This window comes from Streptomyces sp. NPDC048248 (assembly GCF_043201875.1).
Lineage (GTDB): Bacteria > Actinomycetota > Actinomycetes > Streptomycetales > Streptomycetaceae > Streptomyces.
Genome location: NZ_JBICZL010000012.1, coordinates 255,836 through 311,710 on the forward strand (window position 1 = coordinate 255,836; position 55,875 = coordinate 311,710).

The 55,875-nt window shown below is 71.5% G+C and carries 54 protein-coding genes and 1 riboswitch (1 of these 55 running past the window's edge); of the genes, 28 read left to right on the forward strand and 26 right to left on the reverse strand.

The window, feature by feature from the left end; all coding sequences use genetic code 11:
* Positions 1-45: 45 nt before the first annotated feature.
* Entirely contained in the window at positions 46-1,215 is a 1,170-nt protein-coding gene (locus ACGFZW_RS26790; RefSeq protein WP_393895768.1) for a 3-deoxy-7-phosphoheptulonate synthase, read from the reverse strand.
* Positions 1,216-1,481: 266 nt separating this feature from the next.
* Here ACGFZW_RS26790 and ACGFZW_RS26795 point away from each other — a divergent pair, with 266 nt between their 5' ends.
* From ACGFZW_RS26795 to ACGFZW_RS26805, 3 genes are all read left to right on the forward strand, one after another.
* On the forward strand, positions 1,482-2,498 hold the full coding sequence (locus ACGFZW_RS26795; RefSeq protein ID WP_393895769.1) for a 3-oxoacyl-ACP synthase III family protein: 1,017 nt from the start codon (positions 1,482-1,484) through the stop codon (positions 2,496-2,498).
* Between the two features lie 67 nt (positions 2,499-2,565).
* Entirely contained in the window at positions 2,566-3,357 is a 792-nt protein-coding gene (locus ACGFZW_RS26800; RefSeq protein ID WP_393895770.1) for an arylamine N-acetyltransferase, read from the forward strand.
* 44 nt (positions 3,358-3,401) lie between these two features.
* On the forward strand, positions 3,402-4,601 hold the full coding sequence (locus ACGFZW_RS26805) for an MFS transporter (protein ID WP_393895771.1): 1,200 nt from the start codon (positions 3,402-3,404) through the stop codon (positions 4,599-4,601).
* 526 nt (positions 4,602-5,127) lie between these two features.
* On the opposite strand, the gene ACGFZW_RS26810 is transcribed toward ACGFZW_RS26805, so the two are convergent.
* The gene (locus ACGFZW_RS26810; RefSeq protein ID WP_393895772.1) at positions 5,128-6,585 is read right to left on the reverse strand and encodes an MFS transporter; all 1,458 of its coding nucleotides are present in this window, start codon (positions 6,583-6,585) and stop codon (positions 5,128-5,130) included.
* A 218-nt stretch (positions 6,586-6,803) separates the two neighbouring features.
* Between ACGFZW_RS26810 and ACGFZW_RS26815 the strand changes: the two genes are divergently transcribed.
* From ACGFZW_RS26815 to ACGFZW_RS26835, 5 genes are all read left to right on the forward strand, one after another.
* Positions 6,804-7,562, forward strand: a complete 759-nt coding sequence (locus ACGFZW_RS26815; RefSeq protein ID WP_393895773.1) for an SDR family NAD(P)-dependent oxidoreductase — start codon at positions 6,804-6,806, stop codon at positions 7,560-7,562.
* Between the two features lie 14 nt (positions 7,563-7,576).
* On the forward strand, positions 7,577-8,065 hold the full coding sequence (locus ACGFZW_RS26820) for a cupin domain-containing protein (protein WP_393895774.1): 489 nt from the start codon (positions 7,577-7,579) through the stop codon (positions 8,063-8,065).
* A gap of 183 nt (positions 8,066-8,248) precedes the next feature.
* Positions 8,249-9,139, forward strand: coding sequence for an amidohydrolase family protein (locus ACGFZW_RS26825; protein ID WP_393895775.1), 891 nt, complete (start codon positions 8,249-8,251; stop codon positions 9,137-9,139).
* 124 nt (positions 9,140-9,263) lie between these two features.
* A complete protein-coding gene (locus ACGFZW_RS26830) occupies positions 9,264-9,536 on the forward strand; it encodes a response regulator transcription factor (protein ID WP_393895776.1) in 273 nt (90 codons plus the stop codon).
* A complete protein-coding gene (locus ACGFZW_RS26835) occupies positions 9,536-10,756 on the forward strand; it encodes an MFS transporter (protein WP_393895777.1) in 1,221 nt (406 codons plus the stop codon). The genes ACGFZW_RS26830 and ACGFZW_RS26835 overlap by 1 nt, the downstream gene beginning before the upstream one ends.
* A gap of 82 nt (positions 10,757-10,838) precedes the next feature.
* On the opposite strand, the gene wrbA is transcribed toward ACGFZW_RS26835, so the two are convergent.
* On the reverse strand, positions 10,839-11,459 hold the full coding sequence (gene wrbA / locus ACGFZW_RS26840) for an NAD(P)H:quinone oxidoreductase (RefSeq protein WP_393895778.1): 621 nt from the start codon (positions 11,457-11,459) through the stop codon (positions 10,839-10,841).
* 301 nt (positions 11,460-11,760) lie between these two features.
* On the opposite strand from wrbA, the gene ACGFZW_RS26845 reads away from it, so the two are divergent.
* Positions 11,761-12,876, forward strand: a complete 1,116-nt coding sequence (locus ACGFZW_RS26845; protein WP_393895779.1) for a transaldolase family protein — start codon at positions 11,761-11,763, stop codon at positions 12,874-12,876.
* A gap of 210 nt (positions 12,877-13,086) precedes the next feature.
* Here the strand turns inward: ACGFZW_RS26845 and pabB are convergent, their stop codons facing one another.
* Both pabB and ACGFZW_RS26855 read right to left on the reverse strand, forming a co-directional pair.
* Positions 13,087-15,177, reverse strand: a complete 2,091-nt coding sequence (pabB, locus tag ACGFZW_RS26850; protein ID WP_393895780.1) for an aminodeoxychorismate synthase component I — start codon at positions 15,175-15,177, stop codon at positions 13,087-13,089.
* The gene (locus ACGFZW_RS26855; RefSeq protein ID WP_393895781.1) at positions 15,177-15,884 is read right to left on the reverse strand and encodes a 50S ribosomal protein L11 methyltransferase; all 708 of its coding nucleotides are present in this window, start codon (positions 15,882-15,884) and stop codon (positions 15,177-15,179) included. The genes pabB and ACGFZW_RS26855 overlap by 1 nt, the downstream gene beginning before the upstream one ends.
* A gap of 280 nt (positions 15,885-16,164) precedes the next feature.
* On the opposite strand from ACGFZW_RS26855, the gene ACGFZW_RS26860 reads away from it, so the two are divergent.
* Entirely contained in the window at positions 16,165-18,105 is a 1,941-nt protein-coding gene (locus tag ACGFZW_RS26860; RefSeq protein WP_393895782.1) for a helix-turn-helix domain-containing protein, read from the forward strand.
* A gap of 25 nt (positions 18,106-18,130) precedes the next feature.
* On the opposite strand, the gene ACGFZW_RS26865 is transcribed toward ACGFZW_RS26860, so the two are convergent.
* Both ACGFZW_RS26865 and ACGFZW_RS26870 read right to left on the reverse strand, forming a co-directional pair.
* Positions 18,131-19,474 carry an IS701 family transposase gene (locus ACGFZW_RS26865; protein ID WP_393895783.1) on the reverse strand — a complete coding sequence of 448 codons (1,344 nt, stop codon included), beginning with the start codon at positions 19,472-19,474 and terminating at the stop codon, positions 18,131-18,133.
* A gap of 195 nt (positions 19,475-19,669) precedes the next feature.
* Entirely contained in the window at positions 19,670-19,957 is a 288-nt protein-coding gene (locus tag ACGFZW_RS26870) for a hypothetical protein (protein ID WP_393895784.1), read from the reverse strand.
* An 87-nt stretch (positions 19,958-20,044) separates the two neighbouring features.
* Here ACGFZW_RS26870 and ACGFZW_RS26875 point away from each other — a divergent pair, with 87 nt between their 5' ends.
* The 4 genes from ACGFZW_RS26875 to ACGFZW_RS26890 all read left to right on the forward strand — a co-directional run bounded on the left by ACGFZW_RS26875 (position 20,045) and on the right by ACGFZW_RS26890 (position 22,922).
* On the forward strand, positions 20,045-20,860 hold the full coding sequence (locus ACGFZW_RS26875) for a Scr1 family TA system antitoxin-like transcriptional regulator (RefSeq protein ID WP_393895785.1): 816 nt from the start codon (positions 20,045-20,047) through the stop codon (positions 20,858-20,860).
* A complete protein-coding gene (locus tag ACGFZW_RS26880; RefSeq protein WP_393895786.1) occupies positions 20,857-21,111 on the forward strand; it encodes a DUF397 domain-containing protein in 255 nt (84 codons plus the stop codon). Before ACGFZW_RS26875 ends, ACGFZW_RS26880 begins: the two co-directional genes overlap by 4 nt.
* Before the next feature lie 275 nt (positions 21,112-21,386).
* Positions 21,387-22,268 (forward strand): hypothetical protein, encoded by an 882-nt coding sequence (locus ACGFZW_RS26885; protein ID WP_393895787.1) that lies wholly within the window; start codon positions 21,387-21,389, stop codon positions 22,266-22,268.
* 117 nt (positions 22,269-22,385) lie between these two features.
* Positions 22,386-22,922, forward strand: a complete 537-nt coding sequence (locus ACGFZW_RS26890; RefSeq protein WP_393895788.1) for a Uma2 family endonuclease — start codon at positions 22,386-22,388, stop codon at positions 22,920-22,922.
* Between the two features lie 12 nt (positions 22,923-22,934).
* Here the strand turns inward: ACGFZW_RS26890 and mnmA are convergent, their stop codons facing one another.
* Positions 22,935-24,065: a tRNA 2-thiouridine(34) synthase MnmA gene (gene mnmA / locus ACGFZW_RS26895; protein WP_393895789.1), complete on the reverse strand. Its 1,131-nt coding sequence runs from the start codon at positions 24,063-24,065 to the stop codon at positions 22,935-22,937.
* A 45-nt stretch (positions 24,066-24,110) separates the two neighbouring features.
* Here mnmA and ACGFZW_RS26900 point away from each other — a divergent pair, with 45 nt between their 5' ends.
* Entirely contained in the window at positions 24,111-24,809 is a 699-nt protein-coding gene (locus ACGFZW_RS26900) for an N-acetylmuramoyl-L-alanine amidase (RefSeq protein WP_393895790.1), read from the forward strand.
* A gap of 54 nt (positions 24,810-24,863) precedes the next feature.
* Here the strand turns inward: ACGFZW_RS26900 and ACGFZW_RS26905 are convergent, their stop codons facing one another.
* Positions 24,864-24,995 carry a hypothetical protein gene (locus ACGFZW_RS26905; RefSeq protein ID WP_393895791.1) on the reverse strand — a complete coding sequence of 44 codons (132 nt, stop codon included), beginning with the start codon at positions 24,993-24,995 and terminating at the stop codon, positions 24,864-24,866.
* A gap of 298 nt (positions 24,996-25,293) precedes the next feature.
* Between ACGFZW_RS26905 and ACGFZW_RS26910 the strand changes: the two genes are divergently transcribed.
* From ACGFZW_RS26910 to ACGFZW_RS26920, 3 genes are all read left to right on the forward strand, one after another.
* Positions 25,294-25,830: a hypothetical protein gene (locus ACGFZW_RS26910; protein WP_393895792.1), complete on the forward strand. Its 537-nt coding sequence runs from the start codon at positions 25,294-25,296 to the stop codon at positions 25,828-25,830.
* A 123-nt stretch (positions 25,831-25,953) separates the two neighbouring features.
* A complete protein-coding gene (locus ACGFZW_RS26915; RefSeq protein ID WP_393895793.1) occupies positions 25,954-26,427 on the forward strand; it encodes a carboxymuconolactone decarboxylase family protein in 474 nt (157 codons plus the stop codon).
* Between the two features lie 107 nt (positions 26,428-26,534).
* Positions 26,535-26,795, forward strand: a complete 261-nt coding sequence (locus ACGFZW_RS26920) for a hypothetical protein (RefSeq protein ID WP_393895794.1) — start codon at positions 26,535-26,537, stop codon at positions 26,793-26,795.
* Here ACGFZW_RS26920 and ACGFZW_RS26925 read toward each other — a convergent pair.
* The gene (locus ACGFZW_RS26925; RefSeq protein ID WP_393895795.1) at positions 26,788-27,957 is read right to left on the reverse strand and encodes a cysteine desulfurase family protein; all 1,170 of its coding nucleotides are present in this window, start codon (positions 27,955-27,957) and stop codon (positions 26,788-26,790) included. The two genes, ACGFZW_RS26920 and ACGFZW_RS26925, sit on opposite strands and share 8 nt — an antisense overlap.
* A 145-nt stretch (positions 27,958-28,102) precedes the next feature.
* Between ACGFZW_RS26925 and ACGFZW_RS26930 the strand changes: the two genes are divergently transcribed.
* Positions 28,103-28,933: an alpha/beta fold hydrolase gene (locus ACGFZW_RS26930; RefSeq protein ID WP_393895796.1), complete on the forward strand. Its 831-nt coding sequence runs from the start codon at positions 28,103-28,105 to the stop codon at positions 28,931-28,933.
* A 48-nt stretch (positions 28,934-28,981) separates the two neighbouring features.
* Here the strand turns inward: ACGFZW_RS26930 and ACGFZW_RS26935 are convergent, their stop codons facing one another.
* Positions 28,982-29,830, reverse strand: a complete 849-nt coding sequence (locus ACGFZW_RS26935) for a thioesterase family protein (RefSeq protein ID WP_393895797.1) — start codon at positions 29,828-29,830, stop codon at positions 28,982-28,984.
* Between the two features lie 139 nt (positions 29,831-29,969).
* Between ACGFZW_RS26935 and ACGFZW_RS26940 the strand changes: the two genes are divergently transcribed.
* Positions 29,970-30,596, forward strand: a complete 627-nt coding sequence (locus tag ACGFZW_RS26940) for a trimeric intracellular cation channel family protein (RefSeq protein ID WP_393895798.1) — start codon at positions 29,970-29,972, stop codon at positions 30,594-30,596.
* A 19-nt stretch (positions 30,597-30,615) separates the two neighbouring features.
* On the opposite strand, the gene ACGFZW_RS26945 is transcribed toward ACGFZW_RS26940, so the two are convergent.
* The 9 genes from ACGFZW_RS26945 to ACGFZW_RS26985 all read right to left on the reverse strand — a co-directional run bounded on the left by ACGFZW_RS26945 (position 30,616) and on the right by ACGFZW_RS26985 (position 41,244).
* The gene (locus ACGFZW_RS26945; protein ID WP_393895799.1) at positions 30,616-32,025 is read right to left on the reverse strand and encodes a M1 family metallopeptidase; all 1,410 of its coding nucleotides are present in this window, start codon (positions 32,023-32,025) and stop codon (positions 30,616-30,618) included.
* Positions 32,026-32,149: 124 nt separating this feature from the next.
* On the reverse strand, positions 32,150-33,298 hold the full coding sequence (locus ACGFZW_RS26950) for an ABC transporter ATP-binding protein (protein WP_393895800.1): 1,149 nt from the start codon (positions 33,296-33,298) through the stop codon (positions 32,150-32,152).
* Positions 33,295-34,428, reverse strand: a complete 1,134-nt coding sequence (locus ACGFZW_RS26955) for an ABC transporter ATP-binding protein (RefSeq protein WP_393895801.1) — start codon at positions 34,426-34,428, stop codon at positions 33,295-33,297. The genes ACGFZW_RS26950 and ACGFZW_RS26955 overlap by 4 nt, the downstream gene beginning before the upstream one ends.
* Positions 34,425-35,435, reverse strand: coding sequence for an ABC transporter permease (locus ACGFZW_RS26960; protein ID WP_393895802.1), 1,011 nt, complete (start codon positions 35,433-35,435; stop codon positions 34,425-34,427). The genes ACGFZW_RS26955 and ACGFZW_RS26960 overlap by 4 nt, the downstream gene beginning before the upstream one ends.
* A 78-nt stretch (positions 35,436-35,513) precedes the next feature.
* Positions 35,514-37,265: an ABC transporter substrate-binding protein gene (locus ACGFZW_RS26965; protein ID WP_393895803.1), complete on the reverse strand. Its 1,752-nt coding sequence runs from the start codon at positions 37,263-37,265 to the stop codon at positions 35,514-35,516.
* Positions 37,266-37,346: 81 nt separating this feature from the next.
* Positions 37,347-38,345 carry an ABC transporter permease gene (locus ACGFZW_RS26970; protein WP_393895804.1) on the reverse strand — a complete coding sequence of 333 codons (999 nt, stop codon included), beginning with the start codon at positions 38,343-38,345 and terminating at the stop codon, positions 37,347-37,349.
* 380 nt (positions 38,346-38,725) lie between these two features.
* On the reverse strand, positions 38,726-39,517 hold the full coding sequence (locus tag ACGFZW_RS26975) for an enhanced serine sensitivity protein SseB C-terminal domain-containing protein (protein WP_393895805.1): 792 nt from the start codon (positions 39,515-39,517) through the stop codon (positions 38,726-38,728).
* A gap of 60 nt (positions 39,518-39,577) precedes the next feature.
* Entirely contained in the window at positions 39,578-40,375 is a 798-nt protein-coding gene (locus ACGFZW_RS26980) for an enhanced serine sensitivity protein SseB (RefSeq protein WP_393895806.1), read from the reverse strand.
* Between the two features lie 164 nt (positions 40,376-40,539).
* On the reverse strand, positions 40,540-41,244 hold the full coding sequence (locus ACGFZW_RS26985; protein WP_393895807.1) for an AAA family ATPase: 705 nt from the start codon (positions 41,242-41,244) through the stop codon (positions 40,540-40,542).
* Positions 41,245-41,472: 228 nt separating this feature from the next.
* A riboswitch (glycine riboswitch) is annotated at positions 41,473-41,567 on the forward strand.
* Positions 41,568-41,717: 150 nt separating this feature from the next.
* Here ACGFZW_RS26985 and gcvT point away from each other — a divergent pair.
* The 4 genes from gcvT to ACGFZW_RS27005 all read left to right on the forward strand — a co-directional run bounded on the left by gcvT (position 41,718) and on the right by ACGFZW_RS27005 (position 46,579).
* Entirely contained in the window at positions 41,718-42,845 is a 1,128-nt protein-coding gene (gene gcvT / locus ACGFZW_RS26990) for a glycine cleavage system aminomethyltransferase GcvT (protein WP_393895808.1), read from the forward strand.
* A gap of 109 nt (positions 42,846-42,954) precedes the next feature.
* Positions 42,955-43,332 (forward strand): glycine cleavage system protein GcvH, encoded by a 378-nt coding sequence (gene gcvH, locus ACGFZW_RS26995; RefSeq protein WP_393895809.1) that lies wholly within the window; start codon positions 42,955-42,957, stop codon positions 43,330-43,332.
* A gap of 107 nt (positions 43,333-43,439) precedes the next feature.
* Positions 43,440-44,699, forward strand: a complete 1,260-nt coding sequence (gene glyA, locus ACGFZW_RS27000; protein WP_393895810.1) for a serine hydroxymethyltransferase — start codon at positions 43,440-43,442, stop codon at positions 44,697-44,699.
* Between the two features lie 497 nt (positions 44,700-45,196).
* Entirely contained in the window at positions 45,197-46,579 is a 1,383-nt protein-coding gene (locus ACGFZW_RS27005) for an L-serine ammonia-lyase (RefSeq protein WP_393895811.1), read from the forward strand.
* A 37-nt stretch (positions 46,580-46,616) separates the two neighbouring features.
* On the opposite strand, the gene ACGFZW_RS27010 is transcribed toward ACGFZW_RS27005, so the two are convergent.
* From ACGFZW_RS27010 to ACGFZW_RS27030, 5 genes are all read right to left on the reverse strand, one after another.
* The gene (locus ACGFZW_RS27010; protein WP_393895812.1) at positions 46,617-47,060 is read right to left on the reverse strand and encodes a hypothetical protein; all 444 of its coding nucleotides are present in this window, start codon (positions 47,058-47,060) and stop codon (positions 46,617-46,619) included.
* Positions 47,061-47,173: 113 nt separating this feature from the next.
* The gene (locus ACGFZW_RS27015; RefSeq protein ID WP_393895813.1) at positions 47,174-48,040 is read right to left on the reverse strand and encodes a phosphatase PAP2 family protein; all 867 of its coding nucleotides are present in this window, start codon (positions 48,038-48,040) and stop codon (positions 47,174-47,176) included.
* A 77-nt stretch (positions 48,041-48,117) separates the two neighbouring features.
* Complete coding sequence (locus ACGFZW_RS27020; protein WP_393895814.1) at positions 48,118-48,723, reverse strand: phosphatase PAP2 family protein; 606 nt, start codon at positions 48,721-48,723, stop codon at positions 48,118-48,120.
* 334 nt (positions 48,724-49,057) lie between these two features.
* Positions 49,058-50,536, reverse strand: coding sequence for an ATP-binding protein (locus tag ACGFZW_RS27025; protein WP_393895815.1), 1,479 nt, complete (start codon positions 50,534-50,536; stop codon positions 49,058-49,060).
* A gap of 1 nt (position 50,537) precedes the next feature.
* On the reverse strand, positions 50,538-51,323 hold the full coding sequence (locus ACGFZW_RS27030) for a response regulator transcription factor (RefSeq protein ID WP_393895816.1): 786 nt from the start codon (positions 51,321-51,323) through the stop codon (positions 50,538-50,540).
* Between the two features lie 325 nt (positions 51,324-51,648).
* Here ACGFZW_RS27030 and ACGFZW_RS27035 point away from each other — a divergent pair, with 325 nt between their 5' ends.
* From ACGFZW_RS27035 to dgt, 4 genes are all read left to right on the forward strand, one after another.
* Positions 51,649-52,203: a GH25 family lysozyme gene (locus tag ACGFZW_RS27035; RefSeq protein WP_393895817.1), complete on the forward strand. Its 555-nt coding sequence runs from the start codon at positions 51,649-51,651 to the stop codon at positions 52,201-52,203.
* Positions 52,204-52,246: 43 nt separating this feature from the next.
* Complete coding sequence (gene nadE / locus ACGFZW_RS27040) at positions 52,247-53,077, forward strand: ammonia-dependent NAD(+) synthetase (RefSeq protein ID WP_393895818.1); 831 nt, start codon at positions 52,247-52,249, stop codon at positions 53,075-53,077.
* A 260-nt stretch (positions 53,078-53,337) separates the two neighbouring features.
* Positions 53,338-53,697 (forward strand): hypothetical protein, encoded by a 360-nt coding sequence (locus ACGFZW_RS27045; RefSeq protein WP_393895819.1) that lies wholly within the window; start codon positions 53,338-53,340, stop codon positions 53,695-53,697.
* 90 nt (positions 53,698-53,787) lie between these two features.
* Entirely contained in the window at positions 53,788-55,113 is a 1,326-nt protein-coding gene (dgt, locus tag ACGFZW_RS27050; protein ID WP_393895820.1) for a dGTP triphosphohydrolase, read from the forward strand.
* An 85-nt stretch (positions 55,114-55,198) separates the two neighbouring features.
* Here dgt and ACGFZW_RS27055 read toward each other — a convergent pair whose 3' ends face one another.
* A protein-coding gene (locus ACGFZW_RS27055; protein ID WP_393895821.1) for a cytochrome c biogenesis CcdA family protein crosses the window boundary here: on the reverse strand, positions 55,199-55,875 show its 3' portion. Its footprint extends 154 nt past the window's final position; 677 of the gene's 831 nt are visible here — the last part of the coding sequence; the start codon falls outside the window, past its right edge; it ends in the stop codon at positions 55,199-55,201.

Consider the following 55,875-nt stretch of genomic DNA (forward strand, 5'->3'; position numbering starts at 1 on the left):
CTCGCTACCTCCATTGCCTACTGCTAGGCGAATTCCAGCTCACGGTCAGCCGCGCCATGCGGACGCCACCGCAACCGCCTGGGACGGGTTGAGACGGGGGTCGCAAAGGGTGGTGTACTTCTCCCCTACTCCGGGGATCTCCGATTCGCCGACCGCGCATTCTGTGACCTGGTCCGGAGTGGTTTCCAGGTGCATTCCGCCGTCGATGCCGCCTGCTTCGGAAACGGCGCTCTGGAAATCCGTCACCTCGCGGATGACGGTTTCCACACATCGCGTCTTCAGGCCGACGGGGCTGTTGACGGTATTTCCGTGCATCGGGTCGGTCAGCCAGATCACCGGGTGTCCCGCGGTCCGTACCGCACGCACCAGCGGCGGCAGCGCCGCCCGTACCGCGTCCGCCCCCATGCGGGCGATCAGGGTCAGCCGGCCCGGCTCGCGCCGCGGGTCCAGGCGCTCGCACAGCGCGAGGATCTCCTCCGGCGTCATCTGCGGTCCGACCTTGCAGGCGACCGGGTTGTCCACGGCGGCGAGCAGTGCGACATGCGCACCGTCCACCTGGCGGGTCCGCTCGCCGATCCACGGCCAGTGCGCGGAGCCGAGCAGCAGCCCGCCGTCCGGCTGCGGCCGCACCATCGACAGCTCGTAGTCCAGCAGCAGCGCCTCGTGGCTGGTCCACACGGGCGGGTCGACCTGGCGGCGCCGCCCGTCGCCTGACCAGCCGAGCTGCTCGGACACCAGCCGGGCGGCGGTCAGCCCGGAGAGCATGCGGGTGGGGTCCGGGCGGCGCAGCTCCGGGTCGGGCTCCGGGCCGTTGACCATGTGACCGCGGTATACGGGCAGTTCGACGCCGCCGACGACCTCGGTGGGCCGGGAGCGCGGCTTGCCGTACTGCCCGGCGATCCGGCCGACCCGGATCACCGGCTTGTCGGTGTTGAGCTTCATGGTGCCGGCGAGCATGTCCAGCAGCGCCGTCTTGCGCGCGACGTCGCCCGGCGTGCTCTCGGCCGGGTCCTCGGCACAGTCCCCGGTCTGGATCACCTGGAGTTCACCCGCGGCGACCCGGGCGAGCAGCTCACGCAACGCGCGGACGTCCTCCGGCCGGACCAGCGGGGGTGCGCTCTCCAGTTGCGCGACGACCGCGCGGAGACTTTCGGTGTCCGGCCAGTCCGGCTGTTGTTGCGCCGGCAATGAATGCAGGCGTTCGAGACTACGCACTTCATTCCTCCCGTTTGAGTAGCGGCGGCAAGTAGCCACTTGCCCGGAAGTCTGTGGCGCGTATTAGTCGAACACCAATCCAAAATGCGCTACTTAGTCAAGTGAGGGCTGCGTCACGAAAGACGTACCGCGTCGGCCTTCTGACACAGTCGCCGCCAGTTGACAAAGTAATACGCCGCAAATTGACGCTCTTTCACCGGGTGGCCATCGTTGGCGAGGAAATGAGGGGACGGTTCTTCTCACCCGACGAAGGATGCGAGATGACAATGGCAACGACTGCGGAAGACGGCCGGTACGGCGGACCATCGCCCGTCGGCGTGCTCGGCACCGGCTCGTATCTCCCAGGTCATGTGGTCGGCAACGACGAGGCGGGCGAGGCTGCGGGCGTCGACGACGCGTGGATCACCCGCAAGACCGGTATCCGCGCCCGGCGCTGGGCCAAGCCCGACGAGGCCACCTCGGACCTGGCCGCGGCGGCCGGGCGTGCGGCCCTGCGGAACGCCGGCATCAGCGCCCGGGACCTGTCGCTGATCGTGGTGGCGACCTCCACTCCCGACTCCCCGCAGCCGCCGACGGCGGCCGTCGTCGCCGACCTGATCGGGGCGACCCCGGCCGCCGCCGCGTTCGACCTGAACGCCGTGTGCAGCGGCTTCGTCTTCGCCCTCTCCGTCGCGCAGCGCACCGTGCAGCCCACCGGCGGGCACGCGCTGGTCATCGGCGCGGACATCTACTCCCGCATACTCGACCGCTCCGACCGCCGCACGACGGTGCTGTTCGGTGACGGCGCGGGCGCCGCGGTGCTCGGCCCCACGGCCACCGGCGGCGGCATCCTCGCCACCCGCCTCGCGACCTTCCCCGGCTACCGCGACCTGATCGAGGTGCCGGCGGGCGGCAGCCGGCGGCCCGCCTCGGAGTACACCCTCGCCGACGGCGCGCACTACTTCCGCATGAACGGCCGCGCGGTGCGCGAGTTCGTCGCCGAGCACGTGCCGCCGGCCGTGCACGAGCTGCTGCGCAGGGCCGGAGTCCGGCCCGACGAGATCGACCATGTCATCCCCCACCAGGCCAACGCGGTGATGCTCGACGAGCTCGGGCGGTCCCTGGAACTGCCGCGCGCCCGCCTGCACACGACGGTCGTCGACTACGGCAACACCGGCGCCGCGTCGGTACCGATCACTCTCGACGCCGCCGTCACCTCCGGTGCGGCCCGGCCCGGGGACCTCGCGCTGCTCGCCGGCTTCGGCGGGGGCATGGCGGCCGGGCTCGCCCTCGTCCGCCTCTGACGCCGTCCGCCCGGCGCCCGCATCAACGGCTCACCGACCTTCCCGACCCGCGAACCGAGGAGCATCCATGCTGACCCCCGAGGCTGTCGACGCGTATCTGCACCGTATGGGCACCAAGCGGCCCGAGCGTGCGACCGGCGCGGCACTGCGCGAGCTGCACGAGCGCCACGTGCTGTCCATACCGTTCGAGAACATCGACTTCAACCTGCGGCTGCCCGTGAACATCGGCGCCGGCGCCATACCGAAGATCACCGAACAGCGGCGCGGCGGCGGCTGCTACGAGCTCAACGGCGCCTTCTCCGAGGTCCTGCGGGCCCTGGGCTACGACGTCACCGTCATGGCGGGGCGGGTTTTGGAGAACGGCGAACTCGGCCCTCTCATGGGCCACTTGATCCTGCGCGTCATCGCCGAGGACTCCCCCGAACCGTGGCTGGTCGACGTCGGCTACGGCCGCGGCTTCCGCCACCCGCTGCGGCTCGACTCGCGTGCGCCGCAGGAGGACCCGCAGGGCACCTTCGAGCTCAAGGGCGCCCCCGACGGCGACATCGACGTCTACCGCAACGGCTCCCACCAGTACCGCTTCGAACCCCGCCCGCGCGTCGTGGACGACTTCCGGCCGACGCTCTGGTGGTTCCAGAACTCCGCCGACTCGCCGTTCCTCACCCAGCTCTTCTGTACCCGGCCCACCGCCGAGGGCCGGGTCACCCTCAGCGGCCGCAAGCTCGTCCGGGTCGCCGACGGGCAGCGCACCAAGGAGGAACTGCCGGACGACGCCGCGGTGTTTGACGCGTACCGCACCTACTTCGGGTTCGAGCTCGACGCCCTGCCCCACCCGCCGGCCGCCCCCGCGGCCGGCTGAGCCATGCCTCACCAGGCCGAAAGAGCCTAGAGAGAGATCCCCTGATGTTCCTGAAATTCTTCGCCCTCACCATGTCGCTCTTCGTCATCGGCACCGGCGAGCTGCTGCCCGGCGGGGTGATCGAAGACCTCTCCGCCGGGCTGGGCGTGTCCCTGCCCACCGCGGGGCTGGTCATCACCGCCTACGCCGCGACGGTGGTCTTCGGTGGCCCGCTCGTCACGGGGCTGACCACCCGGATGTCCCGTCGCGGCCTGCTGCTCGCCCTGATGGTCACCGCCACCGTCGGCAACGCCATCGCGGCGTTCGCCCCGACCTACGGTGTGCTCATCGTCGGCCGCGTCATCGCCGCCCTCTCGCACGGCACGTTCGCGGCGGCGAGCTTCGTCGTCGCGGCGAGCCTGGTGCCGCCGGAGAAGGCCGGCTCGGCCGTCTCCAAGGTCCTGCTCGGCTTCAACCTGGCGTCGGTGCTGGGTGTTCCGCTCGGCACCCTGATCGGCCAGCAGTTCGGCTGGCAGGCACCGTTCCGTACGACGGCGGTGCTCTCCCTGCTCTGCGTGGTCATGCTCGCGGTGCTGATCCCCGGCGGCGCCGAGGGGGAGCCCACGTCCGTCCGCGACGAGCTGCGGGTCTTCGCCAAGAAGGAGATCCGCACCGGCATCCTGACCACCGCGTTGGCCACCGGCGGCTTCTTCACCGTGGTCACGTACATGGTGCCGCTGGCCACCCAGGTCGGCGACTTCCCCGAGTCGTCGGTGCCGGTGATGCTGGTCGTCTACGGCGTCGGCTCGATCGTCGGCAACTGGGTCGGCGGCCGGCTGGCCGACCGTGCCCTGCTTCCGACGCTCGCCGGCACCCTGGCCGCGCTGACCGTGACCAGCGCGCTGTTCTGGGTGGTCGCCCCGGTGACGGCCCTGGCCTGGGCCTTCTTCTTCCTCTTCGCCGTCGCCACCTTCGCGATCCTGCCGGCGCTCCAGGGCCGCGTGCTGAGCGCCGCGGCCGAGGCGCCCACCCTGGCGGTCACCGTGAACGTGTCGGCCCTCCAGGTCGGCGCCACCCTCGGCTCCTGGTACGGCGGCCGGGTCATCGACGTCTTCGACGTCCGGGCCATCACGCTCGCCGCCGCGCTCCTGGTCCTGCTGGCCACCGTCATCGGAACCCGCAGCTGGCTCAAGGCCCGCACGCCCGCTCTCACCCCCGCACCGGCCGCCGCCCCCGCACACCCCGTCGAGGCCGGCACCTCCTGACCATCCACCACCCCCGAGCGCAGGCCCCCGCGAACACCGCGGGGGCCTGCGCGCATTCACGGGTGCGGGTGCGGGTGCGGCCTGCCGACGCGGCGGCGCAGGAACGGACAGCCGCCACCCTCTTCGTAACTCCCAAGTAGCCCATGAAGTCCTTCGGTTCATCGAGCGACCCGGTTCAGCGCTCACGGCAGCACCGCGCGCCTCGCCCCGAAGTCGTACCGAGCCACGATGTACGCGCCCCTGGGCACGCCCTCTCCATGGGCCCGGCCAGCTCTCGGCTGCCGTGCAGAGCGCCCCCGCCCTCGACGAGCCCCGGGCAGTGGCAGTGCGCCGGGCACCAACGCCGAGCGGCTCGAAGGCTCACGGCACCGCAACCCGGTACGGCCCCCTCACCCCAGCCGCTCGTCCACACACGACAGGGCCCCCGAGGGCTGAGCCACGCACCCGCCCCCAACGCCCCCGGCCGCGCCCCCCTGCAATGGGGGCGCGGCCGGTTCGGGCGCGGGGAGGAGGCGCGGAGGCGTGCTCAGGGTGTCGGGGCGGTCGTGCGGCGGACCCGTAGCCAGAGCGCCAGCAGGGCGCCGGCCACGGCGAGTCCGGCGGCGACCCACAGCCCTGCCGCGTATCCGGAGGTGAGCGCGTCGGCGCCGCTGGGAGCGGAGGCCGCCGCGGTACGTTCGGCGGCGACCGCGGTGAGCACCGCCGCGCCGATCGCGTTACCCGCCGCCATCGTCGTCTGCACCCAGCCGGAAGCGCTGCCCGCGACGTCCTCGGTCAGTCCGCCGGTGCACACCACGTACAGGGACGGCAGGGCCGCGCCGAGGGCCGCGCACCACACCACCGACGGGAGGATGAACGCGGTCAGCAGCGGCCCGTCCGCGTCCAGGGCGAGCGCCCACCAGGCGCCGGCCGCGGCCTGCACCGCGAGTGTCCCGATCAGGGTGGTGACCGCGCCGAGCCGGGCGATGAGCCGGCCGGACAGCTGCGAGGCGATCAGCGCGGCGACGTTGGGCGGGACCAGCAGGGCCGCGGCGGGCACGGGGTCGAGCCCGCGCGCCTGCTGGAGATACAGGCTCGCGACGGTGAAACCGCCGAGCAGGATCGCCCCGGCGAGCAGGTTCGCGGCGTTGCCGAGCACGACGTTGGGCATCCGGAACAGCACCCGCGGAACGAGCGGGGTGCGGGCTGTGCGCTGACGTACCGCGAACGCGCCGAACAGCAGGGCCGCTCCCGCGAGTTGCAGCAGGGTGGTGGGTGCCAGCCAGCCCTGCGCGCCGCCGCGCACCGCCGCGTAGATGACGAGGGTCAGGCCACCCGTGCAGGCGAGCGCGCCGGTGAGGTCGATGCCGCCGGTGGTGGTGGGGCGGCCCTTGGGGAGCGCCCGCAGCGCGAGGGCGAACACCACGATGCCGATCGGGATGTTGATCAGGAAGGCCAACTGCCAGGCCACGGCGGAGAACAGGCCGCCGAGCAGCACGCCGGCCGCCCCGCCCACCCCGTTCATGCCGCCCCACAGGACCATGGCGCGGTTTCGCGGCGGGCCTTCCTCGAAGAGGTCGGTCACCAGGGCGAACGCGGCGGGCGAGACCAGTGCGGCGCCCAGGCCCTGGGCGACGCGGGCGGCGATCAGGTGCCAGGACTGGGTGGAGACGGCGCAGGCGAGCGAGGCCAGCGTGAAGACCACCAGGCCCCAGCAGAACAGCCGCCGGCGGCCGAAGGTGTCCGCGGCTTTTCCGCCGACCAGCAGGAACCCTCCGTACGCCAGCATGTAGGCGTCCAGCACCCAGGCGATGGAGGACGGCGAGAAGGCCAGGTCGCGCTGGATGGAGGGGATGGCCGATACGACCATGCTGCCGTCCAGGATCACCATGAACTGGATGACGGCGAGCAGGAAGAAGACCGGCCAGGGGGGACGCGCGGGGGGTGCTTCGCGACCCGCGGACCGGCCGCGTGGTCGGACGTCGGTGGCGGCGATTTCAGCCATGCGGAAACTCCCGATCAGGCAGTGGGGAACCCCGCTCGTGCGCGAGGGGGTGGAACACCCCTCAGCGTCACGCGCCCGGGGGCCCCGGCACATCACGTGTTCGTGGGATGTGTGCGGGCCGCCGTCGGGCCACTGTTTCGGGTGCCGGGCCGCGTCGCCCGGCAGCACCTGACACCCCATGACCCGCATGTCATCCATGCACAGCTGAGGAGTTCACCATGGCAGCACCCTTCGCCGGGAAGGTCGCCCTGGTCACCGGCGGCGGTTCGGGCATCGGCCGCAACACCGCACTCGCCTTCGCCCGCGAGGGCGCGGCCGTCGTCGTCACGGGCCGGACGGCCGACACCATCGAGCAGACGGTCAAGCTGATCGAGAGCGAGGGCGGCACGGCGAGTGCGGTCGTCGCGGACGTCTCCGTGCCCGAGGACGTGGCCCACGTCGTGGCGACCGTCGCCGAGCGGCACGGCGCCCTGGACATCGCCTTCAACAACGCCGGCACCTTCACCGCGGGGAACCTCGCCGAGGTCCCCGACGAGGAGTTCGCCCGGGTGCTGGCCACCAACTTGACCAGCGTGTTCCTCTCCATGAAGCACGAGATCGGCTTCATGCGCGAGCACGGTGGCGGCGTGATCGTCAACAACGCCTCCAACCTCGGCCATGTGACGATCCCGGGCCTCGGCGCCTACTCCGCTTCCAAGGCCGCCGTCTCCCAGCTGACCCGGTCGGCGGCGAAGGAGTACATAGCCGACGGCATCCGGATCAACGCCGTCAGCCCCGGCCCGATCGACACTCCGCTGTGGCCGCTGCTGCCCGGCGAGACCGAGGCGGAGCGCGCCGACCGGATGGCGAACGGGCTGCCGCTGGGCCGGGCCGGGACGCTGGACGAGGCGACGTCCGCGGTGCTGTGGCTGGCCGCGTCGGAGTCCGGCTTCGCGGTGGGCCACGACCTGGTCATCGACGGCGGCGTCAGCGCGTAGGGAGGGGACCGGCCATGAGCTTCGATCACGAGCGGGCGCCCCGCGCCATCTACGTACCGCCGGGGGCCGGCCTGAGCCGCTGGGTCTTCGGCGACCGCTACACCATCAAGGCCGATGTGCACAGCACGAACGGCGCCCTGGGGCTGATGGAGGGCATCGTGCCGCCCGGTGGCGGGCCGCCGCCGCACATCCACCACAAGGAGGACGAGGCGTTCTACCTCCTCGAAGGGGAGCTGGAGCTCGTCAACGGCGACCGGCAACTGACCGCCGAGGCAGGCTCGTTCGTCTTCGTTCCGCACGGCACGGTGCACGGCTTCAAGAACGTCTCCGACCAGCCCTGCAAGATGCTGATCATGTTCCTGCCGGGCGGGGTGGAGCAATTCTTCGCCGAGGTCGGCACACCGGCCGACGAGGACACGCCGCCGCCCCCGCCGAGCCAGTACGAGAACGATGTGGAGAACGCCATGCGCATCGTCTCCAAATACGGCGCGACGTACGTATAGCGCCGCCCACCCACACCGCACGGAAGAGTGCCGGGGCCGCGGAACGCGCCGGGCCGCGCCCCCGCACCGGAAACCGCGCCCCCCGCACCGGAAGAGGGAGCAGTAATGCAGGGTCTGCCGTCACTCATCGATGTCCACCACCATGCGATTCCGCCCGCCTATGCAAAATCGCTGGGAAATCGGGTGGCGATTCCCGGGGTCGATTATCCGACCTGGTCTCCGGAGGAAAGTCTGGAGGTGATGGACCGCAACGGCATAGGTACCGCGGTTTTGTCGATCACCGCGCCCGGCGTGACGTTTCTCGACGACGACGCGGATCCGGCCGCCGCCCGCCGGATGGCCCGGACGGTCAACGAATACTTCGCCGGGCTGATCGAGTCGCACCCGGACCGCTTCGGTGCGTTCGCGGTGCTCCCGTTGTCCGACCCGGCCGCCGCCAAGGACGAACTCGGCTATGCGATCGACGAGCTGAAGCTCGACGGGGCGGGGGTGCTCACCAGCTACCGCGGCCGCTATCTCGGCGATCCCGCGTTCGAGCCGATGCTGGCCGAACTGGCCGACCGCGGGGTGCCGGTGCATGTGCACCCGGGCACTCCCCCCGCCCGCGACCTGGCGACCTTCGACCTCCCGCCGTCGCTCTACGAATTCACCTTCGAGACCACCAGGACCGTCGCGAGCCTGCTGTTCAACGGCGTCCTGGACCGCCTGCCGCACCTGAAGATGATCGTCTCGCACGCCGGCGGCACGCTGCCGTTCCTGGCCAAGCGCCTGACATACGGGCCGACCATCGGGTCCTATCTGGCCGACCGGGCCCCCGCCGACGTCATCGCCACGCTGCGCCGCCTCTACTACGACATCGCGATGTCCGCGAACGAGTTCTCGCTGCCCGCCCTGCAGAAGCTCGCCGATCCGGAGCGCATTCTCTACGGCAGCGATTTCCCCTTCATGCCCGCCGCGCACACCACGGAGAACACCGCCGGTTTCGCGGAATATGACGGCTGGTCGGAAAAGGACCGGGCCGCCGTGGGCCGCTCGAACGCCCTTTCCCTCTTTCCTCGGCTGGCGCGGAGTTGACCTAGTCCGGCCCACTTGACGAAGTGGGCGCGTCCGCGTTGTCAGCGCTTCCCGTCCGCACCGAGACTCAGGCGTGCACCAGTCGTTCACGCCGCTCTGCGGAATTCACGGACGGGATTTCTCGATGTCCATTCAGCCACTTTCCAAGGCGCGGCGTACGCCCACCCGCGCATTCGGGTGGGACAGTCTCACCCGGTCGGAACTGCGGGTCGCCCGGCTGGTCGCCGAGGGCCTCACCAACCGGGCCGTCGCGCGGCGGCTGGGCATCTCGCCGCACACCGTCGACACCCATCTGCGGCACGCCTTCACCAAGTTGGACATCGGCTGCCGGGTGGCACTGACCCGGTACGTCCTGACCCACGACACCGGCCCTGACGAGGGCCGCGAGGCCGCGTAATGGCCTCCGCCGCGCCGGTCGCCCCGGATGTCCCGGCCGTCGGGGCACCGGCCCCCGCGCCGGCGCCCGCGGCGCCGCGGGGGCGCTCCGCCGCCCGGCTGCCGGGCCTCCACCTGGCGGCGGCCGTCGGCAACGCCGACTGGCACCTCACCGCTCCCCTGCTGGCCGTGCTCGCCACGTCCCTGCACACGGATCTGGCCACGGTCACCGCCGCGATCGGCGCCTACTCGCTGGGCCAGGGCCTGGCCCTGCCGTTGTGGGGACGGCTCTCGGACCGGTACGGGCCGCGCCGGGCGCTGCGCTGGGGCCTGACCGTCGCCGCCGTGGCCGCCGCGGCGGCGGCGGTCGTCGACAGCCCCGCCCTGTGGGTCGCTGCCCGCGCCGCCTGCGGCGCGGGCTTCGCCGCCGTCGCGCCCTGCGCCGGCCTCTACCACGACGCTCTCGGCGACAACACCGTCCGGCAGCGCGCCTACGCGCGGATGATGACCCTCACCGCGGGCGCCGCCATCGCCACGCCCGTACTGGCGGGGCTCGCGGCCCGGTCCATGAGCTGGCGGCTGGTGTTCGCCGTCGTCGCGGTACTCGCCGCCCTGCTCACCTGGTACGCGCGCGCCCTGCCGCCCGGTGCCGCTCCCGGGGCCGTACGGGCGCGCCGCCCGCTGACCGGCCTGATCCGCTCCCCGGGCCTGTGGGCGCTGGTAGGGCTGGGCACGGCCGAGGGTCTCGTCCTGCTCGGGCTGCCCGCCCTGCTGGCCCCCACGCTGACCGCGGTCCGCCCCGGCGGCGACGCCGCGCTGCTGGTCACGGTGGTGTACGGGGCGAGCGTCTGCGCCGGCTCCGTCGGGATACGGCTGCGCGCCCCTGCCCGTCCCGCCCTGCTTCTGACGCTGGGCGGCGGCGCGAGCCTGCTGGCGGCGGCGCTGCTCGCGGTCCGGCCCACGGTCCCGGTGGTGTTCGCCGCCGCGATCCTGCTGGGCTGCGCCTGGGGCCCCCTGCACACCACGCTCCAGACCTGGGCGCCGCGCATGCTGCCGCCCGGAGCACGCGGCACGGCCACGTCCGTCCTCGCGATGTCGGGCGTACTGGCCTGCGCGGCGGGTGTCGCCCTGGCCGCGCCGTTGATCGAACAGGGCGCGTTCACCGCTCTGTTCGCCGCCCTCGCGACGGTCGCCGCGGTCCTCTGCGGGGCCTGTGCGGCGGCCGGCCGTCGGTGGCGATGAGCCTGCCCGGGAGGCGGCGCGGCTGAGGGGCCCGGGCGAGTCGCCCGGGCCCCTCAGCCGCAGCTGCCTTCAGCGCGGTCCCTCAGCCGACCCCGAGCCCTCCCCGCTCGAGCGCCGAGGCGATTTCCACGCAGCGGCGTGCCTGGTAGGCGACGGCTGCCAGGTTGTCGTCGTGCACGGCGCCCGGCTCGTTGCCGGAGACACTGCTGGCCCCGTACGGGTTGCCGTTGTGCGCGGACCACTGCACCGGGTCGGCCCAGCCGGTCGGGACGATGAGCGCGCCCCAGTGGTAAAAGGTGTTGTTCAGCGCCAGCAGGGTGCTCTCCTGGCCGCCGTGGGCCTGCGCGGTGGAGGTGAAGGAGCCGACCACCTTGCGCGCCAGCTTCCCCTGGGCCCACAGGCCGCCGGTGGTGTCGATGAACTGCTTGAGCTGAGCGGCCGGCAGGCCGAAGCGGGTCGGGGTGCCGAAGAGGATCACATCCGCCCAGTCCAGGTCGTCGACGGTGGCGAGCGGCACCTCCGCCGTCTCGGCGGCGTGTGCGGCCCATGCCGGGTTGGCCGCCACCGCGTCCGCGGGTGCCAGCTCCGCGACCTTGCGCAGCCGCACCTCGGCCCCCGCCTTCTGCGCGGACTCCGCGGCGGACCGGGCGAGTTGGTGGACATTGCCGGTGGACGAGTAGTAGACGACGGCTGCGGTGATCACGGTGCCTCCTCGGCGTGCGGCCCGTCGGTCGGACGGGCCCAGGGTGAAGCCCGAGCGTGCGGAAGACGCCGGGGCTCCGGCCAGCCGGCGGAGCGCTCTTCGTCAGGTGCGACGGGCATCTGGCGAAAAGCGTGCGGCACCTGACGAAGTAGCCGACCAGGTCCTGCCGTGCCCCTTACGGGGCCCCTATGGTCGTGACGAACCTGTCCCGACGTCCCCCGGACGTCTCGGCCGTCGGCTCCCGACCCGAACACCCGGCTGTCGGCTTCCGAACGTTGCCCTGAGGGGAGAACTGCGCCCCATGACGATGCGACGGCCCACCGGTGACTGCCTCAAACGGCTGCGGGGCGAAGGTGTGTCGGTCTGGCTGGACGGACTGAGCCGGGAGCTGCTGACGTCGGGTGAGCTGGCGAAGCTGGCCGCGGAGCGGCCGCTGGCCGGGCTCACCACCGCAGGCCACGACATCATCGACGACCTGACGGGTCCCGCCTACCGCGCCCAGCTCGACGACTTCACCGAGCGCGGCAGCCACCCGCAGGAGGCGGCCCGCCGTCTCCTGGCCTTCGATGCCCGCGGGGGCTGCGACGTCTTCCTGCGTTCCTACCGGGCGAGTTCGGGCCGTACGGGCCTGGTCTCCATCGAACCGGCGCCGGTCCCCGACCGTGCCCTGGCGGCCGAGGCCCGAGCGGCGTGGTGGGCGGTGGACCGGCCCAATCTGCTGCTGAAGCTGCCGCCCACCGAGGAGTCGCTCGGCGCGGTCAGCGAGCTGGTCGCCGAGGGCGTCGGCGTGGATGTCACGCCGGTTTTCTCCGTCGACCGCTACGAGCAGGTGCAGGACGCGCTGTTCACGGGTCTGGAGCGGGCGCGGCGTGCGGGCCTCCGCCTCGGCGCCGTCCACACCGCCGTCTCGCTGCCCATCGCCCCGGTCGACGCGGCGGCCGACGCCCGGCTCGCCGACGCCGGTGCAGCGCCCGGCCGCCCGCCCATGGGGCGCACCGCCCTCGCCCACGCCCGGCTGGTCTACCACGCTTACGAACGCGGGCTCGGCGGTGACCGCTGGCGGGCCCTGGCCGCGGCCGGCGCCCACCCTCCACGGCTGGTGTGGACGGCGACCGAGGCGCGCGGCCCGGCCGGTCCCGACACCCGCTACGCCGACGGTCTGGTGGCCTGGGGCGTGACGAGTTCGATGTCCCGGCGCACGCTGGACGCGGTGTCGCGACGGGCGCTGCTGAGCGGTGACACCCTCTCGGGGCGCCATGTCTCCGCCCGCCTCGATCTGGCCGCGCTCGCCGAGTTCGGGGTCGGCTTCGCGCGTCTCTCGGCCGACCTGGAGCGTTCCTGGCTGGCCGGCCGACGCGCCGTGTGGGAGGAACTGTGCGAGCGCGTGGCCAAGCTCTTGAGCGTCACGGAGTTCTGAACGCCCCGCCAACCCAACGGGGTTACCACTGTTCGCCGGTGCGGGCGAGGATTCAGGACAGACATCGCCCGGGGCGTCGGGGCGGGATGCCCGCACCCGCGCGGTGCGGTGGCGAGTCCCTGGAGCCGGTCGGGGAACGGGAACAGGGGCCGCACGGCCGTGGTGCGCCGTGGGCCCCTGCCCGGTCTGTCCGGTCGACTGCCGCCCCGGTCAGGCCGGTTGCGGTACCGGGTGGCGGTCCGGGAAGGAGCCGCCGGACAGGGCGAGCAGCGGGGCCGACTTGACGGCGGTCTCCTCGAACTCGGCCGCGGGGTCGGACAGGGCGACGATCGCGCCGCCGGTGCCGTAGCGGACCCGGCCCGGTGTGAGGACGACGGTGCGGATGACGATGCTGAGGTCGGCGGCGCCCGAGAGCGAGAAGTAGCCGATGGCGCCGGCGTAGACGCCGCGCGGCCCGCCCTCCAGCCGGTCGATGATCTGCATGGTGCGGATCTTGGGGGCGCCGGTCATCGAACCGCCGGGGAAGGCGGCCCGGACGCAGTCCACCGCCGAGCGCTCCGGCCGAAGCCGGGCGCGTACCGTGCTGACCAGCTGGTGCACCGTCTCGTACGTCTCGACCCGGAAGATCTCGTCGGCCCGCACGGTGCCCGGCGCGGCGCAGCGTCCCAGGTCGTTGCGGACCAGGTCGACGATCATGAGGTTCTCGGAGCGGTCCTTCTCGTCGGCCCGTAGTTCCGCGCGCAGCGCCTCGTCCTCGACGGGGGTGGCGCCCCGGGGCCGGGTGCCCTTGATGGGGCGCGATTCGGCGACCCCGTCGGCGCCGATGCGGACGAACCGCTCGGGCGAGGTGCTGAGCACCGACAGGTCACCGAAGGCCAGGTACGCGCCGAACGGGGCCGGGCTGGCCCGTCGCAGTGTCCGGTAGGTCTGCCAGGGGTCGGGGTCCCCGGCTCCCTCGATCATGTTGGTCAGGCACACCTCGTACGTCTCGCCCGCGGCGATCTCCTCCTGGCAGGCCGCGATGAGCCCCAGGTACTGCTCCCGGTCGTGCCGCAGCCGCAGCGCGCCGAGGGGAGCCGTGTCGGGGGCCGCTCCGAGGGTCCGGCCGGCGGTGTCGGCCAGCTTTCGTGCGGTGTCGGCCAGCCAGCCGCGGGCGGCGGCCGTTTCGCCGTCCTCCGCGAGGGCCAGCAGGTAGGTGACGCGGTGCAGGTGGTCGAAGACCACGGCGCGGTCGGCGAAGACCATGGTCGCGTCGGGCTCCGTGGAGCGGTGTGCCCGGTCTCCGCCGCACTGGGCCTTGAGTTCGTAGCCCAGGTAGCCGACCCAGCCCAGCGCGAAGTCGCAGGGCAGTGCGGGGCTCCTGACGTCCGTGCCGCGCAGGTCGCGGTCGAGCCACTCCAGGAAGGGCGCGGTGACCTGGGAGGTGCCGTGCGCGCCCGTGACGGTGACCGTGGTGTCGGCGACATCGGCGCGTGCGACGCGGGCCAGCGGGCCGGAGGCGTCGCCCATGACGGAGAACCGCCCGCGGTCGGCGTCCTGGCGTGCCGCGTCGAGCCAGAAGGCGTGCGGGCCGTCCCGGAAGAGCCGGTCGAAGACCACCTCGTCGCTCCAGCGGGTGGGCAGCGTCTCGACCAGGACCTCCAGGCGGCGCGGCGGCGACGCGGCGCTCCCGTCGCGGTCATCCGCGCCTGCCACGGTGGGCGGCGCGACGGCGCGGGCGGGACGGTGATGATCGGCCAACTCCACGAAATTTCGCATGAGTTGATGTCCGTGCTCGGTGCAGATGGACTCGGGGTGGAACTGCACTCCCCACATGGGCCGCTGCCGGTGCCGCAGCCCCATGAGCACTCCGTCGGGGGTCCAGGCCGTCGCCTCCAGTTCGGCCGGCAGGTCCGTGACGGTCAGCGAGTGGTAGCGCACCACCTCCATCGGCGACGGGATACCGGCGAACAGTCCGGTGCCGTCGTGCAGGACGGGCGAGGTGCGGCCGTGCCGGGGTTCCGGGGCGCGGCGCACGGTGCCGCCGTGCCAGTGGGCCAGCCCCTGGTGGCCGAGACAGATGCCCAGCAGGGGCAGTTCGCAGGTCTGGATGAGTTCCCGGCAGATGCCGAAGTCGCCCTCGCGGTCGGGGCTGCCGGGGCCCGGGGAGAGCACGACGGCGTCGAACCCGTCGAGCGTCTCGGGCCGCCAGGCCGGGTCGTCGTTGCGCATCACCACCGGCTCGTGGCCGGTGGCCTCGGCTATCCGGTGCACCAGGTTGTAGGTGAAGGAGTCGTAGTTGTCGACCAGGAGGATACGCATCAGGCCGCCACCACCTGGAGGAGCAGGTGCTCCACGGTGTCCGGGCCGTCCTGGATCTCGCGCCGTCGGCGGGTGATCAGGGCGCGGCCGGTCTCCTCGGCGAGTGCGTGCAGGGCGTCCAGGTCGCCGCGGCTGCTGAAGTGCAGGAAGGCGGTGCCGCCCTCGGTGGTCCAGCGGGGGGCTTCGGCGAGGTAGCGGCGGTGCGCTTCGTATCCCGGGTCGACGTAGGCGCATTCCTGGGTGGTGCGGTAGCGGTAGTCGGCGGGCGCGAGGACGTAGTTGGAGTGCCAGAAGACCACGTCGAAGCGCTCGTTCTCGGGCAGCGCGGCGAACAGGTCGCTGTAGACAGGGCGCAGCCGGTCGGCGACGCCGTGCCGGCGGGCGTTGAGCTCGGTGTTGCGGACGGCGTGCGGGTTGATGTCGGACGCCACCACCCGGTCGCAGCCCATCAGCGCGGCCATCACCGCGACGATGCCGGTCCCCGATCCGACCTCCAGCAACGAGCCGCGGCGGGGTAGTTCCACGTCCTCGAAGCAGCCCAGGAATTCGAGGGAAACGCTGGTGGAGGGCGAGTAGTTGGGTGCGAAGACCTCGTCGAGCAGGTCCCACTCCCGGCCGCGCATCGAGAACACCTGCGGACGGTCCGCTCTGGTCCGGGCGTTCTCACTGCGTTCGAGCGACCGCGTAAAGCTCTGTACTGCACGCATCGGTGCTTTCCCCCGTGCCGTTGGCTGGTTGGGCGCGGCCGGTTGCCGCGCTGCCGGTAAGCCTGTCGCACGGTGGGCCTTGGCCAGAAGGTCATCCGGCAACACTCTCCGAGGCCCTCTGCGGTGCCCGGAACACCCTCGACCGGACGGTTTTGTTCCACCTCAGCACTGCACAAGTGCCTCACCCGGCACTCGGGTAAATCAACGTTGACTACCCCGGCGCGACCATCTACGTTCGAGCCAGGCGCGAGGGGATTTCGCTCCATCCGGGGGGTAGTTTGTGATTTCGCGTCCTGAGACGGCGGTCGGTGCGCTCACCGTCCTCGAACTGCTCGCCCAGGAAGCCCCGCCCAGCGCCTTCGACGCCGTCGTCCATGACGCGCGGGCCGCCGGCTTACCGGCCGATCAACTCACCCACATAGAACGCGCCAGGGAACTCGCACTGAGCGTCCAGGCGCTCTTCCAGCACCGCGAGCAGCGCGAGGCCGGCCTGAACGCACTGGTCGAGACGGCCCGTGACCTCACCCTGCCGTACACCCTCACCGCGTTGCTGAAGGTCATCACGCAGCGCGCCCGCCGGCTGCTGCATCTGGACATGTCCTACATCAGCTTCCCGGCGGAGCGGGAGGGCGACTTCTACGTCCACAGCGCGGACGGCCAGACCACCGCGCTGACCGAGGGCATGCCCGTGCCCGGCACCTCCGGTCTGGCGGTGGACGTGCAGAACGGCTCCGCGCCCTTCTGGACACCGGACTATCTCTCCGACGACCGCATCACCCACTCCGAGGAGGTCGACGGCGTCGTCCGCGCCGAGGGGCTGCGCGCGATCCTGGCGGTGCCCCTGCGGCACGCCGACTCCTTCTTCGGTGTCCTGTACTGCGCGGACCGCAAGGTCCGGCACTTCTCGCCGCACGAGATCGCCCTGATGACCTCTCTGGCCGACCTCGCGGCCGTCGCCATCGAGAAGTCCCGCACCCTCAACCGCGTACAGGCCGAGATCGCCGAACTGGAGCTGGACATCTCCGCCGCCAAGTCCGGCCTCGCGGACGCCGCACGGGGCCACGGCGCGCAGGCCCGGCTGACCGACATGGTGCTGGAGGGCGGCGATCTGCACACCCTGGCCCGGGTGGCCGCCGAGGAGCTGGACAGCACCGTGCTGGTGCTCGGCCCGGACGGCGCCACGCTCGCCCCGGCCGGTGAGCAGCCCGAGCGTCTCCCGGACTCCCTGGCCAGGGCCGCTCTCGACGCGCACCACAACCGCCGACCGGTCCCGTTGGCGGACGGCACCTGGGTCGCGGCGATCGCCGCGGGCGCCGAGGACCTGGGCACCCTGGTGGTACGCCCGGCCGACGGCCGGGCCGGTTTCGACGAGCGGCTGCTGGAGCACACCGCCAGGACGGCCGCGATCATGCAGCTGATGCTGCGCAGCACGACCATCGCGGAGAGCCAGATCCGCGACGCCTTCTTCGACGACCTGCTGGCGGTGCCCCCGGGGCAGAGCGAGCAGTTGGAGGAGCGGGCCCGCCGGCTGTCCATCGATCTGAACCGGCCACATGTCGTGGTCGTCGCGAGACCCGAGGGCGGGGCCCAGGGCAGGGCGCTCATCTGGGCTTCGTCCTACACCTACCGCAAGGGCGGGCTGCGCAGCATCCGCGACGGCGTGATCTCGCTGCTGCTGCCGGGGGAGGACGCGGGCGCCGCCGCGAAGGAGGTGTCTGACGCGTTGACGCCCCTGTTGGAGCACCCCGTGACGGTCGGCGCGGCGGGCCCGTTCACAGGTCTCGACCCGGTCCGTCCGGCACTCGCGGAGGCGATGCGCTGTCTGGACGCCCTGGCCGCCCTGGACTGCCACGGCACCACCGCCTCCGCCCGCGATCTGGGCTTCCTCGGCGTACTGCTCGGCGATGTGCGTGATGTGGCGGGCTTCATCGGGGACGCCATCGGCCCGGTGATCGCCTACGACGCCCAGCGCTTCACCCAGCTCGTTCAGACCCTGGAGGCGTACTTCGACGCCGGCGGCAGCCCGACGTACGCCGCCGAGACCCTGCATGTGCATCCGAACACCGTCTCCCGCCGGCTGGAGCGCATCACCGAACTCCTGGGCCCCGACTGGCAGAAGCCGGCCGAGACCCTGGAGATCCAGCTCGCCCTGCGCCTGCACCGGGTGCGCGGTGCGCTGCGTCCGTACGAGGACGGCACCGCGGGGCAGCCGACGCGCTGAGGCGCCGGGCATCCGGTGCACCGCCTCAGCCGGCGCGCAGGGCACGGTCCGCACCGCCGCCGAGGATCCGGACGGCGTGCGCGGCGGAGGCCAGCGTGGTGTGCCGGTGCCAGCCCTCGTACGACCTGCCCTCGAAGTCCATCAGGCCGACCTGCGGGGACACTTCGGCGACATCGCGGTCCACGCGCAGCGCGAGCTTGCCCAGCCGCAGCAGCCGGGCCGGACTGACGCCGCGCAGGTCGGTCAGCCAGCAGGTGCGCGGCCAGCCACGCGGCGAGTCCCATTCGCCCACCAGCAGCAGCGGCCGGGAGCGAGGCGCCCCCGCGAGCCGCACCTGGACGGCTGCGACGTCGCTGCGCCGCACGGTCCCCTCCAGCGGGTCGTGCCAGTCGACGGGCCGCCGCAGCGTACGGACCATGTGGAGCAGTCGCTGCGCGGAGAACTCCCGGTCGCCGAGTCCCGGCAGCACCGGGTCGGCGGAGGTGAGGAGGGTGGTGCCGGAGGCGACGGCCACCAGCGGCATCCCGCTGCCGCCGAACCGCCGGACGGCCTCGGGAAGATCGGCGTCCGGAAGGTCCAGGACGACGGGCCGGGGCCGGATGCCCGAGCCGCTGCCGAGCCCGGTCACCGTCGCCGCGGCGCACTCCACCGGGGTGCCTGTCAGACGCCCGCCCGCGGCGCCGGCCTCGTCGTCCGAGAGCAGCAGCTGCCAGTCGACGGGGATCGACGCGTCCTTGGTCGCGCCCCAGGCGCCCAGCGCCTGCTGCCCGTTGACGACCTGGCCGAGCCAGGGGATGTAGCGCCGCTCGACGCCGACGGAGTGGTGGCCGGCCTTCGGGATCACGATCGGGCGCACCACCCATGCCTCGGGCCGCAGCACCCGGTCGACGTAGCGGGCCAGTGCCTCGCGCATCGGCCGCCAGTGCCAGGTGGAGGAGCTGATGAAGTGGTGCAGGCTCTGTTCGGCGGCCCGGTCCCCCACGAACGACGCGATGTTACGGATCGACTTGCGGCCTTCGGCGGCCAGCAGCCCCCGCAGGTACTGCTCGCCCTTGCGCCGCTGGTCACTGCGGGCCAGCGAGGCGAACATCAGCCCGCCAAGCTCGGCGATCAGCTCGTCGGGCGCCCGCCCGGGCTCCGGGCAGGCGTCCAGAGCTTCCGCGGCCCGCTCGGCCCTGCGCCGCCCGAAGACGTCCCCGTCATACGTGGCGTACGCGTCCCGCTCAGCCCACGCGCCGCCGGGCATCGTGTGGTCGGCGCGGTCGGTCACTGCGCGGTCGGTCACTGCTTGGTCGGTCACCGCGTTGTCGAACGCCACGTCCTGCGGCGTCACGTCGGCGCGGGCAAGAATTCCGGCTCGTGCTCCCATCGGACTCCCCCTTCATCCAGCTCGGTGAGTCCACACTGCGGCGCCGCGCCCACCCCGGCCCAGGTGTGCCCGGCACACACCTGAGCCCTCTCCCTGCGCACCGGACCACCGAAGACCGCCCTGGCCAGGGCGTTTCCCGTGGAAGGAGGGGTGGTGGCCGGACCACCACCCCCCGCTCGGCCCGGCGCCCTGCGGTCAGTTCCGCGCGACCCTTAACGCGTCACTCAGCGCCTCCGCCAACCGCCGCGACAGAAAGCGGAATTCGCGGTCCGGGACCTTCGGATCGGCGTGCAGGGCGCGCGCGTGCCGCAGCAGTTCCTCGCCGATGCCGAGCTGCATCTCCTCGATACTGTCGGCGAGATCGGACACCGGGCCGCCCGCACCGTCGGTGATCAGAAAGCAGGGGCGGTCGTCCGGGGTACTCCAGGGCAGCAGCCTCATCTGCGGCACGGAAGGTTCGGATCGTGGGGGTTCGTTCGTCATGCGGACAAGCCTTCCGGTCCGCGTCTAGCCTGGCCACAGATCAGCGCCTACTGTGCGCTACCACTCCGCAACTGTGCGAGGTGTGCGATGCCCCATAACGACGAACCGCCGGTGAGCCTCCGGATCTTCGGCAAACAGTCCCGGTACTTACGCGAGCAACGCGGCATGACGCGCCGCGAACTGAGCGCGCTCGTCCCCTACTCCGAGTCCCTGATCGCGATGGTCGAACGCGGCGAACGACCACCCAAGCCGGGCTACGTCGACGCGATCGACGCAGCCCTGGGCGCGAACGGCCTGCTGCGCGTCCTGATCCCCGACGTGGCCGAGAAGCATCACCCGGCGTGGGCCGAGGAGTACGTCAAACTCCAGGCGGAGGCACTGGCGCTGCACGCGTACTCCACCCACTTCCTGCACGGGTTGTTGCAGACGGAGGAGTATGCGCGGGCGGTGTTCCGGTCCGTACGGCCGAGCATGGAGGACGACGAGATCGAACGCTCCGTTCAGGCCCGGCTCGCCACGCAGATACTGCTGACCCGCAAACCGTCCTGCCGCATGACGTTCGTCCTGGAGGAGCCCGCACTCCTGCGAAAGATGGGCGGACAGGCCGTATGGGAAGGCGAGTTGAGGAATCTCGTCAAACTCTCCGAACTCCACAACCTCCAGCTCCAGGTCATGCCGCTGGCCCGTGAGACCCATGCCGGTCTGGATGGCCCGATGACGCTGCTGGAGACACCTGAGCACCAGACCATCGGTTACGTCGAGGGCCAACAGGGCAGCTACTTCCTCACAGAACCGGATGACATCAGCGCGATGAGTCATCGCTACGGCACAATTCGATCCCAGGCCCTCGACGCCGAGGCGTCGCGAGCCCTCATTCAGCGTCTGCTGGCAGGAGAGGCATGAACACCGAACTGGATTGGTTCAAGAGCAGGCACAGCGGCGGCGATGGTGAAGCCTGCATCGAAGTCGGCGTCGCCTGGCGGAAGTCCAGCTACAGCGGTGGGCAGGGCGAAGCGTGTGTCGAGGTGGCTGCCTGCCCCGGCACCGTCCACGTCCGCGACTCCAAGGACATCTCACTGCCCTCGATCGCGGTCAGCCCCGCCTCCTGGGCGTCCTTCGTCGCATACGCGCAGGTCGCACCGGAAGCCGTCTGACCGGACACCGGTGGGGCGGCACCAGGTTCCGCCCCACCGTCCGCCGGTGAGCCGGACGGCCAACCAAAGAACCCGGGCAGAGAACCCCACCCACCTACCGCCGCTCCAACCGCTCACCCCATCGGGTGAGTTGGGCACGGAAGCGTCCGGAATGCGGTTACGCTCGCCGCAGAGTCACGCCCCGGCGTGGCACCACAACCGCACACAGAACGGCCCCCGGCGGGACGGCAATCCCGGTCCGAGGGCCTGATCACAAGGAAGCAAAACCCTTCCCCATGACTTCAGCGCAGTCTAACGCGCCCTCGTCCGCGCCCTCGCGCGCTTCCGGCGGCGTCACCCACATCCGTACGCGCCAGACCTCTCACTTCACCGTCCTCGCCAACCGCCTTGCGCAGCGCGCCGGTAGCGCGGTCACGGTCGGCGTCGCCGCGTACATCCTCTCGCTCCCCGACGGCGCACCGATCACCATCGAGGCGCTCTGTACGCACTTCGCCGAGGGCAAGGTCACCATCGCCGAGGCGTTACGCGAGCTGGAGGACGAGGGCTGGCTGGAGCGACGCGTCGAACGCGGCCCGCGCGGCCGGATCATCACCCGCACCTTCGCCTACGACCTGCCGGGGCAGTCAGGACGGCCAGGAGTGCCGGGCCTGCCGAGCTCGCTGGAGGAGCGTGCGTCGACCCGCGTCGAGGAATCCGACCCCGCTCCGGCCGCCGAGCCGGCACCCGAGCCGCCCCGCCAACCCTCCCGGGAAGCCGCCCTCTCTCCCCTCGCCCCGGAAGCCCATCGCGAGGCCGTGGACGTCCTGGCCCGACTTCCCCACCGCGACCGCCGTCTGCTGCTCTCGGAGCGCGAGATCGCCTCGCTGGCCCCGGCCGTCACGGACTGGCTCGCTCGCGGCGTGCCCGCCGAAGAGATCACGGCCGCCCTCACGCAGGGCCTCCCGGAGCGGCTCACCCGCCGCCCGGCCCGCCTGCTGGCCCACCGCCTGGCCGCCCTGCGCCCACCGGCACGCACCAGCCCGCCCCGGGACCCCGCTCGCCCACCCGTCGTCCCCCTCCAGAACTGCGACGGCTGCGACCGCGCCTTCCGCGCCACCCACCCGGGGCACTGCCTGGACTGCCGTGACGAGACTGAGGAGGCTCGGCGTGCCGCATGAGGCAACGGGGGCGGAGACGCGCAACACCTGTGTGCGGGGACGTTCACTCAGAGCTACGCTGGCACGAACCAGGACGCAAGGGGAGGGCACACCATGACGGCGCAGATGGAGAGCCCAGTGCAGACCGAAGAAATGCGGCGCTTCGAGGAACTCGACGCGGCGTTCCCGGACTACCACGCCGAAATGATCGACGGAGAGGTCTACCTCAGCACCGTGGTTACCAGCGCTCACGGCAACATGGTTCTCACCATCGCGTCCCAGCTCTTATCCAAGTGGTTCGTCATGACAGAGGTCGACACGGCCTACGGCGGTTGGCACGGTAAGACCCTCCTGCGGCCTGACTTCTCGGTGGCAGACCCTTCCTACCGCGGCACACAACTGAAGCAGTTTCCCGCGGAGGACGTCATCCTCGTCGGGGAGGTCGTCTCCGAATCCAACCCTGAGAACGACACCGATAAAAAGGTCAAGAAGTACGCTCAGGCCGGAATCCCGTACTACCTCATCGTGAACCCCATAGAGGGCAAGTGCCTGCTCTACTCGCTGCCGAGCGGTGAGCACTACCGGGCGTCGCTGGAGGCGGAGTTCGGTGAGCCGGTGCCGATCGGCGCCCCGATCGACGCCAAAATCGACACCACCGCGCTTTACACGTACTGACCGGGCGCGGGTCTACTCGACCCCCGCCGCCACCCGTCGCTCCGTCGTCGCGATGGTCGCCGAGCCGACGACCCGGCTTCCGTCGTAGAGAACGATCGCCTGGCCGGGGGCCACGCCACGGACCGGCTCGGTGAAGGTGACCCGGAGTTCGGTGTCGTCCACCACCTCGGCTGTCACCTCCGTCTCGCCGCCGTGGGCGCGGAGCTGGGCGGTGTAGGTGGCGGGTCCGGCGGCCGGGGGGCGGCCGCACCAGCGGGGACGGATGGCGGTCAGCGCCGTGACATCGAGGGACTCGACGGGGCCGACCGTGACGGTGTTGTCGACCGGGGAGATGTCCAGGACGTAGCGCGGCTTGCCGTCGGCGGCCGGGTGGCCGATGCGCAGGCCCTTGCGCTGGCCGATCGTGAAGCCGTACGCGCCCTCGTGCGTGCCGAGGCGATTGCCGGCCTCGTCGACGATGTCCCCCTCGGCCGCGCCCAGCCGCTTGGCCAGAAAGCCCTGGGTGTCGCCGTCGGCGATGAAGCAGATGTCGTGGCTGTCGGGCTTCTTCGCGACGAACAGGCCACGCCGGGCGGCCTCTTCGCGGATCTCCGGCTTGGTGGTGAGGGTGTCGCCCAGCGGGAACATGGCATGCGCCAACTGCCGGTCGTCCAGCACGCCGAGGACGTAGGACTGGTCCTTCGCCATGTCGGAGGCGCGGTGCAGCTCGCGGGTGCCGTCCTCGCGCAGGACGACGGTGGCGTAGTGGCCGGTGCACACGGCGTCGAAGCCGAGGGCGAGGGCCTTGTCCAGCAGCGCGGCGAACTTGATCTTCTCGTTGCAGCGCAGGCAGGGGTTGGGGGTGCGCCCGGCCTCGTACTCCGCGATGAAGTCGTCGACGACGTCCTCACGGAATCGCTCGGCGAGGTCCCAGACGTAGAAGGGGATACCGATGACATCGGCGGCGCGGCGGGCGTCGTGCGAATCCTCGATCGTGCAGCAGCCCCGCGCGCCGGTGCGGAACGACTTGGGGTTCTCGGAGAGCGCGAGGTGCACGCCTGTCACGTCGTGGCCGGCCTCGGCGGCGCGGGCGGCGGCGACGGCGGAGTCGACACCGCCGGACATGGCGGCGAGTACGCGGAGGCGGCGGGGAGCGTCAGTCATAACCCCTCCAGGGTAGACGGAACCACCGACAGGCCCGAAAGCGTTATGCAACGCATGGGGAAGACCGAGGGCGAGGGGGACCGGCCCGCGATCACGCGCAGGCGTGCGCTGTGGATCGGGGGCGGCGGCCTGGTCGCCGCGGGCGCGGCGGCGTACGGCGGGCGCGCGGAGCTGGTGCGCTGGTGGTGGCGCCTCCCGGGCAACAGCAAACCGCGCAAGGCCGGCGAGGTGGACTACCGCGGCGCCCAGTGGGTGGAGGCGTCCCCGGCGAACTGGCGGTTCGCGGACCGCCCTGCCGACTACGAGGTCGACCGGGTGGTCATCCATGTCGTGCAGGGCAGCTTCGCGACGGCGCTGAAGGTCTTCCAGGACCCGCTGCACGGCGCGGCCGCACACTACGTCGTACGCAAGGACGGGCATGTGGCGCAGCAGGTCAGGGAGCTGGACGTGGCCTTCCACGCCGGCAACCGGGGCTACAACGAACGCAGCGTCGGCATCGAGCACGAGGGCTTCGTGGACCGCCCCGAGTCCTTCACGGCCGCCATGTACGCCTCGTCGGCGCGGCTGACGGCGGCCATATGCCGTCGCTACGGCCTCCCCGCCGACCGCAAGCACATCGTCGGCCATGTGGAAGTGCCCGGCACCGACCACACCGACCCCGGGCCGCACTGGGACTGGGACCGCTACCTCCGCCTCGTGCGCGCCGAGCTGCGGCGCCCGTCCACGCCGAAGCGGAGCGCGTAGGAGATCGATCACACACCGAGGCGCCTCCTGCCCCGGCTCCTGAGTCCGAGCGCTTCAGCCGGTGGGCCGTGGGGGCGGGTGGCGCGCGGTGTCGGCCAGCAGGACCAGGCGCGCGTCGCTGATCCGGGAGGCGATCGCCCGTCCTGCGCCGGGCTTGATGAGGGGGTCGTCCGCCCTGTGGAGCACCAGGCGGCTCGTTCGTCGAAGGCGCGGTCCGGCGAGGCGAGAAGGCGGACGACGGCGCTGCCGGCCGCGACGGCCCCGTAGGGGGAGGACGCCCAAGCCCTCGTCGAGCGGACGCTGCACCGCGTTTTCACCGGGCTCCTCCGGCCCGGCACCGGGCCCCGGCTGTGACGCACGCCCTGTCGCCGCTCCAATGGCGGCCCTACGCTGACCCGGCCCGCTGCCCCGACACACGAGCGCGCGCGACCGGCTCACGGACCGGAATCCGGGCCATGACCGGCACACGCGAAGGACGGCCCCCTTGTCCAGTGACCTCTCGCCCGTCATCGCTGCCTGCGCCCGCTGGCTGCTGGCGGCGTTCCCTCCGGCGAGCGGCCCGCTGAACCACGCCCTCGCCGAGGCCCAGGCCCGGCAGGCGGCCACCATCGCCGCCGCCCTGCGCTACCCCACCGCGCTGGACGCCGAACTGCTGAACCTTGTCGGCCCCGGCGGCTCCGACCGGCTGGACTCCGTGACCGGCACCGATGCCCACCCTCTGGACGCGGCCGAGTACGCCTGGCGCACCTGGGTGGACGAGACCGTCGTCAGCTGGGCGGCCTGCCTGCTGTCCGACCAAGATCTGGCCGTCGCGGCGGCGGCCTGCCTGGCAGGCACCCACCACGGCGTCGAGTCCGTGGGTGACGCGCGCCGGCTGACGATCCCCGGCCCGCGCGATCACCATGCCGCGCCGCTGCTGCGCCACCCCGACCTTCTCCACCCGATCGCGGACCTCCACCGCGACGCCCTGCTCGGCCTCCTGGACGCCGGCCCGGCCACCGCGTCACCGGAACCGACGTGACCCGCCGAGGCGGTTCCCACACAGGACACCCCGTGTGACGCAGGCCACACCCTCGCCTGTCACATCGCTCCGCGCAGCTCCGTCAAAGGTGTGTCACCACGAAATACGACGGAGGACCTCACCATGGATGCTCGCTTGAACCTCTTCGGCAACCCGGTCGCCGGCAAGTTCCTGAAGCACATCAACTCGGCGGGCAAGGTCATCTCGGACTCGACGCTGCCGGCCGCGACACAGGAACTGGTCAAGCTCCGCGCCAGCCAGATCAACGGCTGCGGCTTCTGCACCGACATGCACAGCAAGGACGCCGCTGCCGCCGGGGAGACCTCGCTGCGCCTCAACCTGGTCGCGGCCTGGCGGGAGGCCACGGTCTACACCGAGGCCGAGCGCGCCGCCCTGGAGCTGACGGAGCAGGGCACCCGCATCGCCGACGCCGCCGGTGGCGTCACGGACGAGGCATGGGCGAACGCCGCCAAGCACTACGACGAGGAACAGCTCGCCGCCCTGGTGTCGCTCATCGCCCTCATCAACGTCTACAACCGCGTGAACGTCATCGTCCAGCAGCCCGCCGGCGACTACCAGCCCGGCCAGTTCGGATAACCACAGGCACCTCGCGCGACGAAAGCGTCTCGCGACGGCGGCACGCCCCGGGCACCTCTCGACGAGGCCCGGGGCGCTGTTCTGCGGCACGAACCGGCGCCCGCCCGATGAGTTCGGCCCTCGCAACCGGCGACGGCTATCACGAGGGCGCCGACGGGGAATTGGACCGGGGCCTGCATGACGAGGAGTTCTTCGACTGGAACCTGCGTGCGGATCTTGCTGCACCCGTACTGCTGAGCCGCGGCCGGAGCCTTTACGCCGGGCTGGAGGACCGCATCGACCTGACAGCCGGGGCGGTGACCGTGTTCCGCTCGGGCAACACCCTCCTGCGGTACCGGCCACCGCTCGCGCGGACGAGCCCTAGCTGAGTCCCGCGCTGCGCGCCCTGTCCACGACCGGCCCGATGGCCTCCGCGAGCGCCGCGACGTCCTGCGCGGTGGAGGTGTGCCCCAGCGAGAAGCGCAGGGTGCCTCGGGCCAGGTCCTGCGTCATCCCGGTGGCCAGGAGGACATGGCTGGGCTGGGCGACTCCGGCCGTGCACGCGGAGCCCGTCGAGCAGGCGATGCCCTGGGCGTCCAGCAGCAGGAGCAGCGAGTCGCCCTCGCAGCCGGGGAAGGAGAAGTGGGCGTTGGCGGGGAGGCGACCTGCGGGGTCCGGGTCGCCTCCGAGGACGGCGTCCGGGGCCGCGGCGCGGACCGCCTTGACCAGATCGTCGCGCAGCGCGCCGATGTCGCGGGCGAAGTCCTCGCGGTGCGCGACGGCGTGCCGCCCCGCGGCGGCGAAGGCGGCGATGGCGGGGGTGTCGAGGGTGCCGGAGCGTACGTGGCGTTCCTGGCCGCCGCCGTGCAGCACCGGAACGGGGGCGTACTCACGGCCCAGGAGCAGCGCGCCGATGCCGTACGGCCCGCCGATCTTGTGTGCGGAGACCGTCATCGCGGCCAGCTCGGAGGCGGCGAAGTCGATCTCCAGCTGGCCGAACGCCTGCACCGCGTCGGCGTGCAGCGGGACGTCGAACTCCTTGGCCACCCGGGCGAGTTCATGGACCGGCTGGATCGTGCCGATCTCGTTGTTGGCCCACATGACGGTGGCGAGCGCGACATCGTCCGGGTTGCGGTCGATGGCCTCGCGCAGCGCGTCGGGGTGCACCCGGCCGTAGGTGTCGACCGGCAGCCATTCCACCTGCGCGCCCTCGTGCTCCGCGAGCCATTCCACGGCGTCCAGGACGGCGTGGTGCTCGACGGGGCTGGCGAGGACGCGGGTGCGGGCCGGGTCGGCGTCCCGGCGGGACCAGTACAGCCCCTTGACCGCGAGGTTGTCGGCCTCGGTGCCGCCCGCGGTGAAGACGACTTCGCTCGGGCGGGCGCCCAGCGAGGAGGCGAGGGACTCCCGCGCCTCCTCGACGGTGCGCCGGGCCCGCCGGCCGGCGGAGTGCAGGGAGGACGCGTTGCCGGTGACGGTCAGCTGGGCGGTCATCGCCTGCACCGCCTCCGGAAGCATCGGAGTGGTGGCGGCGTGGTCGAGGTAAACCATGGTGCGCACGATTCTACGAGCAGGCGCCACGGGCTTCGGGGGCGCATCTCCGGCGCGCGGAGGCGCCGGGCCCGGCGGCGGACGGACCGCCTTCCCCCGGCGGTTCCCATCGACAGCCGTGTAAGGAGTGTCTAGCCTTACACTCATGACACAGTGGCTTCTGGACCGCTCGTTCCGCAGCTCCTCCGGCGAGGTGCGCTGGGCCGCACTCGGCGAGGCGCGGCCCGGCACCCCGCCGGTCGCCCTCCTGCACGGCACGCCGTTCTCGTCGTTCGTCTGGCGAGGCATCGCGACCGCCCTCGCCGAGCGCCGCCAGGTGTTCGTCTGGGACATGCCGGGGTACGGCGCCTCGGAGATGAGGGAGGGGCAGGATGTCTCGCTCGCCGCGCAGACCAGGGTCTTCGGCGAACTGCTGGCGCACTGGGACGTGACCGAACCCGCCGTCGTCGCCCATGACTTCGGCGGTTGCGTGGCACTGCGGGCACATCTGCTGCACGGCGCGAAGTACGCGCGGCTGGCACTCGTCGACCCGGTGGCGCTGGCTCCCTGGGGCTCTCCCGCCTACCGGCTGCTGGGCGCACACTCGGAGGTCTTCGGGCAGCTGCCGCCGGAACTGCACCGGGCGCTGGTGCGCGCGTACATCTCCTCCGCCAGCCATCCCGGCCTGCACCCGGCCGTCCTGGACCGGCTGGTCGACGACTGGTGCACGAAGGAGGGCCGGCCGGCGTTCTACCGGCAGATCCAGCAGAGCGACCGGCGGTTCACCGACGAGATCGAGGGCCGTTACGGCGAGCTCGACCTGCCGACCTTGATCTGCTGGGGCGCGCAGGACAGTTGGATCCCGGCCGCCAAGGGAGAGCAGCTGGCCGCCGTCGTCCCTGGTGCGCGGCTGCGGCTGATCGAGGGGGCCGGGCATCTGGTCCAGGAGGATGCCCCGGCCCAACTCGGCGCAATACTGCGGGAATTCCTCGGGTGACTCCCCCGGGCCTGTCGCCTGTCCGGCCCGGCTTCCCGACGCGGGGGCTCAGCCCTCCAGCAGGGCGCGCGCCAGCTGCCGGGACTGCGCGACGAGATGGTCATCGGAGTCCCAGACCTCGGCGTCCTCCTCCAGGAAGCCGCCGGCCAGATTGCGGGTGGTGATCGCGACCCGCAGCGGTCCCGGAGCGGGGCGGCGACGGATGTGGGTGGTCAGCTCGACGGTGGGGACCCAGCCGGAGAGCCCCATCTCGAAGGCGGTCGGCGGCAGCGCGTCGACGGTCAGCAGGAGGGACAGCGGATCGGGCTCGCGGCCGTCGGCGAGGCCGAACCAGGCGCGCATCTCCCCCTTGCCGGAGGGGGCGCCGACGGCCCAGCCCGCGGTCGCCGGGTCCAGCCGGAGGACGAGCCGCTCGGCGATGGCCGTGCTGCCCGGGATGGCCGGCTTCCCCTCCGGGGCGCTGTCGGTGCCCAGGCAGTGCTCGTAGGGCGGGATGGCCGGCGGCTTGGCGGTCGTGCGGACATCCTCGGGCAGCGCGTCGAGGTCGCCGTAAGCGGCGAGCACCCGCATCCGCTCGACCTCGGTGCCGTCCTCGGCGAACTGCACGAGGGTTGCGGTGCCGGTCGACATGGTGCGGCCGGTGCGGACGATCTCGGTGCGGATGACGGCGGGCCCGGGGACCGAGGCCGTCAGGTAGTGCGCGGTGACCGAGAAGGGGTCCGGGTGCGGGAGGGCGTCGCCCAGCGCACGGCCCATGAGGGCCAGGAGATAGCCGCCGTTGACCGCATGGATGATCGTCCACCCGGCGGAGAGCTCCGCGTCGTAGACGCCCTCGGCCCGGCGCGTGACCGCCGTATCGCGGTCGAACTCACTCTTACCTACGGTCACCAATGCCATGACGTGCACGCTACACCGGATGGTTACTGACCGGTAGTGTCAAATTTGAACGCTCACCTTCGGCGCCGCTTCCACGCTCCGCCCCGTCCGCCGGGCACGCGCCGACGGCGGCGGCCGCGCGGCCTGAGAACATGGCGCCATGCTTCACGTGCTCTATCTGGTCGGCGTCGCGGCGTTCGCGGCGAGCGGGGTGCTGGCCGCCTACCGCGCCAACATGGACCCGTTCGGCGGGCTGGTGCTCGCCTTCGCCGCGTCCATCTCCGGCGGCACGCTGCGCGATCTGATCCTCGACCGGCAGCCGCTGTACTGGACGCACGACTGGGTGCTGCTGACAGTGATCATTTGCGTCGGCGTCGGCACCATCGGCTACCTGCGCTTTTGGACACTGCCGGTGAAATCACTGCTCGTCGTCGACGCGGTCGGACTGTCCGTCGTCACGGTGATCGGAGCGCGCGCCGCGATCGAGGCGGGCGCCACCCCGCTTGCGGTGATCATCCTCGCGGTGCTGACCGGCGTCGCCGGCGAGGTCATCCGCGATGTGCTGTGCGGGGAGTTCCCGCCGCTGCTGCTGCGCGAGGACGTCTACGCCATCGCCGCACTGGCCGGCGGCTGCTGCTATCTGGGACTGCATCACCTCGGCACAGGCGGCACCCCCGCCGCGGCGGTCTCGGCGGGGGTGGTCTTCGCGCTGCGGATGGCGGCCGTCTACTTCGGCGTACACCTGCCCCGGCCGCAGTCGCTCCGCGGCCGGCCGGACTCCGACTGACGCCGGGGCGGGACCACCGCTACTCGCCCGGCAGCGCCGGCTTGCCCGTGGTGTTCAGCCAGGTGTCGAAGAGATCGTCCAACTGCTGCCCGGACATCTTCTCGGCGAGCGCGATGAACTGCGAGGTCCGCGCGTTGCCGTAGCGGTGCTGCGCGGTCCAGGCCGGCAGGAGCTCGAAGAACGCCTTGTCACCGATCCGCTCGCGCAGCACCTGCAGCGTCATCGCACCCCGGTCGTAGACCGCGCCGGAGAACATGGTGTCCCGCTGCGGATCCGCGACCTTCACCTGCCAGAAGTCGTCGCCGGCCGGGATGTCCCGGTACTCCTCGCGGAGGGCGTCGTGGGCGCTCCGGGTGCCCTTGTGCTCGTCCCACAGCCACTGCGCGTAACTGGCGAAGCCCTCGTTGAGCCAGATGTCCTTCCACTGCTTGACGGAGACCGAGTCGCCGAACCACTGGTGGGCCAGCTCGTGGACGATGGTGGTCTCGTTGCGCACCGCCGAGTAGACCGGCTTGGACTGCACCTCCAGCGAGAAGCCCGCCTGCGGCATGTCGTCGACGATCGCGCCGGTCTCCTCGAAGGGGTAGGGGCCGAAGACCGTGGACCAGTAGTCGGTGGCCTCGGACGTGATGCCGTAGACGTCGACCTTGCCGGTGGGCAACGTCGGGTCGGTGGCGACGTAGACGGGGACACCGCCCGGGGTGGTGCCCGTCCGCACATCGAACTTGCCGATGGTGGCGGTGGCCAGATACGTCGCCATCGGGCGCTTCTCCCGCCAGTGGGCGTAGGAGCGGCCGTGCGCCTCGCCGGAGCTGATGAGGCGGCCGTTGGAGACGCCGGTCAGGCCCTTGGGGGCGTCGATGCGGATGTCGAACGTCGCCTTGTCGCCGGGGTGGTCGCTGGAGGGGAACCACGTCGAGGCGGCGTTCGGCTCACAGGCGACGAAGACACCGTCCTCGGTCTTCATCCAGCCGTAGTCGGAGCCGAAGACGATCGGGCCGCTGAGCGGCTTGGGGACACCTCCGTAGGAGACGGTGACCGTGAAGCGGTGGCCGCGCCGCAACGGGGAGTCCGGCCGGATCCTCAACTCGTCGCCGGATCGGCTGAACCCGGCGCGGTGACCGTTCACCCGGACCGAGTCGACCGTCAGCTTGTGCAGATCGAGGTCGAAGGCGGAGAGGTTCTCGGTGGCCCTGGCGGTCAGCGTGGTGCGGCCGGCGAGCCGGTCGCTGTCCGGGTCGTAGCTGACACCCAGGTCGTAGTGGAGGGCGTCGAAACCGCCGTTGCCGAGTTGCGGGAAATAGGGGTCGCCGGCCCCGGGGGCACCGGGCGAGGCGGCCGGCCCGGCGGCGATGGTGGCGGCCGAGGCCACCGCGGTGGCGAGCGCGAGCCAGCGGGAAGTGCGACGCACCGAGCGGGAGAATGCCATGAGCCGTCCCTTCGAACACACGGATGACGCCTGAACAACCGCGCCGACTCTGCACTCTCCCGCCCGCGTCGAGCCGGGGACTTTGCCAATTCCTCAGTAGTTGATGAGTATTTGCTGGCTCCGGCTACTTCTTCGGCACCGCGGTCGCCGGTGCTCCGGCGGCCCCTCCGCCACCGGAACCGGCCTCCGGGGCGTTCTCCGGGTGGTGGCAGGCCACCTGGTGACCTGTCTTGAGCGCCACCAGCGGCGGCTCGGTGGTCGCGCACACCTCGGTCGCCTTCCAGCAGCGGGTGCGGAACCGGCAGCCGGAGGGCGGGTTGATCGGCGACGGCACATCGCCCTTGAGCAGGATCCGGTCGCGCTGGGTCCGCCGCTTGGGGTCGGGCACCGGCACCGCGGACAGCAGCGCCTTGGTGTAGGGGTGCATCGGCGACTCGTACAGCGACCTGCGGTCGCTCAGCTCCACGATCTTGCCGAGGTACATGACCGCGATGCGGTCCGACACATGGCGGATCACCGACAGGTCGTGGGCGATGATGACGTAGGTCAGGCCCAGCTCCTCCTGGAGGTCGTCCATGAGGTTGACGACCTGCGCCTGGATGGAGACGTCAAGCGCCGACACCGGCTCGTCCGCGACCACCAGCTTCGGCTTGAGCGCCAACGCCCGTGCGATACCGATGCGCTGTCGCTGACCGCCGGAGAACTCGTGCGGATAGCGGTTGTAGTGCTCCGGGCTCAGGCCCACCAGCTCCAGCAGCCGCTGCACCTCCTTCTTCACGCCGCCCTCGGGCTCGACGCCCTGGAGGCGGAAGGGGGTGCCGATGATCCCGCCGATGGTGTGCCGGGGGTTCAGCGACCCGTACGGGTCCTGGAAGATCATCTGGACGTCGCGGCGCATCGGCCGCAGCTTGCCCGGGGAAAGGTGGGTGATGTCCTTGCCCTCGAACTCGATGGAGCCGCCGGTCGGCTCGTCGAGCCGGGTGATCAGCCGGCCCATGGTCGACTTGCCGCAGCCGGATTCGCCGACCACACCGAGCGTCTCCCCCGGCCGGACATCGAAGTCGATGCCGTCGACCGCCTGCACCGCGCCGACCTGCCGCTTGAGCAGGCCCTTGGTGATCGGGAAGTGCCGGACCAGACCGCGCACCCGCAGCAGCGGCTCGGCGTCCGGATCCTGCGGAGCGACCCGGCGGTGGCTGTCCTGCGCGCCCTCGTCCGCCGATCCCTTCTGCAGCGGGATCTTCTTGCTCTCGTCGTCAGTCGTCTCGGTCACAGCTTCGGCGCAATCTCTTCGGTCCAGATACGCTCCCGCTCCTCCTGCGACATGTGGCAGGCGGAGAAGTGCCCGCCCTCCACCTGGCGCAGTTCGGGGCGCACCGTGCGGGTGACGTTGTCCTCGGGGACGTCCGCGTACGGGCAACGGGGATTGAAGGCACAGCCGGACGGCACATTGATCAGGCTGGGCGGCGATCCCTTCACGGGGATCAGCCGGTCGGTCTGATCGCGGTCGATCCGCGGCATCGAGCCGAGCAGGCCCCAGGTGTAGGGGTGCTGCGGCGTGTAGAAGACCTTCTCCGCGGGGCCGCGCTCCACACAGCGGCCGCCGTACATCACCAGCAGGTCGTCGGCCAGCTCGGCCACCACACCCAGGTCATGGGTGATGATGATGACCGCCGAGCCGAACTCCTTCTGCAGATCGCGGATCAGGTCCAGGATCTGCGCCTGGACGGTGACGTCCAGGGCGGTGGTCGGCTCGTCCGCGATCAGCAGCTCGGGGTTGTTGACCAGCGCCATGGCGATCATGGCGCGCTGGCGCATACCGCCGGAGAACTGGTGTGGATGGTCGTCGACCCGCTTGTCGGGCTGCGGGATGCCGACCCGGTCGAGCATCTCGACGGCCCGGCGGCGGGCGGTCTTCTTGTCGACGTCGTGGTGGACGCGGTACGCCTCCACGATCTGCTGGCCGACGGTGTAGAAGGGGTGCAGCGCCGAGAGGGGATCCTGGAAGATCATCGCCATCTCACGGCCGCGCAGCCGGCGCACCTCGTCCGGGTCGGCGGAGACCAGCTCCTTGCCGTCCAGCCAGATCTCGCCGGACATGTCGACCTTGCTGCGCTGCCGGCGCGACGCGCGGTGCAGGCCCATGACGGCGAGGGAGGTCACCGACTTGCCGGAGCCGGACTCGCCGACGATGCCGAGCGTCCGGCCCTTCTCCAGCGTGAAGGAGAGTCCGTCGACGGACTTCACGACCCCGTCGTCCGTCGGGAAGTGCACCTTCAGGTCCCGCACTTCGAGGAAGGCGGTCGGAGTCGTGGGCTCGGTGGGTTCGGCCACCGGCGCCGCCCCGGGCGTGCTCGCGGCCGATCGGGCCGTCTCGGTCTTGTCCTGGGAGGAGTCGGTCACGAGAGCCTCACCCGCGGGTCGACGGCGGCGTACAGAACGTCCACCACCAGGTTGCATATGACGATGAAGAACGCGGCGAGCAGGGTGACGCCGAGGATGTTCGGCAGGTCGTTGGCGTTGATCGCCTCCACGGCGAAGGCGCCGACTCCCTTGAGCGAGAAGACCTGTTCGGTGATCAGCGCACCACCGAGCAGCAGGCCCAGGTCCATGCCGAAGACCGTGATGATCGGGGTGAGCGCGGCACGCAGACCGTGCCGTACGACCACCTTGCGCTCGTGCAGGCCCTTGGCGCGGGCGGTACGGATGTAGTCCTCGCTCAGCGTCTCCAGCATGCCCGCTCTGGTGAGCCGGGCGTAGAGCGCGGAGTAGAGGAACGCCAGGGTGACCCAGGGCAGGACCAGCGTCCGCGCCCAGAGGAAGGGATCCTCCAGCAGCGGTACGTAGTCGCTGCGCTCGAAGATCGGCCACTGGTAGGTGAAGAGGGCCAGCGCCAGGGCGCCGGTGAAGAACATCGGGAGCGAGACGCCGGCCAGGGCGACGCCCATGGCCATCCGGTCGAAGAGCGAACCGGGGCGCAGCGCGGAGAGCACGCCGGTGGCGACACCGGAGACGACCCACACCACGGCGGCACCGGCGGCCAGCGACAGGGTCACCGGGAGCCTGGACTGGATTTCCGGCCAGACCTCGATGTGCGTCTTGAAGGAGTATCCGAAGCACGGCACATGGCACTTGGCCACTTCCGGCCCGAACTTGTAGTCGACGCCGACGAAAATGCCCTTGAGGAATTCCCAGTACTGCTCGTACACGGGCTTGTCCAGGCCGAGGTTCTTCTTCACCGCCGCGATGTCCGCGGCCGTGGGGGCCTTTCCGATGTACTGCTGGGCAAGCTGGTCGGTGCTCTGCCCGGCCAGCTTCGGCAGCAGGAAGAAGATGCCGAAAGTGACCGCGCTGACGATCAGCAGCAGGATCACTGCGCTGATCAACCTGCGGATGATGTACGAGAACACGGGGATGCGGCGTCGGTGCCGCGGGCCGGTAGCGACCGGCCCGCGGACACCAATGCCTTCACCTGCCTTCCAGGGCTGCTACTTCTTGACGCCGATGTTGAGGTAGTCGTACTGACCGCTGAAGGCCGAGGTGGACACCAGGTTGGTGGCCTCGGGCGAGCGGTACAGCAGGACCTTGAAGTAGGTGAGCGGAACGATCGCCGCCTGCTCCATCATCTTCTTGTCGATCTCGGCGTACGCCTTCTCGCGCGCGGCCTTGTCGGTGTCGGCGATGGCGCTGTCGAGCAGCTTGTTGATCGCCGGGTCGTCCAGCTCGGACAGGTTGGTGTTACCGGACTGGCTGATCGCCTTGCCGTTCGCGATCTGCTGCAGGTAGCCGTAGCCGGTCGGGAAGTCCGAGCCCCACTGCATCATGATCAGGCCGACGTTGTTCTTCTTGTTGAACTTCGGCACACCCGCGTAGTCCGAGAAGTACTTGCTGCTCGGGTAGCTCTGGATCTTGGCGTTGACGCCGATCTTCTTCAGCGAGTCGATGATCGTGGTGGCCGCGTCGATCTCGTCCTGGCGGTCGCTGCGCGCCACGATCGTGGTGTCCGTCTTGCCGGCACCGCACTTGCCCCAGTGCTTCTTGGCCTCGGTGAGGTCGAGCTTGTCACCGTCGTACTTCTGCGGGTACAGGTCGAACTTCTGGTAGCCGTCGATGTCGGTCGGCAGGACCGTGGAGGCCACCTCACCGCGGATCGGGCCACCGAGCGAGGTCTGCACGGCCTTCTTGTCGATCGCGTACTCGACGGCCTTGCGGCACTCGACGTTGTCGAACGGCTTCACCTTGGTGTTGATGGCCGTGTAGACGACACGCTGTCCGAGGGCGTTGTCGGTGTTCGCCTTCTCGTCGGGGTTCGTCAGCAGCTGGGCCTGGGTCTGGCCGTCGACGCCGCGACCTGCGAGGTCCACATGGGTGTTGCCGGACCGCAGGTCCTTGTCGATGGTCGACTGGGCGACCTTCATCTTCAGGACGATCTTGTCCGGCAGCTGCTTGCGCAGCGGGTCGTTCTTGGCGGACCAGTGCGGGTTGCGGACGAGGGTGAGCTGCTTGCCCTCCTGGTAGCTCTGGAACTTGTACGACCCGGAGGAGACGACGGACTTGGTGTACTCCGCGCCCTTGTCCTTGGCCCGCGGCACCGGCGCGGTCTGCGGGGCGCTCACCAGGTAGTCGAACTCGGCGAACGGCTTCTCGAGGTGGAAGACGATCGTCTGGTCGTCGGGCGTATCGATCGACTTCAGACCGGCCTTGTCCTTGTCCTTGAAGGGACCCTTGTAGCCACCGTCGTTGTCCTTGAGGAACTGCTGGAAGTAGTTCGGGCCCAGCGAGAGGGTGTCACGCGCGAAGTTGCTGCGCTCGACCGCGTACTTCACGTCCTTGGACGTGATCACCGAGCCGTCGTCGTACTTGACGCCCTTGCGCAGCTTGTACGTCCAGGTCTTGCCGCCGTCGGTGGGCTTGCCCATCGACTCGGCGAGGTCCGGGGCCAGCTCGTTGCCCTTCGTGCCGGGGCCCGGCTTGAAGGTGGTGAGCGGGCGCGCGTAGAGCCGGCTGAAGTTGTAGACGAAGGCGTAGTACGTGTTGCCCGGGTCGAACGACTCGGGGGCGTCGCTCAACGCGTAGTTGACCGTGCCGCCCTTCGCGTCGGAGGCGTTGACGATCCCCTTGGTCGCGGCGTTGGCCTCGCCGGAGCCGTTCTTGGAGTCCTTGCTCCCACTGCAGCCGGCCAGCAAAAGGCCCGCACTGGTGAGGGCCGCGATAGCCGCGACCGGAACTGACCTTCGCATGATGGTCGGTGTCCCCTTCGTTCGTCGAGAAACGTCAAACAACTGTTGAGACATCTGGGCGGTGCGGGTGCCCGGCAGGCGTCACCGGCTGCGCGGGTCCAGCGCGTCCCTCAGACCGTCACCGAGCAGGTTGAACGCCAGCACGGTGACGAAGATCGCGAGGCCGGGGACGATCATGTACTGGGGATCGACCTCGTAGTACTTGACCGCCTGGTTGAGCATGCCGCCCCAGGACGCCTGGGGCGGCTGGATGCCGACGCCCAGGAAGCTCAGCGCCGCCTCGAAGAGGATGTTGGAGGGGATCAGCAGCGTCGAGTAAACGATGATCGGACCCACCAGGTTGGGCAGCAGCTCCCGAAAGAGGATGAACGGCCCGCGCGCGCCCATGCCGCGCGCGGCGTCCACGAATTCGCGCTCGCGCAGCGACAGGGTCTGCGCCCGCACGATCCGGCCCATGTACGGCCAGTTGAAGAAGCCGATCACGAAGATCAGCACCGAGATGTGCAGCGGCAGACCCTCCAGGCCGAAAGCGCCGCCCTGCAGCGAGGCGGAGATCGCGATGGCGAAGAGCAGCAGCGGGAAGGCCAGGAAGACGTCCATCATCCGGCTGATCACCGCGTCGACGCGCCCGCGGTAGAAGCCGGCGACGACGCCGAGGACGCTGCCGATGGCGACCGAGAGCAGCGTCGCGCCGAAGGCCACGATCAGCGACACCCACGAGCCCTCCAGGATCCGGGCGAGCAGGTCGCGGCCGAACTTGGGGTCGACGCCGAAGGGGTGGTCGGCGCTCATGCCGCCGAAGTCGCCCTTGGGCAGCGTGGTGTTGGGGTCGATCAGCGACTGGTTCGGGCTGTTGGGGTCCAGCCCCAGCAGGGCCTGGAGGGGGCGGGAGAGCGCGGCGACCACGACGAGCAGGATGACAACGATGGCACCGGCCACCGCGACCTTGTCGCGCCGGAATCTCAGCCATGCGATCTGCCCGAGCGAGCGCCCTTCGATGCGCTTGCTCTCCACGCCTTTCAGCACCGCTTCCGGCTGCGCCTCAGCAGCCGCCCCGGTGGTCTCGATCGGTGCGGTCACGGTGCTTTTGACCCCTCTCGGCCGACGGTGGCCGGCCCAATGCCCGCCGCTGTAGCGGCCTGATTCACATCACTGGTGCACGTGGTGCGGGCATCGCGAGAGTTCGCAGTGTGAAGTTTCGGAGATTCACGCGACGCCGATCTGAATGACGCTCGTACAAAGGGCCGAGGCCCTCTGCTGCGGGAGTCTTCATCCGATTCGCGATCACTCACCAGTCCTGGCGGTGAAAGGATGCGCAACTGTGATGTGCTTCACGGCCTTCCGTTATACGGACGGCCGTACCGCCTGAGCGGAATGATCAGCCCTCGCGGGTCGCCTCAACCGGGGGGCGTACAGGGGCAATTCGACCCCGAGAGCGGCGCGCCACGGCGCCGTCGGCGTCAGTAGGGACGCGGGAATCCGTAGCCGTAGGAGGGCGCGGGGGCGGGGGGCTGGGCGTAGCCGTCGCGGTCGAAGAAGGCGCGGGCGGAGGCCCGCATCCACATGCAGACCGGGTCGTACTCGTCGTTCATGGCGACCGTCGAGACCGGCAGGCCGTCCGGAACCGCGCCGATCGACTGCTGGATCATCAGCCGCGCCGACTCCACCGCCTGTTGGCCGGTGTCGTACAGATCGAGACCGATCGCCAGATACGGGGCGCCGAGGGCGGGCTGCACCCAGGCCCGGCGCAACGACCGCACGGCGGGCGTCCGGTGGGCGTTCTGCGCCAGGAGGGCGTAGAACTGCGGGATGTCGATCACCGGCTCGGAGATCCGCAGCGGCCCGGCCGGCAGCCGGTCGAGACCGCCGGCGATACGGCGCAGATCCAGCCACGGAATGCCGACGCCGCCACCGGGAGAGTGCGGATTCAGCCACAGGCCCCAGCGGTCGGGGAAGAGCGAGGCGGCGATTTCGAGGCCGGTGACGAGCTCGTGGTCGCGGTTCCAGCCGGACGCGGCCAGCTCGGGCGCCGAGGTCACACACGGCGCGTAGCCGAGGCCTTCGACCTCCATGTTTCCGTACTGCGCGTCGGGCATTCCGGCCCGGCCCTGCCACAGCAGCATCCAGACCTGGCTCGCGGCGAGCGCGTGCAGCAGCGCCTCATAGGCGTCGTAGCGACCGGGCGAGACCTGTTGCAGCATCTGCTCGACCTGTCCGGCCGCGGCCGCTCCCTGATGCGCACCCGCGCTCACGTGGTCCGTCCCTTCTGTCAGCAGGGCACGTGGGGTGCACCCGCCCGTCATCCAACCAGCTTACGAGTGCTCCCGAGAGTAGAAGGGCCGCACCCGCTGGAGCATCCAGTCGGCGACCGGGTCCCCCAAGGCGATGTCCAGCATGACGAGCTGCACGGGCCAGCGCACGGGCACCGCGCCGAGCGCACGTCCCAGGGCGGACAGAGCCGCCTCGCGGGCGGTGCCGTCCTGGAGCGCGGCGGGGGCCGCCTCGACCTGAACACCGACGAACAGCGCGGGCGTGTCGCCCTCGACACTTGCCAGGGCACGCCGGGCAGTCAGGACAAATCCGGCTCCGGAGAACTCCAGCCCCGCGGCGGCCAGGAAGTCCACCGGCTCGTCCTGCCAGTCGGGCTCGAAGAGCCGGACCCGGCCGCCGCTCGCCGGACCGTCCGTCTCCGTCCGCCCCACCCGGCACAATTCGGCCACCGCGGGCGGGGGCAGCGGGACGCCGACCGTGCCGTCGGGGTTGACCGCGATACCGATCAGCGGCGGCAGTCCACGGGCGAACTCCCGGGCGGGCGCGACGGTGAAGGACATATGGGAGCCGACGACCCGCAAGAACTCCTGCTCGGAACTGAAGACCGGGACATACGCCGCGCCGCCGATCTCGGTGGTCGGCAGATCCAGCCCACCGGCTCCAGGGCCCGCGCTGTCCGGGCCGCCGCCGTTGGGCAGTGGCACCCACACCCGGCTGCGCCCCAGCACCTCCACGATCCGGCCACCGGCACCCGGGTGCCCGACCGAGGCGGCAAGCACCTCTTCCAGCTCATTCGCAGGCCAGGTCAGCTGCGGTATGCCCTGCTCCGGAAAGTTCATGTACACCCACCCGTTCCAAACCGCCCTATCTGGCCAAAGACCCTAGCGGCAGACACTGCGGCAGCCGAAGGGGGTGGTGGGCAGTCGATCTTCGCCGGCGTGCGGGGGCGGCCCGGCCGCCGAAGAGCAGCTCGGCCGAGGGGCCACCCCGGCCGGAGGCCGCCTCAGCCGAAGCCGACGGTCTCCAGCGCGCTCGCCGCCGGCCGGTCAAGCAGCACCGCCGAGGCGAACCCCCTCGGCAGCCGGCCGGCCTCGGCACCCTCGACCAGCCTGCCCACCGCCCTGCGGTGCCGCGCGAAGGCGTACCCGGACACTCCGCGTCCCCGCGACTCCTGCCCGGACAGCGCCACCTCCGGCGGGACGTCGAGCAGCACCAGATGCAGTCCGCGGCCGCCTCGCCGGGCCGACCGCGCTATCCAGCGACGCACCCACGCCAGCGTCCCGCAGTCGTGCACCACGACGCTGTCGCCGGAGCGCAGCGCGCGGCGCAGCCCCAGGTAGTGCGCGGCACGGACCAGCGGGCGATACACCCCGTACGGCAGCCGGCGCAGCCTGCCGCGCTCCCAGCGCACCCGGACGTCCTGCGAGTCGATGCGGTGCACCGTGGCACCCCGGCCGTCCAGCACCGGCACGATGCGGTGCATGAGCGTGCTCTTGCCGCTGCCCGGCAGCCCGGAGACCACCACGAGGTCACCGGCCGGGAAGCGCATCTCGGCCGTCCTGCCGGTGTGACGTGTTCCCCTCAGGTCGATCACCTCGGCACCGCGCCCCGGCCTGACCACGGCCAGGGGCGAGCGTGCGGGCCGGGGCACCGCGGCGCCCGCGATCCCCGACGTTGTCGCGAGTGCGGCATCTTTGTGCACCGTCATCGCCCCTCCCGGTCACTAGCGGGCCCGGCCGGTGTCCGTCCCTTTCCCGAAGAGTGTCAAGAAAAGGTAATACCCATCAAGGCGATTGCCCGATCCCCCGGACCACGGCGGCCGCCCGGGCCGGTGCGACAACCAGGACTCCTGCATCCGGCGATCCCGTGCAATGATGTCGGCGCCACTGTGCACCGCTCAGCTCACCCGTGCACAGCCAACTCCATACCGGCCGCTTGAATCCGCGCGGGAGAGTCCTCGCCGCCACGGCGGGGCGCCGAAGGAGCAAGTCCTCCCTTGAATCTCTCAGGCCCCGATACCGCGCGGGCGAGGCAGATCTGAAAAGCGAGCCACCGCCTGGCTGACGGGTGGCTCCACCCAAGGTGCAAACCGGGTCCGTTCGCGGGATCCCGGTGAACCTCTCAGGTTCCGATGACAGATGGGGAGAACGTCTTGTCACCCATGCCTGGGAGCCCAGAACCATGACTGATGCCCCTCGCCGTACCGCGCTGGATGCCACGCATCGTGCGCTCGGCGCGACCATGACCGACTTCGCCGGCTGGGACATGCCGCTGCGCTACGGCAGCGAACGCGACGAGCACGTCGCCGTCCGCACCAGGGCCGGCCTCTTCGATCTCTCCCACATGGGCGAGATCACCGTCACCGGCCCGCAGGCCGCCGATCTCCTCGACTACGCACTGGTGGGCAACATCGGCGGCGTCAAGACCGGCCGCGCCCGCTACACCATGATCTGCGAGGCGGCCGGCGGCATCCTCGACGACCTGATCGTCTACCGGCTCGAGGACCAGGAGTACATGGTCGTCGCCAACGCCTCCAACGCCCAGGTCGTGCTCGACGCGCTGACCGAGCGCGCGTCCGGCTTCGACGCCGTGGTCCGCGACGACCGCGACGCCTACGCCCTGCTCGCCGTCCAGGGCCCGGAGTCCCCCGGCATCCTCAAGGCGCTGACCGACGCCGACCTGGACGGCCTCAAGTACTACGCGGGCCTGCCCGGCACGGTCGCCGGCGTGAGCGCGCTGATCGCCCGCACCGGCTACACCGGCGAGGACGGCTTCGAGCTGTTCGTGCGGCCCGCGGACGCGGTCGCCCTCTGGGAGGCGCTGACCTCGGCCGGCAAGGACGTCGGGCTCGTCCCGTGCGGCCTGTCCTGCCGCGACACGCTGCGCCTGGAGGCCGGCATGCCGCTGTACGGACACGAGCTGACCACCGCGACCACGCCCTTCGACGCGGGTCTCGGCCGGGTGGTGAAGTTCGAGAAGACCACCAACGGCGGTGACTTCGTGGGCCGCGCCGCCCTGGAGGAGGCCGCCCGCCGCGCCGAGTCCGCGCCGCCGCGCAAGCTCGTCGGGCTGATCGCGGAGGGCCGCCGGGTCCCGCGCGCCGGCTATGCGGTCGTCGCCGCCGACGGCACCGTCATCGGCGAGGTCACCTCCGGTGCGCCCTCGCCCACGCTGGGCAAGCCGCTCGCGATCGCCTACGTCGACGCGGCGTACGCCACACCGGGCGCCGAGGGTGTCGCCGTGGACATCCGTGGAAGCCATGAGCCGTACGAGGTCGTCGCGCTTCCCTTCTACAAGCGGGAGAAGTGACGCCGGTACCGCGCTGCCCCCGGGCAGTCGTGAAACCGGCGCGCCCCACGCGTCTCACTGTGCAAGACCCCATTCACGATCACACCCTCGCGTACAGGAGAATCGAGCCATGAGCAACCCCCAGCAGCTGCGCTACAGCAAGGAGCACGAGTGGCTGTCGGCCGCCGACAACGGCGTCTCGACGGTCGGCATCACCGAGCACGCCGCGAACGCGCTCGGCGATGTCGTCTTCGTGCAGCTTCCCGAGGTCGGGGACACGGTCACGGCGGGCGAGACCTGCGGTGAGCTGGAGTCGACCAAGTCGGTCAGCGACCTCTACGCCCCGGTCACCGGTGAGATCACCGAGATCAACGAGGACGTCGTGAGCGACCCGTCGCTGGTGAACTCCGCCCCGTTCGAGGGTGGTTGGCTGTTCAAGGTGAAGGTGAGCGGCGAGCCGGACGACCTGCTCTCGGCAGACGAGTACACCGCCTTCGCCGCCGGCTGAGCCCTCCCGGCCCGCCGCCCCGGCACCCCGCCACCGACCGAGCGGAAGCTCCCCCGGGATCCGTCCGGGAGGACCCCGACCGCGCCTGACCCCTCCAGGAAAGACTCATGTCGCTTCTCAACAGCTCCCTCCATGAGCTCGACCCCGACGTCGCCGCCGCCGTCGACGCCGAACTCGACCGCCAGCAGTCCACCCTCGAAATGATCGCGTCGGAGAACTTCGCTCCCCTCGCCGTCATGGAGGCCCAGGGCTCGGTCCTGACCAACAAGTACGCCGAGGGCTACCCCGGGCGTCGCTACTACGGCGGCTGCGAGCACGTCGACGTCGTCGAGCAGATCGCCATCGACCGGATCAAGGCCCTCTTCGGCGCCGAGGCCGCGAACGTCCAGCCGCACTCCGGCGCGCAGGCCAACGCCGCCGCCATGTTCGCCCTGATCAAGCCGGGCGACACCATCCTGGGTCTGAACCTCGCCCACGGCGGGCACCTCACCCACGGCATGAAGATCAACTTCTCCGGCAAGCTCTACAACGTGGTGCCCTACCACGTCGACGAGAAGAGCAACCTCGTCGACATGGAAGAGGTCGAGCGCCTCGCCAAGGAGCACCGCCCCAAGCTGATCGTCGCCGGCTGGTCCGCCTACCCGCGGCAGCTGGACTTCGCCGAGTTCCGCCGGATCGCCGACGAGGTCGGCGCCTACCTCATGGTCGACATGGCGCACTTCGCCGGCCTGGTCGCCGCGGGTCTGCACCCGAGCCCGGTGCCGCACGCCCACGTCGTCACCACCACCACGCACAAGACCCTCGGCGGTCCGCGCGGCGGCGTGATCCTGTCCACCCAGGAGCTCGCCAAGAAGATCAACTCCGCGGTCTTCCCCGGTCAGCAGGGCGGCCCGCTGGAGCACGTCATCGCCGCCAAGGCGGTCTCCTTCAAGGTTGCGGCGTCCGAGGAGTTCAAGGAGCGCCAGCAGCGCACCCTGGACGGCGCCCGCATCCTGGCCGAGCGCCTCACCCGGCCCGATGTCACCGAGGTCGGCGTCTCCGTCCTGTCCGGCGGTACCGACGTCCACCTCGTCCTGGTCGACCTGCGCAACAGCGACCTCGACGGCCAGCAGGCCGAGGACCGCCTCCACGAGGTCGGCATCACCGTCAACCGCAACGCCATCCCGAACGACCCGCGGCCCCCGATGGTCACCTCGGGCCTGCGGATCGGCACCCCGGCGCTCGCCACCCGCGGCTTCCAGGCCGAGGACTTCCGCGAGGTCGCCGACATCATCGCCGAGGCCCTCAAGCCCAGCTACGACACCGAGACCCTCAAGAGCCGCGTCACGGCCCTCGCGGACAAGTACCCGCTCTACCAGTCGCTGTGACGACCCGGCCCGCGCCAGTCGCCGCCACAGTGTCCGGCGTCGGCTGACGCGGGCCCACGGCCGGCACCTCGGCCGTGACGCGATGCCGTGCACGGCGCCCGTCGGGCGCGAAACGAGCGCGGGCCCGGCCCGCCGGGAGACCGGCGGGCCGGGGCGGGCGGATCACCGGCCCGGTCGGCGTCCCGGAGCCGCCCTCCGCAAAGGAACCGTCGGGCCGGCTCCGGCCCCGCCGACCGGCACGCCCCGAACAAATTCACTTCACCGGATGCCGGACGCGAATCCGGTACCCGTCATCTGTGAGACGAGGCACAGCGCAGCGGGCCGCGGGCCCGCGCAGAGCGCCGACAACCGCTGTTTCCCGGGGCGCCGGCCATCCGCCGTTTTCCGTCAGGCGGCAGGACCGCGCGTCCGCGTTACGCTCGACAGTCGGCGCAGAAACGTACCTCCTGCCCCATTGCTCCACCGTCCACCACGAGCAGACAAGGGAGTCCGCCACCGTGGCCATCTCCGTCTTCGACCTCTTCTCCATCGGCATCGGCCCCTCCAGCTCCCACACCGTGGGCCCCATGCGCGCCGCCCGGATGTTCGTCGGTCGCCTCAAGAAGGACGGTCTCCTCGCGCAGACGGCCTCGGTACGCGCCGAACTGTTCGGCTCGCTCGGCGCCACCGGCCACGGCCACGGCACGCCCAAGGCCGTGCTCCTCGGCCTGGAGGGCCACTCCCCCCGCTCCGTCGACGTGGAGAGCGCGGACGACGAGGTGGAGCGGATCCGCACGACCAAGCGGCTGCGGCTGCTCGGCGCCGAGATCGGGACGGACCACGAGATCGACTTCGACGAGTCGACCGAGCTGATACTGCACCGCCGCCGCTCCCTGCCGTACCACGCCAACGGCATGACGCTCTTCGCCTACGACCAGGCCGGCGCCCCGCTCCTGGAGAAGACCTACTACTCGGTCGGCGGCGGCTTCGTCGTCGACGAGGACGCCGTCGGCGAGGACCGGATCAAGCTCGACGACACCGTCCTGAAGTACCCCTTCCGCACCGGCGACGAGCTGATGCGGCTCGCCCAGGACACCGGCCTCTCCATCGCCGCCCTGATGCTGGAGAACGAGAAGGCCTGGCGCACCGAGGAAGAGATCAACGAGGGTCTGCTGGAGATCTGGGGCGTGATGCAGGGCTGCGTCAGCCGCGGCATGTCCCGCGAGGGCATCCTGCCCGGTGGCCTCAAGGTGCGGCGCCGGGCCGCGAACTCCGCGCGCCAGCTCCGTTCCGAAGGCGATCCGCTCGCGCACGCCATGGAGTGGGTCACCCTCTACGCGATGTCGGTCAACGAGGAGAACGCGGCCGGCGGCCGGGTCGTGACCGCCCCCACCAACGGCGCGGCCGGCATCATCCCCGCCGTCCTGCACTACTACATCAACTTCGTCCCCGGCGCCGACGAGGAGGGCGTGGTCCGCTTCCTCCTCGCCGCCGGCGCCATCGGCATGCTCTTCAAGGAGAACGCCTCCATCTCCGGCGCCGAGGTCGGCTGCCAGGGCGAGGTCGGCTCCGCCTGCTCCATGGCCGCCGGCGGGCTCGCCGAGGTGCTCGGCGGCTCCCCCGAGCAGGTGGAGAACGCCGCCGAGATCGGCATGGAGCACAATCTCGGCCTGACCTGCGACCCCGTCGGCGGCCTGGTGCAGATTCCGTGCATCGAGCGCAACGGCATGGCGGCGGTCAAGGCCATCACCGCGGCGCGCATGGCGCTGCGCGGGGACGGCCGCCACCACGTGTCCCTCGACAAGGTCATCAAGACCATGAAGGACACCGGCGCCGACATGAGCGTCAAGTACAAGGAGACCGCCCGCGGCGGGCTTGCGGTCAACATCATCGAGTGCTGAACGCCACCGGCGGTCGTGAGGGGCCGCCGAGGGTCGGCTATTTTCCGATCTCCCAGGCGAACGGCGGGAGTTCGCGGGCCCGGGAGTAGATCTCCAGGGCATGGTGGGCCGGGACGAAGGGGTGGACGCGGGCGCCTTCGAGGCCGGCGAGCAGGCGCGCACAGTGGTGGACGCAGCCGGCCACTTCCCCGCCGTGACGCTCGATGAGGGTCGCGGCGTCGTGCGGTCCTTCGCACGGCGTCGGATCCTTGGCCGCGGCGGCCGCGCAACGGCCCTGCGGCGGCCCGTGGCGTGAGGGGTGCGCTGGAGGGTTCACCGGCAGGGGTGCCGGATGCGCTATCGGTGGGTCCGTCGGGCCGTTGGGCTGTTCCATCGTGCCGTCCCCCTTGGTGGCGCTGCCTGCGGTGGTGTCGCCGTACAGGTGTGTGCGGGGACGGATCGCCTCCGCGGACCGCGGGCCCGCGGCGGCCTCCCCCCTCACCCACGTGAGTGCTGCTCGGCACGGGAGGGGTCCATGCCGCCTTGGTCAAGTCGTGGACCGATCGTCACCGATTCATGGACTGCGGCCGGCGGCGTGCCACGGCGGACGTGCCGTCAGCCGAGTGGCGTGGCCGGAGGTGCGGGTGGTGGGGGCGGGCCCGGGTGGCGGAAGGCGAAGGGCTCAGCGATCAGCGCCAACGACAGGAAGACGGCTGCCAGGAGCCAGCCGCCGAGGACATCCGCCGGCCAGTGGACGCCCAGGTAGACCCGGGTGGCGCCGACGCCGATCGCCCACAGCACCAGCACCGTGCACCATGTGCGTGCCACGCCGGGGCGGGCACGGTGCAGTACGCCCCAGGCCAGGAGGCCGGCCACCAGCGCGGCGTTGGTGGCGTGGCCGGAGGGGAAGGCGTAGTCGGGGGCGTGTCCGACCCATTCGTCGGACGGTGGCCGCGGGCGCGCGAGCAGTTCCATCAGGCCGTAGCGGACCGCCTGCGCCACCGCGAGGACGACGACGGCGCAGGCCACCGTACGGAGCCGGCCGAGCGCGCCCCGGCCGGCCAGCAGACCGGCCACCACCGCGAGCAGGTAGAGGACGGGGCCGCTGCCGGTCGTGGTGAGCACACGGGCGAGGGACCGCACCGGCTCCCCGTTGTGCGCCGTCGACCAGTCGTGGGCCGCCTGTTCGGAAGCGAGCGGGGAGCCGTCGCCCACGGTCACGACGATGGCAAGGGCGGCGAAGAGGACCGCGCACACCGCCGCGAGCGCCAGGAGCGGACCGGGCCTGCGGGCGTCCGGGGGGCGGTGCGGGAGATGGATCGGGGGGTGCTGCGGGAGGTGGCGGGGGAAGGCGAGATGGAAGGGATGGTGCGTGGTCTCCTGCGCGGGGCGGGTGCCCTTCGGCGTTCTCTGCACGGCGTCCTCCGGTGCCTTCTCCGACTCGGGGTCCTTCCCGGGTGCCGGTCCCCTCTGCGGCCTCATGTCCTCGGTCCGTTCCGTTCCCCGCTTCCGTCCGGCCCCCTGCTCCGGTTCCGGTCCGGGTCTCGGCGCGGACGGCGTCACCGGGCAGCCACCAGGGGGCGCAGCCTGGTGGTGCGGAGACGGGCGACGGCGGGCGTCGCGTGCCGGGCGAGCGGCATGAGCGGCCGGGCGACGACCACACCGATGGCCAGGCCGGCGAGGACATCGTGCGGGTAGTGGGCTCCTACCCAGATACGCGAGAACGCCATCAACAGCGTGGCCGGGACGGCGATCCGCCCGAGCCGGGGCGCACACCCGATCAGGGCGACCGCGGCTGCCGCGGCGATGGCCGCGTGGTTGCTGGGGAACGACCAGTCGGTCACGCCAGGACACAGCGCGACGGTGACCGTGTGCAGCGTCCGGCAGGGCCGCGCCTCGTCGAAGAGGGACTTGACCGTGTCGTTGGCGAGGTAGGCCACGGTCACCACCAGGGGGCCGACCAGCGCCCGCGCCATCTCGGCGGCGGTACCGCTGCGGGCCCGCCACCAGCAGATCAGCATCAGGATCGCGAAGAGGAACAGGCCGTGGTCCGTCCCGTACGAGACGAGGACGTTGACGGCGTGCGGGGCGCGCTGCGCGAGATCGGTGACCCAGGTGTAGAGGCCGCCGTCGATCGAGGCTCCGCCGAGGGCGAGGTTGCTCACGGGCTTCTCCTTGGCGGGTGGCGCGATGCGAGGCCCGGCGGTGGGCCGGGCCCTCGGCTGTCCGTGCGGCCGACGGCCCCTTTCCGGTCACATATACGGTCTACCTGACGGTGGACGGCAGAAAGGTGATGATCCGTTTGATGTCGGACGGACCACCCGTGCAGCCGCGCCCCGCGGGAGCCGGCGGCCGACGCGCTCGCCGCGCCGTGGGCGGCAACGGAGCGCCTGAGCCCGCGGCGGACTTGGGTACGCCTGCTCGCCGATACGGGACTCCGCCGGCCTGACGGCGGTTGCGGCACTCGAGGAAGGCCCGGGGCGGTCCACACCACGGTCCTCAGTGGGCCCGCTGGGACCCGTGGCCCGCACCCGTACCGATCGTGAAGCCCAGGACGGCACCGCCGCCCGGCCGGTGGCCGGCGAAGGCGTGGCCGCCGTGCGCGGTGGCGATCTCGCGGACGATGGCGAGGCCGAGGCCGGAGCCGGGCAGCCCGCGGGCGGCCGGGGCCCGGTAGAACCGGTCGAAGACCCGGGTGCGGTCGGAGTCGGCGATGCCTGGCCCGCGGTCGAGGACCTCGACGCGGGCGCCGGTGACGACGACCTCGATCGGTTGCGTGCCGCCCGGATCGAACTTGGCGGCGTTCTCCAGCAGGTTGGTGAGCGCGCGGTGCAGCGCCACGGGACGGCCCTCGACCGCCGCGGGCCGCGTGCTCCGCACGGTGATCTCACGGCCGGTGCGGCGGCGGGCCGAGGCGGCCCCCTTCTCCGCGACGTCGGCCAGGCTCACCTCGGCCAGCGGGTCGTCACCCCGCTGCCCGGCGGCCAGGTCCACCAACTCATTGACCAGATCGGTCAGTTCGCGCGCCTCGCCGGCCAGGTCGGTGAGCAGTTCCGCACGGGCCCGCGGCGGCAGCTCCTCGAACCGCTTCAGCAGTGAGATGTTCGTGCGCAGCGAGGTCAGCGGCGTGCGCAGCTCGTGGCCCGCGTCCTGGACGAGCCGCTGCTGGTCCTGGACGGCCGCGGCCAGCCGCCCGAGCATGTCGTCGAAGGCCCGCCCGAGCCTCGCGACCTCGCCCCGGCCGGCGACCGGCACCGGGACGTCGAGCCGGCCGTGCTCGGCCACGCTCTCCGCGACCGCGGTGAGCCGGACGAGCCGACCGGTGATCCGGCGCGCCAGCCACCACCCGGCGGCCCCTGCCACCACCAGGACCGCCGCGGCCAGCAGTGCGGTGCGCCGCTGGAGCGCGGAGAGCAGATCCTCGGTCCCGCTGAATTTCCGGGCCACCTGCACCGCCCCGCGGCCGTCACCGAGCGCGACCGTCGCGACGTGGTACTCCTCGTCGCCGATGTCCGCCTCCCGCTGCGTGTGGCGGCCCGGCTGCGCGGCCGCCGCGACCCGGCGCTCCCGGATGCCGACCGGCAGAGCGGGGCTCCCTGGGTCCACGATCCGCCCGCCGGCCCCCAGCACCTGCACATCGGTGCGGGTGGGGCGGGTGAGGTCGTCACGCGGGCCGGCGCGGCCGGGGCCCGCGGCCGCGTAGTCCCCGGGCCGGAACGACCGCTCCTGTACCTGGCTCCGCAGGTCCCCGACCACCTCGGAGAAGACCGACTTCTCGTCCACCCGGACCAGCCGGGCCGCCGCGTCGTAGCTGAGGAACCCGACCAGGGCGGTCACCGCAGCGGCCCCGGCCGCGAAGGTCACCGCGAAGGCGGTGCGCAGACTTGCCGGCTTGCGGGTCCGCAGCCAGGCACCCACCCCGCGGCCGCGCGGGCTGCCGCTGTCCCGGTCACTGCCACGGCCCTCGCGTGCGGCCATCTCAGTCCTCCCGCAGCACATAGCCGACGCCGCGCACCGTGTGGATCAGCGGCCGGCTGCCCGGCACGTCGACCTTGCGCCGCAGATAGCCCACGTACACCGCGAGGTTCTTCGAGCCGGGCCCGAAGTCGTAACCCCAGATCCGGTCGTAGATCGTCGAGTGGTCCAGCACGACCCCTGCGTTCCGCGCCAGCAGCTCCAGCAGCTCGAACTCGGTACGGGTCAGCTCCAGCTCGCGCTGCCCGCGCCAGGCACGGCGGGAGGGGCCGTCGATCCGCAGATCGGCGACCTCGACGACGCCGTCGGCGCCGCCGCGCGAGCCCGTTCCCGTCCGGTCCTCCTGCCCGGCTTCCCGGTCGTGCTCACCGTGGCCGGCTCCCCGGTCGGCCTCACCGTGCTCGCCGCGGTCGCCGTCCGCGGGTGCCGTCCGCCGGAGCAGCGCCCGCAGCCGGGCGAAGACCTCCTCCACCTCGAAGGGTTTGACGACGTAGTCGTCCGCGCCCGCGTCCAGCCCGGCGATGCGGTCCGCCGTCCCGACCCTGGCGGTGAGCATGAGGATCGGGGTGCGGTCCTGTTCGGCCCGCAGCGTCCGGCACACCTGGAGTCCGTCGAGGCCCGGCATCATCACGTCGAGGAGGATCACGTCCGGCCGCTCGCGGTGCACGGCGTCCAGCGCCCGCAATCCATCGGCGACCGCGGTGACCTGGTATCCCTCGAGGATCAGGGCGCGCTCCAGGGCGGTGCGGATGGGACGGTCGTCCTCGGCGAGCAGTACGGCGTAGGTCACCGGGCAAGTCTGCCAAGGCCCCGGCGGGGCGGCGGGAGCGGCCGGTCCGGCCAGGGCCGCCGGGGCCGGGCCCACCCGGCGGCACCGCGAAGGCCCGTGGCCTGCCGGGACCGCGAAGGCGCACGACGAGAGCCCCCGGGGCGCTCCCCCGCTTCTTCGGCCCCACCGGTCGATCCCCGCATCAGCAGCCCCTCCCCTCACCAACTCACCCGCGAGAAAAGGAACTTCACGGCGGCGATCTGGCGTCCCAGGTCGTGAACATGCTGAACTGCTGGAACGCAGATGACGCTTCGAAATCGCAGGTCCGATCGGCAGGAGGCCGCTCATGCTGCATGGTGTCGATGTCAGCTCGTACAACGCCTCGTACTCGGCCGAGGGGTTGGACTTCGTGATCGTCAAGGCGACCGAGGGCCGCTCCTACATCAACCCGCACCAGTCCGCGCAGGCGGCCAAGGCCCGCAAGGCGGGCTGTGTGGTCGGCTTCTACCACTTCCTGTGGCCGGGGAACATCGCGGCGCAGGCGAAGTACTTCGTCGAGAAGTGCGCATCCGTCCAGGGCGACATCCTCGCCGCCGACTGGGAGCGCACCGGCGAGGGGACCTACGCCAGCAATGCGCAGAAGGACCAGTTCCTCCTTGAGGTCAAGAAGCTGCGGCCCACCCACCGCGTGATGCTCTACTGCAACAGAGACTTCTGGCTCAACCACGACACGACGTCCTACGCGGCCGACGGCCTGTGGATCGCCGACTACGTCTCGGCCGGGCACCCGCGCATCAAGGCGAAGTGGCGCATCCACCAGTACACCGACCGGCCGCTGGACAAGGACGTCGCGGACTTCTCCAGCAAGGCCGCTCTCAAGAAGTGGGCGCACCCGTCATAGGATTTCCACCAGCAAGCGGACAGACGTAACAAGAGGAGCAGCTGTGACCGACCCGGCGTCCAAGGCCCTGCAGCAGGAGATCGCCCGGGATCTCCAGGTGAGTGCGTCCTTCGACGCCGAGCGGGAGATCGAGCGCCGGGTGGCCTTCCTCACCGAGCAGCTGACGTCCACGGGCCTGCGCGCGCTGGTCCTCGGGATCAGCGGCGGCGTCGACTCCACGACGACCGGCCGGCTCTGCCAGCTCGCCGTGGAGCGCGCCCGTGCCGCCGGCCACGACGCGACGTTCTTCGCGATGCGGCTGCCCTACGGCACCCAGGCGGACGAGGAGGACGCGCAGCGGGCGCTGGATTTCATCCGGGCCGACCGGGAGCTGACCGTCGACATCGCCCCGGCGAGCGACGCGGCGCTGGACGCGGTGGTGAAGGGCGATGTGATCTTCCGCGACGCCGGTCACCAGGACTTCGTGCAGGGCAACATCAAGGCCCGCCAGCGCATGATCGCGCAGTACGCGGTGGCGGGGGCCCATGAGGGCCTGGTCGTGGGCACCGACCACGCGGCCGAGGCCGTCTCCGGGTTCTTCACCAAGTTCGGCGACGGCGCCGCCGACGTCGTGCCGCTCACGGGTCTGACCAAGCGCCGGGTGCGTGCCGTGGCGGCGGCGCTCGGCGCCCCCGACGAGCTGGTCTCGAAGGTGCCGACGGCCGACCTGGAGACCCTCGACCCGGGCAAGCCCGACGAGGACGCGCTCGGCGTGACCTACGAGCAGATCGATGACTTCCTGGAGGGCAAGTCCGTCAGCGACGAGGTCTTCGCGACGATCGTCCGCCGCTACCGCATCACCAGCCACAAGCGCGAGCTGCCCGTCGCGCCCTGAGCCCGATCCCGCCGTACGGCCGGTCCCGCTGACGACGGTCGCGGCGTACGACCGATCCCGCCCCCGGCACGGTGCGAGCGCACCGTCCCGGGGGCGGGCCGTTTCCCACGTTCGCTCACGAATCGGTCATCCGCCGGCCAGGGGCCGGTCACCGTCCCGGTGCTAAAAGGCCGGCGGGAGCGGGCATGCATGCGGCCATGGGAAGCCGCGAAATGCGATCGGAAGATCAACTGTCAGTGGGGCCGCCTACGCTCCGAGGCATGGGTGACGCACCGCTACGCGAACTCCGGACCGCGCTGACCACCGCCGCCGACATCGCCTCGGCCCTCCAGGCCGCACCGACCCCGCACGACGCCGACCAGCTCGTCGACGTGCTCCGGCAGGCGCTGGCCGCGGCCGGCTCACTGGGCGCCGAGATCGGGCCGACCGGCTGCGCCCTGCATCCGCACGGCGCCGTCGACCCCCTGCACGGCGACCCGGAGGACCCGCTGCCGCCGGAGTACGGCAAGTGCCTGCTCTGCAACGACCGCCGCCGCCGGGCCGACGCCCACCATCCCCACCCGCACGCCAGACCCCGCCAGCATCAGCTGTCCCACCGTCGCCGACGGCTGAGCGCGTAGCGCGGGCACCCGGGCGGCGGTGTGTCCGCATCCCGGGAGACCTTCGCCTCCGCACTCCGCCGGCACCCCGGCAGGACGTAACATCCGCGCATGCGACCTGCCACATACAGCGACGAGGATCTAGAGCAGCACTCCCTGCGGCGCCGGGTGCCCGACGACGGGCAGCGGTCCGGTTTCGCGCACGACGTCGACCGGATCCTGTACTCCACCCAGTGGCGGGCGCTGGCCGGCAAGAGCCAGGTGGTGGCGAGCGCAGAGCTGGGCGCGTACCACACACGCCTGACGCACTCCATGAAGGTGGCCCAGCTCGGGCGCCGGATGGCGGAGCGGCTCGAGCGCAAGTACGGCGGCCCCAACCCCGCCCTGGTCGAGGCGGCCTGCATGGCCCACGACATCGGCCATCCGCCCTTCGGGCACGCGGGCGAGATGGCCCTGCGCGCCACGATGGACGAGCTGCACTGCGCCACCGGCGTGCTGGACAGCTTCGAGGGCAATGCGCAGACCCTGCGGGTGCTGACCTTCCTCGCCGCCCACAAATACCCCGGACACCGCGGGCTCCACCTCACCCGTGCCTGCCTTGACGCCTCCACGAAGTACCCGTGGGAGCGGGCACCCGCCGACCAGGATCCGGCGCGGCATGTGAAGTGGGGGGTGTACGTCGCCGACCGGGAGGCGTTCGCCTGGGTGCGCGGCGACCGCACCGACACCGCCGTACCGGTCGAGGAACAGGTCATGGACTGGGCGGACGACGTCACCTACGCCTGCCACGACGTCGAGGACTTCTACCGCACGGGCCTGATCCCCCTGGCCGCGCTGTTCCCGCCGGACGGCGCCGCGGGCGGCGACACCGAGCGGGAGATCCGCCGCTTCCTGGACTATGTGCAGGCCAAGCGGAAGCGGGCCGGGGCGCCCTTCGACCGGGACGCGGCGATGCTGCTGATGTCGGACATCGGCAAACGCCTCGCGGTGCACGCGCCGTACACCGGCAGCCACGAGGACGCGGTCGCGGTCAACCGCCGCACCGCCGATCTGATCTCGTACTTCACCCGGCAGGTCGAGCTGGAGGTGAGCGGCAAGGCCGCGATCCGGTACGGCGCGCGGCTGGTGATCCCGGCGGAGCGGCGGGCCGCCTGCGACCTGCTCAAGGAACTGGTGTGGTGCTACGTCATCGACCGCCCCGCGCTCGCCACCCAGCAGCACGGCAAGCGCCGGGTGGTGAGCGAGCTGCTGCGCTGGAGCTACGACGCTCCCGAGCTGCTGCCTCCGGACCGCACCGAGGAACTGGCCCTGCACGGCGACCGGCTGCGGGCGGCCGCGGACCATGTCGCCTCGCTCACCGAGGACCAGGCGCTGGCGCTGCACCGCCGGCTGTCCGGCACGGGGCTGGGCTCAGTCAACGACAACGTATGGCTGTAGGCACGTAGCGCCGGCAGCCCGCGCGGCGCGGGACGCCGGGCCGGCCCCGGCAGGGGCCCCACGGGACGGCCCGTGGGGCCCCTGCTCAGTCCTGCGGCTTCTTCGCCGGCCGCAGCGCGATACGCCCCAGCACCCCGGCCACGACCAGCGCGACGACCGCGACCAGCACGAAGTCCGGCACGCCGTTCCCGACCCCGGCCACCCACTCCTCGACACGGAACTCGGCGTCCGCGTCCAGGATTCCCGGCAGCGCGCCGGTCCCGTTGAAGAGCAGGAACAGCACGCCGACCCCGATGAAGAAGAGGCCGGAGAGCACGGACGTGGTGTGCAGCCGCAGCTTTCCGAGGGTGAGGGCGCGGCCGCGCAGCCAGCCGCGGCTCCCGAGGTCGAAGCGGTCCCACAGCAGCGCGAGCAGGAACAGGGGCAGGGCCATGCCGAGCGCGTACACGGCGAGCATCGACGCGCCGTACAGGGGCGAGCCGCTGACCGCCGTCACCGTCAACACCGCGCCCAGGATCGGGCCGGCGCAGAAGCCCGCCAGGCCGTAGACGCAGCCGAGGAGAAAGGTGGAGACGGCCGATCGGGGGGTGATCTTCGCGGCGGCGGCCTGGGCACGCTTCGAGGCGAAGCCCAGTCCGAGTATCTGCGCGAGGCCCAGCGCGATGACCAGGCAGCCGCCGACGGCGATCAGCAGACCTCGGTGGCCGTTGAGCAGCCGGCCGGCTGCGGTGCTGGCCGCCCCCAGCGGCACCAGGGTCGTGG

Bases quoted from the DNA above. Each gene is read 5' to 3' on its own strand.
- ACGFZW_RS26795 (WP_393895769.1), top strand. From the start codon at position 1,482: ATGGCAACGACTGCGGAAGACGGCCGGTACGGCGGACCATCGCCCGTC.
- ACGFZW_RS26800 (WP_393895770.1), top strand. From the start codon at position 2,566: ATGCTGACCCCCGAGGCTGTCGACGCGTATCTGCACCGTATGGGCACC.
- ACGFZW_RS26805 (WP_393895771.1), top strand. From the start codon at position 3,402: ATGTTCCTGAAATTCTTCGCCCTCACCATGTCGCTCTTCGTCATCGGC.
- ACGFZW_RS26810 (WP_393895772.1), bottom strand. From the start codon at position 6,585: ATGGCTGAAATCGCCGCCACCGACGTCCGACCACGCGGCCGGTCCGCG.
- ACGFZW_RS26815 (WP_393895773.1), top strand. From the start codon at position 6,804: ATGGCAGCACCCTTCGCCGGGAAGGTCGCCCTGGTCACCGGCGGCGGT.
- ACGFZW_RS26820 (WP_393895774.1), top strand. From the start codon at position 7,577: ATGAGCTTCGATCACGAGCGGGCGCCCCGCGCCATCTACGTACCGCCG.
- ACGFZW_RS26830 (WP_393895776.1), top strand. From the start codon at position 9,264: ATGTCCATTCAGCCACTTTCCAAGGCGCGGCGTACGCCCACCCGCGCA.
- ACGFZW_RS26835 (WP_393895777.1), top strand. From the start codon at position 9,536: ATGGCCTCCGCCGCGCCGGTCGCCCCGGATGTCCCGGCCGTCGGGGCA.
- ACGFZW_RS26845 (WP_393895779.1), top strand. From the start codon at position 11,761: ATGACGATGCGACGGCCCACCGGTGACTGCCTCAAACGGCTGCGGGGC.
- pabB (WP_393895780.1), bottom strand. From the start codon at position 15,177: ATGCGTATCCTCCTGGTCGACAACTACGACTCCTTCACCTACAACCTG.
- ACGFZW_RS26855 (WP_393895781.1), bottom strand. From the start codon at position 15,884: ATGCGTGCAGTACAGAGCTTTACGCGGTCGCTCGAACGCAGTGAGAAC.
- ACGFZW_RS26865 (WP_393895783.1), bottom strand. From the start codon at position 19,474: ATGGGAGCACGAGCCGGAATTCTTGCCCGCGCCGACGTGACGCCGCAG.
- ACGFZW_RS26870 (WP_393895784.1), bottom strand. From the start codon at position 19,957: ATGACGAACGAACCCCCACGATCCGAACCTTCCGTGCCGCAGATGAGG.
- ACGFZW_RS26875 (WP_393895785.1), top strand. From the start codon at position 20,045: ATGCCCCATAACGACGAACCGCCGGTGAGCCTCCGGATCTTCGGCAAA.
- ACGFZW_RS26880 (WP_393895786.1), top strand. From the start codon at position 20,857: ATGAACACCGAACTGGATTGGTTCAAGAGCAGGCACAGCGGCGGCGAT.
- ACGFZW_RS26885 (WP_393895787.1), top strand. From the start codon at position 21,387: ATGACTTCAGCGCAGTCTAACGCGCCCTCGTCCGCGCCCTCGCGCGCT.
- mnmA (WP_393895789.1), bottom strand. From the start codon at position 24,065: ATGACTGACGCTCCCCGCCGCCTCCGCGTACTCGCCGCCATGTCCGGC.
- ACGFZW_RS26900 (WP_393895790.1), top strand. From the start codon at position 24,111: ATGCAACGCATGGGGAAGACCGAGGGCGAGGGGGACCGGCCCGCGATC.
- ACGFZW_RS26915 (WP_393895793.1), top strand. From the start codon at position 25,954: ATGGATGCTCGCTTGAACCTCTTCGGCAACCCGGTCGCCGGCAAGTTC.
- ACGFZW_RS26920 (WP_393895794.1), top strand. From the start codon at position 26,535: ATGAGTTCGGCCCTCGCAACCGGCGACGGCTATCACGAGGGCGCCGAC.
- ACGFZW_RS26925 (WP_393895795.1), bottom strand. From the start codon at position 27,957: ATGGTTTACCTCGACCACGCCGCCACCACTCCGATGCTTCCGGAGGCG.
- ACGFZW_RS26930 (WP_393895796.1), top strand. From the start codon at position 28,103: ATGACACAGTGGCTTCTGGACCGCTCGTTCCGCAGCTCCTCCGGCGAG.
- ACGFZW_RS26935 (WP_393895797.1), bottom strand. From the start codon at position 29,830: ATGGCATTGGTGACCGTAGGTAAGAGTGAGTTCGACCGCGATACGGCG.
- ACGFZW_RS26940 (WP_393895798.1), top strand. From the start codon at position 29,970: ATGCTTCACGTGCTCTATCTGGTCGGCGTCGCGGCGTTCGCGGCGAGC.
- ACGFZW_RS26945 (WP_393895799.1), bottom strand. From the start codon at position 32,025: ATGGCATTCTCCCGCTCGGTGCGTCGCACTTCCCGCTGGCTCGCGCTC.
- ACGFZW_RS26965 (WP_393895803.1), bottom strand. From the start codon at position 37,265: ATGCGAAGGTCAGTTCCGGTCGCGGCTATCGCGGCCCTCACCAGTGCG.
- ACGFZW_RS26980 (WP_393895806.1), bottom strand. From the start codon at position 40,375: ATGAACTTTCCGGAGCAGGGCATACCGCAGCTGACCTGGCCTGCGAAT.
- ACGFZW_RS26985 (WP_393895807.1), bottom strand. From the start codon at position 41,244: ATGACGGTGCACAAAGATGCCGCACTCGCGACAACGTCGGGGATCGCG.
- gcvT (WP_393895808.1), top strand. From the start codon at position 41,718: ATGACTGATGCCCCTCGCCGTACCGCGCTGGATGCCACGCATCGTGCG.
- gcvH (WP_393895809.1), top strand. From the start codon at position 42,955: ATGAGCAACCCCCAGCAGCTGCGCTACAGCAAGGAGCACGAGTGGCTG.
- glyA (WP_393895810.1), top strand. From the start codon at position 43,440: ATGTCGCTTCTCAACAGCTCCCTCCATGAGCTCGACCCCGACGTCGCC.
- ACGFZW_RS27015 (WP_393895813.1), bottom strand. From the start codon at position 48,040: ATGAGGCCGCAGAGGGGACCGGCACCCGGGAAGGACCCCGAGTCGGAG.
- ACGFZW_RS27025 (WP_393895815.1), bottom strand. From the start codon at position 50,536: ATGGCCGCACGCGAGGGCCGTGGCAGTGACCGGGACAGCGGCAGCCCG.
- ACGFZW_RS27035 (WP_393895817.1), top strand. From the start codon at position 51,649: ATGCTGCATGGTGTCGATGTCAGCTCGTACAACGCCTCGTACTCGGCC.
- ACGFZW_RS27045 (WP_393895819.1), top strand. From the start codon at position 53,338: ATGGGTGACGCACCGCTACGCGAACTCCGGACCGCGCTGACCACCGCC.
- dgt (WP_393895820.1), top strand. From the start codon at position 53,788: ATGCGACCTGCCACATACAGCGACGAGGATCTAGAGCAGCACTCCCTG.